57 protein-coding genes and 1 pseudogene are annotated in these 54,058 nt (G+C 44.0%); 50 read left to right on the top strand and 8 right to left on the bottom strand.

Going from position 1 to position 54,058, the window contains the following annotated elements; genetic code table 11:
- Position 1 precedes the first annotated feature (1 nt).
- The 36 genes from serA to DSOL_RS30100 all read left to right on the top strand — a co-directional run bounded on the left by serA (position 2) and on the right by DSOL_RS30100 (position 37,887).
- The gene (serA, locus tag DSOL_RS17495; RefSeq protein ID WP_075366101.1) at positions 2-1,585 is read left to right on the top strand and encodes a phosphoglycerate dehydrogenase; all 1,584 of its coding nucleotides are present in this window, start codon (positions 2-4) and stop codon (positions 1,583-1,585) included.
- Entirely contained in the window at positions 1,575-2,243 is a 669-nt protein-coding gene (locus DSOL_RS17490; protein ID WP_207649642.1) for a histidine phosphatase family protein, read from the top strand. Before serA ends, DSOL_RS17490 begins: the two co-directional genes overlap by 11 nt.
- Before the next feature lie 112 nt (positions 2,244-2,355).
- The gene (locus DSOL_RS17485; protein ID WP_075366100.1) at positions 2,356-3,186 is read left to right on the top strand and encodes a TIM barrel protein; all 831 of its coding nucleotides are present in this window, start codon (positions 2,356-2,358) and stop codon (positions 3,184-3,186) included.
- A 65-nt stretch (positions 3,187-3,251) separates the two neighbouring features.
- Entirely contained in the window at positions 3,252-3,863 is a 612-nt protein-coding gene (locus DSOL_RS17480; RefSeq protein WP_075366107.1) for a DUF3786 domain-containing protein, read from the top strand.
- A gap of 163 nt (positions 3,864-4,026) precedes the next feature.
- Complete coding sequence (locus DSOL_RS17475; protein WP_075366099.1) at positions 4,027-4,356, top strand: hypothetical protein; 330 nt, start codon at positions 4,027-4,029, stop codon at positions 4,354-4,356.
- 157 nt (positions 4,357-4,513) lie between these two features.
- On the top strand, positions 4,514-5,461 hold the full coding sequence (gene ku / locus DSOL_RS17470; protein ID WP_075366098.1) for a non-homologous end joining protein Ku: 948 nt from the start codon (positions 4,514-4,516) through the stop codon (positions 5,459-5,461).
- Between the two features lie 2 nt (positions 5,462-5,463).
- Positions 5,464-6,342, top strand: a complete 879-nt coding sequence (locus DSOL_RS17465; RefSeq protein ID WP_075366097.1) for an ATP-dependent DNA ligase — start codon at positions 5,464-5,466, stop codon at positions 6,340-6,342.
- Complete coding sequence (ligD, locus tag DSOL_RS17460; protein WP_075366096.1) at positions 6,326-7,246, top strand: non-homologous end-joining DNA ligase; 921 nt, start codon at positions 6,326-6,328, stop codon at positions 7,244-7,246. Before DSOL_RS17465 ends, ligD begins: the two co-directional genes overlap by 17 nt.
- A gap of 78 nt (positions 7,247-7,324) precedes the next feature.
- Positions 7,325-8,440 (top strand): DNA-processing protein DprA, encoded by a 1,116-nt coding sequence (dprA, locus tag DSOL_RS17455; RefSeq protein WP_075366095.1) that lies wholly within the window; start codon positions 7,325-7,327, stop codon positions 8,438-8,440.
- A gap of 164 nt (positions 8,441-8,604) precedes the next feature.
- Entirely contained in the window at positions 8,605-10,695 is a 2,091-nt protein-coding gene (topA, locus tag DSOL_RS17450) for a type I DNA topoisomerase (protein ID WP_075366094.1), read from the top strand.
- A gap of 8 nt (positions 10,696-10,703) precedes the next feature.
- Positions 10,704-12,020: a methylenetetrahydrofolate--tRNA-(uracil(54)-C(5))-methyltransferase (FADH(2)-oxidizing) TrmFO gene (trmFO, locus tag DSOL_RS17445; RefSeq protein ID WP_075366093.1), complete on the top strand. Its 1,317-nt coding sequence runs from the start codon at positions 10,704-10,706 to the stop codon at positions 12,018-12,020.
- 4 nt (positions 12,021-12,024) lie between these two features.
- Positions 12,025-12,930 (top strand): site-specific tyrosine recombinase/integron integrase, encoded by a 906-nt coding sequence (gene xerA, locus DSOL_RS17440; RefSeq protein WP_075366092.1) that lies wholly within the window; start codon positions 12,025-12,027, stop codon positions 12,928-12,930.
- A gap of 99 nt (positions 12,931-13,029) precedes the next feature.
- Complete coding sequence (gene hslV, locus DSOL_RS17435; RefSeq protein WP_075366091.1) at positions 13,030-13,560, top strand: ATP-dependent protease subunit HslV; 531 nt, start codon at positions 13,030-13,032, stop codon at positions 13,558-13,560.
- Between the two features lie 11 nt (positions 13,561-13,571).
- Positions 13,572-14,957, top strand: coding sequence for an ATP-dependent protease ATPase subunit HslU (gene hslU, locus DSOL_RS17430; RefSeq protein ID WP_075366090.1), 1,386 nt, complete (start codon positions 13,572-13,574; stop codon positions 14,955-14,957).
- A gap of 53 nt (positions 14,958-15,010) precedes the next feature.
- The gene (codY, locus tag DSOL_RS17425; RefSeq protein WP_075366089.1) at positions 15,011-15,805 is read left to right on the top strand and encodes a GTP-sensing pleiotropic transcriptional regulator CodY; all 795 of its coding nucleotides are present in this window, start codon (positions 15,011-15,013) and stop codon (positions 15,803-15,805) included.
- A 25-nt stretch (positions 15,806-15,830) separates the two neighbouring features.
- Positions 15,831-16,286 (top strand): hypothetical protein, encoded by a 456-nt coding sequence (locus DSOL_RS17420; protein WP_075366088.1) that lies wholly within the window; start codon positions 15,831-15,833, stop codon positions 16,284-16,286.
- Positions 16,287-16,443: 157 nt separating this feature from the next.
- Positions 16,444-17,169 carry a 30S ribosomal protein S2 gene (rpsB, locus tag DSOL_RS17415; RefSeq protein ID WP_075366087.1) on the top strand — a complete coding sequence of 242 codons (726 nt, stop codon included), beginning with the start codon at positions 16,444-16,446 and terminating at the stop codon, positions 17,167-17,169.
- A 163-nt stretch (positions 17,170-17,332) separates the two neighbouring features.
- Positions 17,333-17,986 (top strand): translation elongation factor Ts, encoded by a 654-nt coding sequence (gene tsf / locus DSOL_RS17410; RefSeq protein WP_075366086.1) that lies wholly within the window; start codon positions 17,333-17,335, stop codon positions 17,984-17,986.
- 104 nt (positions 17,987-18,090) lie between these two features.
- Positions 18,091-18,813, top strand: coding sequence for a UMP kinase (gene pyrH / locus DSOL_RS17405; RefSeq protein ID WP_075366085.1), 723 nt, complete (start codon positions 18,091-18,093; stop codon positions 18,811-18,813).
- Positions 18,813-19,379 (top strand): ribosome recycling factor, encoded by a 567-nt coding sequence (frr, locus tag DSOL_RS17400; protein WP_075366084.1) that lies wholly within the window; start codon positions 18,813-18,815, stop codon positions 19,377-19,379. The genes pyrH and frr overlap by 1 nt, the downstream gene beginning before the upstream one ends.
- On the top strand, positions 19,376-19,588 hold the full coding sequence (locus DSOL_RS17395) for a hypothetical protein (protein ID WP_075366083.1): 213 nt from the start codon (positions 19,376-19,378) through the stop codon (positions 19,586-19,588). The genes frr and DSOL_RS17395 overlap by 4 nt, the downstream gene beginning before the upstream one ends.
- A gap of 78 nt (positions 19,589-19,666) precedes the next feature.
- Positions 19,667-20,431 carry an undecaprenyl pyrophosphate synthase gene (gene uppS, locus DSOL_RS17390; RefSeq protein WP_075366082.1) on the top strand — a complete coding sequence of 255 codons (765 nt, stop codon included), beginning with the start codon at positions 19,667-19,669 and terminating at the stop codon, positions 20,429-20,431.
- 10 nt (positions 20,432-20,441) lie between these two features.
- Positions 20,442-21,227 carry a phosphatidate cytidylyltransferase gene (locus tag DSOL_RS17385; protein ID WP_075366081.1) on the top strand — a complete coding sequence of 262 codons (786 nt, stop codon included), beginning with the start codon at positions 20,442-20,444 and terminating at the stop codon, positions 21,225-21,227.
- Positions 21,228-21,232: 5 nt separating this feature from the next.
- Positions 21,233-22,336, top strand: a complete 1,104-nt coding sequence (ytvI, locus tag DSOL_RS17380) for a sporulation integral membrane protein YtvI (protein WP_075366080.1) — start codon at positions 21,233-21,235, stop codon at positions 22,334-22,336.
- 70 nt (positions 22,337-22,406) lie between these two features.
- Positions 22,407-23,549 carry a 1-deoxy-D-xylulose-5-phosphate reductoisomerase gene (locus DSOL_RS17375; protein ID WP_139314513.1) on the top strand — a complete coding sequence of 381 codons (1,143 nt, stop codon included), beginning with the start codon at positions 22,407-22,409 and terminating at the stop codon, positions 23,547-23,549.
- Between the two features lie 121 nt (positions 23,550-23,670).
- Positions 23,671-24,738 (top strand): RIP metalloprotease RseP, encoded by a 1,068-nt coding sequence (rseP, locus tag DSOL_RS17370; RefSeq protein WP_075366078.1) that lies wholly within the window; start codon positions 23,671-23,673, stop codon positions 24,736-24,738.
- A gap of 25 nt (positions 24,739-24,763) precedes the next feature.
- Positions 24,764-25,840, top strand: coding sequence for a flavodoxin-dependent (E)-4-hydroxy-3-methylbut-2-enyl-diphosphate synthase (gene ispG, locus DSOL_RS17365; protein ID WP_170871547.1), 1,077 nt, complete (start codon positions 24,764-24,766; stop codon positions 25,838-25,840).
- A 63-nt stretch (positions 25,841-25,903) separates the two neighbouring features.
- Positions 25,904-27,628: a proline--tRNA ligase gene (locus DSOL_RS17360; RefSeq protein ID WP_075366105.1), complete on the top strand. Its 1,725-nt coding sequence runs from the start codon at positions 25,904-25,906 to the stop codon at positions 27,626-27,628.
- 101 nt (positions 27,629-27,729) lie between these two features.
- A complete protein-coding gene (locus DSOL_RS17355; RefSeq protein ID WP_075366077.1) occupies positions 27,730-31,422 on the top strand; it encodes a PolC-type DNA polymerase III in 3,693 nt (1,230 codons plus the stop codon).
- Positions 31,423-31,624: 202 nt separating this feature from the next.
- Entirely contained in the window at positions 31,625-31,831 is a 207-nt protein-coding gene (locus DSOL_RS17350; RefSeq protein ID WP_075366076.1) for a hypothetical protein, read from the top strand.
- Between the two features lie 89 nt (positions 31,832-31,920).
- On the top strand, positions 31,921-33,438 hold the full coding sequence (locus tag DSOL_RS17345) for an ammonium transporter (protein ID WP_075366075.1): 1,518 nt from the start codon (positions 31,921-31,923) through the stop codon (positions 33,436-33,438).
- Between the two features lie 58 nt (positions 33,439-33,496).
- Positions 33,497-33,835, top strand: coding sequence for a P-II family nitrogen regulator (locus DSOL_RS17340; RefSeq protein WP_075366074.1), 339 nt, complete (start codon positions 33,497-33,499; stop codon positions 33,833-33,835).
- Positions 33,836-33,919: 84 nt separating this feature from the next.
- The gene (locus tag DSOL_RS17335; protein ID WP_075366073.1) at positions 33,920-35,203 is read left to right on the top strand and encodes an ArsB/NhaD family transporter; all 1,284 of its coding nucleotides are present in this window, start codon (positions 33,920-33,922) and stop codon (positions 35,201-35,203) included.
- A gap of 318 nt (positions 35,204-35,521) precedes the next feature.
- Positions 35,522-37,078: a sigma-70 family RNA polymerase sigma factor gene (locus tag DSOL_RS17330; RefSeq protein WP_075366072.1), complete on the top strand. Its 1,557-nt coding sequence runs from the start codon at positions 35,522-35,524 to the stop codon at positions 37,076-37,078.
- A 30-nt stretch (positions 37,079-37,108) separates the two neighbouring features.
- A complete protein-coding gene (locus DSOL_RS28445; RefSeq protein ID WP_075366071.1) occupies positions 37,109-37,552 on the top strand; it encodes an HAD family hydrolase in 444 nt (147 codons plus the stop codon).
- Between the two features lie 14 nt (positions 37,553-37,566).
- On the top strand, positions 37,567-37,887 hold the full coding sequence (locus DSOL_RS30100) for a cation transporting ATPase C-terminal domain-containing protein (RefSeq protein WP_075366070.1): 321 nt from the start codon (positions 37,567-37,569) through the stop codon (positions 37,885-37,887).
- Positions 37,888-38,106: 219 nt separating this feature from the next.
- Here the strand turns inward: DSOL_RS30100 and DSOL_RS17315 are convergent, their stop codons facing one another.
- From DSOL_RS17315 to DSOL_RS17290, 5 genes and pseudogenes are all read right to left on the bottom strand, one after another.
- Positions 38,107-39,315 carry an NAD(P)/FAD-dependent oxidoreductase gene (locus tag DSOL_RS17315; protein ID WP_075366069.1) on the bottom strand — a complete coding sequence of 403 codons (1,209 nt, stop codon included), beginning with the start codon at positions 39,313-39,315 and terminating at the stop codon, positions 38,107-38,109.
- Positions 39,316-39,476: 161 nt separating this feature from the next.
- Positions 39,477-39,767, bottom strand: a complete 291-nt coding sequence (locus tag DSOL_RS29760; RefSeq protein ID WP_345788398.1) for a hypothetical protein — start codon at positions 39,765-39,767, stop codon at positions 39,477-39,479.
- Positions 39,744-39,795: pseudogene (locus tag DSOL_RS28975) on the bottom strand (hypothetical protein); the annotation flags it as partial. The pseudogene DSOL_RS28975 and the gene DSOL_RS29760, both read right to left, overlap by 24 nt.
- Before the next feature lie 286 nt (positions 39,796-40,081).
- Positions 40,082-40,249, bottom strand: coding sequence for a hypothetical protein (locus tag DSOL_RS28970; RefSeq protein ID WP_235838866.1), 168 nt, complete (start codon positions 40,247-40,249; stop codon positions 40,082-40,084).
- Complete coding sequence (locus DSOL_RS17290) at positions 40,179-40,835, bottom strand: ammonium transporter (protein WP_075366068.1); 657 nt, start codon at positions 40,833-40,835, stop codon at positions 40,179-40,181. Before DSOL_RS17290 ends, DSOL_RS28970 begins: the two co-directional genes overlap by 71 nt.
- Before the next feature lie 468 nt (positions 40,836-41,303).
- Between DSOL_RS17290 and DSOL_RS17285 the strand changes: the two genes are divergently transcribed.
- Both DSOL_RS17285 and DSOL_RS17280 read left to right on the top strand, forming a co-directional pair.
- Positions 41,304-42,401, top strand: coding sequence for an HD-GYP domain-containing protein (locus DSOL_RS17285; protein WP_075366067.1), 1,098 nt, complete (start codon positions 41,304-41,306; stop codon positions 42,399-42,401).
- A 188-nt stretch (positions 42,402-42,589) separates the two neighbouring features.
- Positions 42,590-43,273 (top strand): DUF1287 domain-containing protein, encoded by a 684-nt coding sequence (locus DSOL_RS17280; RefSeq protein WP_427854426.1) that lies wholly within the window; start codon positions 42,590-42,592, stop codon positions 43,271-43,273.
- A gap of 884 nt (positions 43,274-44,157) precedes the next feature.
- Here the strand turns inward: DSOL_RS17280 and DSOL_RS17275 are convergent.
- Positions 44,158-44,778, bottom strand: coding sequence for a DUF6789 family protein (locus DSOL_RS17275; protein WP_075366066.1), 621 nt, complete (start codon positions 44,776-44,778; stop codon positions 44,158-44,160).
- Positions 44,779-45,085: 307 nt separating this feature from the next.
- On the opposite strand from DSOL_RS17275, the gene DSOL_RS27415 reads away from it, so the two are divergent.
- Positions 45,086-45,208, top strand: a complete 123-nt coding sequence (locus tag DSOL_RS27415) for a Spo0E family sporulation regulatory protein-aspartic acid phosphatase (protein WP_139314512.1) — start codon at positions 45,086-45,088, stop codon at positions 45,206-45,208.
- 5 nt (positions 45,209-45,213) lie between these two features.
- Here DSOL_RS27415 and DSOL_RS28965 read toward each other — a convergent pair whose 3' ends face one another.
- Positions 45,214-45,735: a hypothetical protein gene (locus tag DSOL_RS28965; protein WP_235838865.1), complete on the bottom strand. Its 522-nt coding sequence runs from the start codon at positions 45,733-45,735 to the stop codon at positions 45,214-45,216.
- Positions 45,736-46,023: 288 nt separating this feature from the next.
- Here DSOL_RS28965 and DSOL_RS17265 point away from each other — a divergent pair, with 288 nt between their 5' ends.
- From DSOL_RS17265 to DSOL_RS17255, 3 genes are all read left to right on the top strand, one after another.
- Positions 46,024-46,170, top strand: coding sequence for a YvrJ family protein (locus DSOL_RS17265; RefSeq protein ID WP_075366065.1), 147 nt, complete (start codon positions 46,024-46,026; stop codon positions 46,168-46,170).
- A 20-nt stretch (positions 46,171-46,190) separates the two neighbouring features.
- Positions 46,191-46,640, top strand: a complete 450-nt coding sequence (locus DSOL_RS17260; protein ID WP_075366064.1) for a peptidoglycan recognition protein family protein — start codon at positions 46,191-46,193, stop codon at positions 46,638-46,640.
- Between the two features lie 404 nt (positions 46,641-47,044).
- Positions 47,045-47,830: a VanW family protein gene (locus tag DSOL_RS17255; RefSeq protein ID WP_075366063.1), complete on the top strand. Its 786-nt coding sequence runs from the start codon at positions 47,045-47,047 to the stop codon at positions 47,828-47,830.
- A gap of 100 nt (positions 47,831-47,930) precedes the next feature.
- On the opposite strand, the gene DSOL_RS17250 is transcribed toward DSOL_RS17255, so the two are convergent.
- Positions 47,931-48,362 carry an Rrf2 family transcriptional regulator gene (locus DSOL_RS17250; protein WP_075366062.1) on the bottom strand — a complete coding sequence of 144 codons (432 nt, stop codon included), beginning with the start codon at positions 48,360-48,362 and terminating at the stop codon, positions 47,931-47,933.
- Between the two features lie 317 nt (positions 48,363-48,679).
- On the opposite strand from DSOL_RS17250, the gene DSOL_RS17245 reads away from it, so the two are divergent.
- The 8 genes from DSOL_RS17245 to DSOL_RS17210 all read left to right on the top strand — a co-directional run.
- Positions 48,680-49,279: a class I SAM-dependent methyltransferase gene (locus DSOL_RS17245; protein WP_083642694.1), complete on the top strand. Its 600-nt coding sequence runs from the start codon at positions 48,680-48,682 to the stop codon at positions 49,277-49,279.
- A gap of 264 nt (positions 49,280-49,543) precedes the next feature.
- Positions 49,544-50,092 carry a pyruvate kinase alpha/beta domain-containing protein gene (locus DSOL_RS17240; RefSeq protein WP_075366061.1) on the top strand — a complete coding sequence of 183 codons (549 nt, stop codon included), beginning with the start codon at positions 49,544-49,546 and terminating at the stop codon, positions 50,090-50,092.
- 108 nt (positions 50,093-50,200) lie between these two features.
- Entirely contained in the window at positions 50,201-51,094 is an 894-nt protein-coding gene (locus DSOL_RS17235) for a DMT family transporter (protein ID WP_075366060.1), read from the top strand.
- 219 nt (positions 51,095-51,313) lie between these two features.
- Positions 51,314-51,772, top strand: coding sequence for a ribosome maturation factor RimP (rimP, locus tag DSOL_RS17230; RefSeq protein ID WP_075366059.1), 459 nt, complete (start codon positions 51,314-51,316; stop codon positions 51,770-51,772).
- 37 nt (positions 51,773-51,809) lie between these two features.
- Positions 51,810-53,102, top strand: a complete 1,293-nt coding sequence (gene nusA / locus DSOL_RS17225) for a transcription termination factor NusA (RefSeq protein WP_075366058.1) — start codon at positions 51,810-51,812, stop codon at positions 53,100-53,102.
- A gap of 4 nt (positions 53,103-53,106) precedes the next feature.
- Positions 53,107-53,370, top strand: a complete 264-nt coding sequence (gene rnpM, locus DSOL_RS17220) for an RNase P modulator RnpM (RefSeq protein WP_075366057.1) — start codon at positions 53,107-53,109, stop codon at positions 53,368-53,370.
- The gene (locus tag DSOL_RS17215; protein ID WP_075366056.1) at positions 53,367-53,663 is read left to right on the top strand and encodes a L7Ae/L30e/S12e/Gadd45 family ribosomal protein; all 297 of its coding nucleotides are present in this window, start codon (positions 53,367-53,369) and stop codon (positions 53,661-53,663) included. Before rnpM ends, DSOL_RS17215 begins: the two co-directional genes overlap by 4 nt.
- Positions 53,664-53,707: 44 nt before the next feature.
- On the top strand, positions 53,708-54,058 hold a 351-nt coding region (locus DSOL_RS17210), incomplete at its 3' end, for a translation initiation factor IF-2 N-terminal domain-containing protein (protein ID WP_170871546.1).

Raw genomic sequence — 54,058 nt, 5'->3', positions numbered from 1 at the left:
AATGAAGATTCTTGTTAGCGATAAAGTCTCAGATGAGGGAGTCGAAATATTACGACAAGCTCATGAGGTAGATGTTAAGCATAACTTAACCCCAGATGAACTGATAGCCACTATTCCCCAGTATGATGCTTTGGTTGTCCGCAGTGAGACAAAAGCCACTAGAGCCGTGATCGAGGCCGCAGCGAACCTCAAGGTGATTGGACGAGCGGGTGTCGGGGTGGATAACATCGATATCCAAGCGGCTACAGAAAAAGGAATCATGGTTATTAATGCGCCGGATGGAAATACCGTGGCCGCAACAGAGCATACCATGGCCATGATGCTTGCCTTAGCACGGAATGTGCCCCAAGCTTACCGTTCCATGAAAGAAGGAAAATGGGAGCGCGGCAAATTCATGGGCGTCGAAATGCGAGGAAAGACATTAGGAGTAATCGGGTTAGGGCGGATCGGGACAGGAGTTGCCAAACGGGCTCTGGCATTTGAAATGAAAGTATTGGCGTATGATCCGTATATTAGTGAGGAAAAGGCTGAAGATTTGGGGATTGAGTTGGCTGAACTCGATCAGATTTACGCACAGGCAGATTTTATGACTCTCCATTTGCCTCTAACACCAGAAACAAAGCACCTCTTAAATGATGGGGTTTTCGCCAAAATGAAAAAAGGAGTTCGGATTGTACAGTGCGCCAGAGGTGGAGTGATTGATGAGGCGGCATTGGTTAGAGCTATCGAGGCGGGAATTGTGGCTGGGGCTGCAGTGGATGTATTTGAGAAAGAACCAGTTCTTCCAGAAAACCCACTTTTGAAGTTGGATAATGTCATTGTAACACCGCACCTTGGGGCATCCACCAAAGAGGCTCAGCTAGGGGTAGCCGTTGACGTGGCTGCAGGGGTTTTGGCTGCTTTAAACGAGGAGCCGGTAACCACTGCCGTCAACATGCCGCCTGTTCCTCTGCGGGTTATGCAATTGATAAAACCGTACTTTCAGCTTGTGGAAAAGATGGGTACGTTGGCTGTTTATCTGGCAGAAGGACGGATTCAGTCGATTGAGGTGGAGTACAAAGGGGAAATCAGTGAGGTTGACAGCAAAATGCTGACCATCGCAACTTTGAAGGGAGTATTAAATCCTATCCTTCAAGAAGCCGTGAACTATATTAATGCCCCAACTGTGGCAAAATCTCGGGGTATTAAAGTACGAGAAATGAAAAGTCAAGAGACTGAGCATTTTGCTAATCTGATCAGTGTACGCATCCGTACAGATAAAGGGGATCATCGCGTGGCAGGTACACTCTTTGGCGAAGAGGCTAGGATTGTCATGATTGATGGGTATCGTGTGGATGTCACCCCCAGAGGATTGCTGCTCATTGTTCCGCATAACGACCATCCTGGTATCATCGGCGCTGTGGGAAGTTTGTTGGGAGAAAAGAAGATTAATATTATGAGCATGCAGGTCGTACGGACGGAGGAAGCGGGCAAAAGTATCATGTTTTTAGAGGTGGAATCCGATATCTGCAACGATTCATTGCTTAAAATCAAGGCTCTGAATGGGATATTCGGCGCCAAGCTGGTGAATTTTGATGCTAAATGATTCCCCGAAGAAATCATCCATGACACGCTTTATTTTGGTCCGGCACGGTGAAACTATCTGGAACCACGAAGGGAGATACCAAGGGCAAATCGATACCCCACTTAGCCCAGTGGGGCTAAAGCAGGGAAAGCTCGTGGCTGAGGCATTAAAGAATGTCCCTATGGATGCGGTATATGCCAGCCCTTTATCGAGATCTTATGATACTGCCGTAATGTGTGCGAACTTTCACGGCCTGGAAGTCGCGAAAGATGATCGGTTGCTAGAAATCAACCATGGGAAATGGGAGGGTCTTTATGCTGCAGAAATTGAAGCCCTATACCCTGATCTCTTAAAGCGCTGGCGCACCACAGTGGTTGATGTGCAGATGCCAGAAGGGGAAAGAATTGAAGACGTCCGCAAACGGGCAATGGAAGCCTTTAAGGAACTTGCTGAAAAACATCAAGGGCAGACCGTTCTGGTTGTCGCACATGATGCCGTCAATAAAGCCGTTCTGTGCGATATACTGGAGATCGAACAGAGCCATTTTTGGCAAATGAAACAAGACAACACGTGCATCAATGTCTTTGAGTATGACCAGGAGAAATGGCGTTTAGTGCTTATGAATTCTACAGTTCATCTCGGTTTCCTATTCAGTGGGATTGAGCAAAAGGGGTTGTAATTCAATATATAGAAGTCCCTCATCAGACTATGGATGAGGGACTTTTCGTACATTGGCATTTAAGTAGAAAGAGGATATAATGTGATAAAAAATAGCAATGGAGTGAACTTATTTGCCATTATTATTTGGAACTGCTGGTGTCCCACTCTCCTCCGCAGATCGATCTAGTGAAGGTGGGGTACGTCGTATTCGAGAGCTCAATCTCTGTGCCATGGAACTAGAATTTGTCCAGGGAGTGCGGATGGGAGAAGAGAAAGCAAGAAAAGTTGGCACTGTTGCCCAAGAGGAAGGGATCGCCTTAAGTTGTCATGGCCCCTACTATATTAATCTCAACTCTCGTGAGCCGGAGAAAATTACGGCAAGTCGGGATCGTATCATTCATACTGCGCGTATTTCGCAAATTCTCGGAGTGCGAAGTGTTATTTTTCATCCGGCCTTCAATCATGATAATCCGTCCGAAGTGGTTTTGGAGCGAGTAGTTCGAGAACTCTCTATCGTGCGAGAAACTCTCGACGCGGAAGGAAATGATGTTATTCTTCGCCCGGAAACGACGGGAAAGGGGACTCAATTCGGAGATCTGGCGGAGACGATTCGGATTGCGCAAGAGGTTCCGGGAGTATTACCGTGTATCGATTTTAGCCATCTTCATGCCCGGACGAATGGACGGTTCAACTCTTATGATGAGTTTTGTGCGATCCTTAATGAAACTGCCGAGAGGCTGGGGGATCGCTGGGTGAAAAATGTGCATTTTCATATTTCGGGCATTGAATACGGATTGAAGGGCGAGAAAAAACATCTGGTCTTGAAGGAGTCCGACTTGCGTTATGAAGAGTTAATGAAAGCCTGTCATACCTTTGGGGTAGAAGGGTTGGCTATTTGCGAAAGCCCGAACCTAGAGGATGATGCTCTACTTTTACAACAGACATATCAGGCGATCGGGTAAGGCTGGTCAAGTGCAAGTCATTGATAGAACGAAAATAGGGTAAAAGGGAGTAGGAGAATAGTATGGTGAATTATACAGCGGCTCATGAGGTGGCACTTGAAAAGTTTCGCGCTTGTTCTCTAGCGGATATGGCTCGTTGTTCAGGTTACCCTATTGAGGGGAATACCCTTTCGGTCGATTTTCTGGGTGGGCATTATAACGTCGAATATCCCAGCGGGCAGTTTTGGTCTGGGTCTGTTCCCACCCCTAGCGACGAATTGCCGGTTTTTACTCAAATATTGATCCTTCATTACTTAGCAAACCTTAATGAAAGTGTAGAGACAGGAACGCTAATTTCTTACAAGGAATTACCAGGAGGAAGTATCTACATTCAACCGTTTACTCATCGCGCTATTGATCCGTTAGTGCGAAGTTTCGGTGCTAACCCGGATAGACTTCTTGACGTGGCCACCCGTTTAGGGGGACAGTTCAATGGACTTGGCGACATGGGGGTTACATTTAGGGTTTTTCCACGTATTCCCGTGACCTTAATCCTTTGGAGAGCGGATGATGAATTTCCCGCGTCCGGAAATATTCTATTTGACGCTTCAGCTCCTTCGATTTTACCTACGGAAGATTATGCGGTACTGGCTAGCGCTGTTGTTTTTGGGTTTAAGCGGATTAGTGCTGAATTGTAGGGAGGAATCTTCTATTATACTGCTTGCGTTAAAAGTAAAAGTATATTCGTAAAGGGGATATGAATATACTTTTCTTCATGGGTATTTTCTGCCAATTGAAGGAGAATACAACTATCTCGGCGAATAGAACTCTCAGAAAGAGTTTGTTCAAGGAGTTGATAAATTGGATAACGAAAAGTTTCAGGAATTTATTGCGGATCAATTCACTAAACTTTTCAGTGAGTTTCAAGGATTGAAGCAAGACGCTAGTGAATTAAAGTCAGATGTTAGAACTTTGAAGTCAGACGTAGCCACAATAAAAGTAGAACTTGTAGAGCTAACAGAAAGTCAGGTTCGGCTGGAATCGGAATTCCACAATCAAATAACTGCTTTACATGATTTTCGGGTTGGCCAGGAAAAAGCAAATCAAGAAACTAAGAACGAATTAATAACTTTGGGTACAAAGCTGGGAGAACTTCAGATGGAGACGGCTCATCTTCGGGTAGTGAAGTAAACATGGGTTTGATGTGATGACATGAATATAACGAAAACCTTCTTAAACTTTGTTCGAAAAAAGAACAGGGTTTTTTGTTTTTATGAGGCAAGTCTTTATGTCATGATTGCATTAATACATCCTTTGATGTTCACACTAGGTCGAGGAGGAATGTTATATGCATACATTATGGAAGGGATCCATCAGTTTTGGCTTAGTTAATGTTCCGGTAAAAATGCATGCGGCTACGGAATCACAAGAGTTTAAATTCAATTATCTCCATAAAGACTGTCAGCAGCGAATTCGGTCGATCAAAAAGTGTCCCCACTGTGATCAAGAGGTGGATATGGCTGATTTAGTTAAGGGATATGAGTATGAGAAAGACCGATACGTTGTTCTTAGTGATGAAGACCTGGCATCTGTGGAACAACCCATGAGCCGATCAATTGATATTCTTGACTTTATTGATTTAGAAGAAATTGATCCGATATATTATGAGAAATCGTATTACCTCTCTCCGGAAGAAACCGCGCTGAAAGCCTATCGCCTACTTTCTCAGGCGATGGAGGAAAGTGGTAAAGTTGCCTTGGCACGTGTCACAATGCGGTCAAAACAACATTTGGCCTGTCTACGTGTTTTTGAACAAGGCCTCGTCATGGAAACGATGCATTATCCCAAGGAAATTCGGCATATGGATGTGGTTTGGGATCGTGTTGTTCCCACGGAAACGGAATTAACGATGGCTCGCCAATTGATTGATAACTTAGCCCGTCCTTTCGAACCAGAAAAGTACCATGATGAGTTACATGAACAAATGGCTCAGTTGATTGAAAGCAGAGTAGCGGGTGAAAACTTCAAGGTGGTAGCTCCGTCCAAGGGTGGACAAGTAGTCGATTTAATGGAAGCTCTGCGGGCGAGCATTGCTCAAACAGAACAGGAAAAAGGGAAATTGGAGACTAAGAATGCAGTAAAGGATAAGGTAAAAGTTAAAGAAAAAGTTAAAGTTCAAGACAAAACAAAAGATAAAGAAGTTGAAGCTATAGCCACGGAGGAAGCTAATGGAGAAAAACCAAAATCTACCTTGACCCCTCGAAAACGAACAACTCGACGTGCGAAAGGAGCATAGTCGTGATTGAAGCACAATTTCCCGTTAAAGTTATGGAACCCATACGTGTGGAAGCTCTACCAGTAGGAAACTATTTATATCAGGTAAAATGGGATGGCATGCGCTGGATTACGTATAAATCCGCTCGGGGTACTTCTTTTCAGACAAAGGCCCAGAAGGTGTTCAGGGAACGTTTTGCCGAGTTAGATCATTGCTTTGACTGGTTACCGAGGGAAAGTATGATCGACGGGGAAGTTGTCGTCCTCCGCGATGGGTTACCTCATTTTCCGTCTCTATTGCGCCGTTTACACAGTCATTCCCTTAAGCCTTCGGAGTTGGAGGTGGACTATGTCATTTTCGACATTCTTTTTTGGGAGGGTAACGATTGGCGCAAGAAACCTTTGGGTGAACGTCTGGATTTTCTAGAACAATGTAGTCCTCCTTCTGAACGCTGTCATAAGATTGAAACCTTTACAGATGGTTCAAGGCTTTGGGAGGGAATTGAACGGCTTGGCTTGGAAGGGATGGTGGCCAAAGTCTCTACAAGCTTGTATCGTGGAGGAAAAGACTCATCGTGGTTAAAGCTTAAAAAGTTTCAAGAACAGTCTTTTTTCGTGGGGGGAATCAAATTCAAAGGAGACGCGCTTCAAGCGGTTTGCTTGGGGATGATGTTTGAGGGAAAATTGGTCTATGTTGGAACAGTCTCCAATGGCGTGTCACGCCTTCTCAGAAATGAGGGAGCTTCAGCATTTCGAGAAAAGGAATCAAGTCCTTTTACAGGAATTGGGCCGAGGCCTGGTCGAGGAGAGAATATACGGTGGGTTGAACCGACCGTGCTTCTTAAAACACGGTTTTTGGAGTGGACGGATGAGGGGAAATTGCGCCATGCCCAAATTATCTAAGACGAAGGATCATTCGGCATCGATTGTTGTGGAAGGAAAAATACTTTCTTTAAGTCATTTGAATAAAGTATATTTTCCAGAGCAGGAAATAACTAAGGGAGAATTGATCCAATATTATACCGAGATGGCTCCGTTAATACTGCCACATTTGAAACAGAGCCCTTTTGTTATGGTCCGTTTTCCAGAGGGAATTGACGGAGAGTATTTCTATCAGAAGGAGTGTCCACCCCAAGCTCCGGAGTGGGTAACTCGATACACGGACCCCCATTCGAAGCATGGTTTGACTTATTTGATTTGTGATCAATTATCCACGCTTGTTTATCTAATAAACCTTGGTTGTATCGAAATCCACGCCTGGGCATCGAGAATGATAAAGCCTGATTACCCGAGATGGGCGATCTTTGATCTTGATCCAGATCCTCCGTCAGGCGTCCAAGATGCCTTGAAAGTGGCACTATGGTTGGGAGAAATTTTGCAGGAGCTAAAACTGAAGTTTCTGGTCAAGACCTCCGGTTCAACCGGAGTCCATATTCTATTACCCTTGGACGACCGGTTTACTTACGCTGAAGTTCAACGAGGAATCGAAGGAATTTGTCGTTTCCTTACTGCCCAACGCCCGGAATCCTGCACGATGGAACGCAGTATCAAAAAGCGTGAAGGGAAAGTTTATCTCGACTATCTCCAAAATGGGCGAGGGAGAACCATGGCAGGTATTTATAGTGTTCGGCCGACACGGTTAGGACACATTTCCACCCCTCTTCTTTGGGATGAAGTGGTTCAGGGAGTCAATCCGGATGATTTTCATGTGCGTTCGTTTCAGGAACGGCTCAAAAAGGTCGGAGATCTTAGTACAATAATGGGTCAGTTCAATGATTTTTCAGCGATTCTACACTATTTCACCTAAACCATGGATATTCGACAATCTTTTACGCAGGAGAAGCGCACTTTTGTCCCGAAATGGAGGGCAAAGGGGGACATAGGCATGGGAATGGAACAGGAAAAGATAGTACGAGCCGCATTCCGTACGATAAAGGGTCTGGGGAGCCAACATTTGCGTCAGCTAATAGCCCACTTTGGAAGTGCGGTCAAGGCGTGGGAGGCTCCGTCGCATAAATATCTTCAAACCATTAACCAGGAAAAGTGGATTGAAGAATTATTAAAGGAACGAAAAACCATTGATCCGCAGAAGATTGGGGATCAACTGAACCAACAGGGGATTGGGATGATCACGCCAGATGAACCGGATTATCCCCCTTTACTTGCGGAGCTGGCAGATGCTCCGCCAATTCTATATTATCGTGGGCATCTGAGAGGAGACGCGGAGGTATTGGCTGTAGTAGGCTCACGTCAAGCCACTGCTTATGGTAAATCTGCGGCACGGGTATTATCTAGAGACGCTGCAGCTAAAGGGATTGTTATCGCCAGCGGTCTGGCCCGAGGGATTGACACTGCTGCGCATCAAGGAGTACTGGAGAGCGGAGGGGTAACTTGGGCCTTTCTGGGGTGTGGTCTTGATCGTGTGTATCCTCCTGAAAACCAACGCTTAGCAGAAGAAATTCTGGAAAGAGGTGCATTAATCAGTGAATTCACACCCGGTACTTTACCTCTTGCGACGCATTTTCCCGCCCGTAATCGTTTAATTAGCGGCTGTTCTCGTGGGGTTGTGGTCGTGGAGGCTGCGGAACGAAGTGGAGCATTGATCACGGTCGATTTCGCCTTGGAGCAAGGACGAGAAGTCTTCGCTGTACCTGGACCGATTTTTAGCAAGGTGAGCCGGGGCCCTCATCATTTATTGCGCCAGGGGGCAAAAATCGTTGAGGGGATCGATGATATATTGAATGAGCTGCCAGTCTGGACCGAACATGTTAGCCAAGTTTCTGGTCACAAGGAACAGCTCGGTGAAACGAAGCCTACTGACGGTAATGAACATCTCTCCATTCTACAACAGTTAAGTGATGTCCCTCTGCATATAGATCAAATTACAATTCACTCAACCCTGCCTGTTTCGAGTATTTCCCTAGCCTTATTAGAACTACAATTAGGCGGAAAAGTCTTGCAATTGCCTGGACAACATTATGTATTAGCTCGAGAGAGCTAGACATACTATGGAAAAGGCGTTAATATAGGGCTTAGTTTTATCAACGCTACTTAAGTGCTTATAATAATCCAGTCGGATTTCTGATTGGACATTAAGAAAGTGAAAAAAAGGAATAACCTGAATGACGGATAGTAACTTTTTTTACTTTATTTTGAGGTGAAATTGTGTCTAAAACGCTTGTTATTGTAGAGTCGCCCGCTAAGGCAAAGTCCATCAGCAAATTTTTAGGAAGTCGTTACACGGTGAAAGCATCGATGGGACATTTGCGGGATTTACCAAAAAGTCAATTGGGCGTGAATTTAGAAAACGACTTTGAGCCGAAATATATTGCGATTCGCGGGCGAGGAGATTTGATTAAGGATCTGCGTGCAGCGGCTAAAGGGGCGGATAAAGTATTTCTGGCCTCTGACCCGGACCGTGAGGGGGAAGCAATTGCCTGGCATCTGTCCTATTTGTTAGGACTTAGCCAAGAGGATAAAAATCGGATCGAATTCCATGAAATAACGAAAACGGCCATACAAGCGGCGATTAAGCATCCCCGTCAGATTGATCTAAATCGAGTGGATGCACAGCAAGCCCGTCGGGTCTTGGATCGATTAGTCGGCTACCAATTAAGCCCGTTGCTATGGCGGAAAATCAAGAAAGGGTTAAGCGCCGGCAGGGTGCAATCTGTGGCGGTTCGTTTGATTGAAGACCGAGAAGATCAAATTAGGGCTTTTGTTTCTGAAGAGTATTGGAGTTTAATGGCTAACCTCCAAGCGGCCGGTGGGAAGTTTTTGGCTAAGCTTTTAAAGAAATCAGGGCAAAAAGTATCTATTTCTTCGAAAGCAGAAATGGAAACCGTTTTAGAGGATCTAAAGGGAAAAGAGTTTCAAGTTTCCGATGTGCGTACCAAAGAAAAGAAAAGGCTCCCCGCGCCTCCCTTTATTACGAGCAGTTTGCAGCAAGAAGCGCATCGAAAATTGAGTTTTTCACCTAAGCGCACTATGATGTTAGCGCAACAATTGTATGAGGGTCTTGACCTCGGAAAAGAAGGAACTGTCGGTTTAATCACCTACATGCGTACCGATTCAGTCAAGATTGCTGAATCGGCACAAGCTGAGGCGAAGGAATGGATTCTGTCCCAATATGGAATGGACTATTATCCCCCAGAACCACGCCAGTTCACCAGTAAGGGACGGGCCCAGGAAGCACATGAAGCAATCCGCCCTACTTCGGCTTTGCGGACTCCGGATTCTTTAAAGGGGATTTTATCAAGAGATCAATTGCGCTTATATCGGTTGATTTGGGAACGCTTTATTGCCAGTCAGATGAGTGTGGCAGTCATGGATACTTTGGCGGTCGATGTTCTCGTGAGTGACTACTTGTTTCGAGCGAATGCCTCAACGATACGTTTTCCGGGGTTTTTAGCGGTCTACGAAGAAGGAAAGGACGAAGGCGACTCAATCGATGAAGAACAAAGTTCCTTGACGCTTTCGATTTTGCCGGGAGAAATCCTAAAGGTTATCAAAATCCAAGAGAAACAACACTTTACGGAACCTCCACCGCGCTTCACGGAGGCCTCTCTCGTTCGCAAGATGGAGGAGGAGGGAATTGGAAGGCCGAGCACTTATGCGCCGACCATTGAAACGATACAAACTCGAGGGTATGTTGTGAAAGAGGAAAAACAGCTTCTTCCTACAGAACTTGGAGAGATCGTAATCAACTTACTAAAAGAGTATTTCCCTGATATTTTGAATCTAGAGTTTACAGCCAATTTGGAAGAAAAGCTCGATTTAATCGAAGAAGGGACTGCGTCTTGGAAGTCAGTGGTTGGGGATTATTACACGCCATTCTCAATAACTTTGGCACTGGCGGAAGAGAAAATTGGCAAGGTGAAAATTGAGGATCAGATCTCAGATGAAATCTGTGAGAACTGCGGTCGCAATATGGTGATCAAAATGGGGCGCTACGGTAAATTCCTAGCTTGTCCGGGTTTTCCAGAGTGTCGAAATACAAAACCCCTGTTCGAAGAAGCAGGCTTAAATTGTCCGAAATGTTCTAAACCCCTCGTGGTTCGCCGCTCCAAGAAAGGGCGAAAGTTTTACGGGTGCAGCGCTTATCCAGAATGTGACTTTGTTTCGTGGGAGATGCCAGCCCCAGACCCTTGTCCGGAGTGTCAACAATTGATGGTGATTAAATCGTCGAAACGACAAAAGAAAATGGTCTGCACGAATCGGGAATGTCGCTATACAAAAGTGATTGAAGAAGGGTGAAAGGGTACATGCAGCGTATTACTGTCATTGGAGCAGGCCTTGCAGGTTCAGAAGCTGCTTGGCAATTAGCGGAACGTGGTGTCATGGTCGATTTATATGAAATGCGCCCGATCAGATCGACTCCCGCTCATCAATCAGATAAATTTGCAGAACTGGTTTGCAGCAACTCGCTGCGGGGAGCTGGATTGGAAAATGCGGTGGGGCTATTAAAGGAAGAAATGCGTCGTATAGGATCTCTCATTATGAGTGCAGCAGATCATCACGCAGTTCCCGCTGGTGGCGCTTTAGCAGTTGATCGGATCCTATTTTCGGCGGAAGTCACGGAACGACTGGAACAACATCAGAACGTCAGTGTTCATCGGGAAGAAGTGCATTGCCTTCCAGATGAAGGAATCGCGATCGTCGCCAGTGGTCCTTTGACTTCCGATGATTTAGCTGGAGATATCCTGCGCTTAACTGGAGAGCAGGCACTTTCCTTTTACGATGCGGCCGCCCCGATCGTCACGCTGGAATCAATCGATTTAAACAAGGCTTTTTGGGCTTCCCGCTACGACAAGGGAGAAGCAGATTACCTGAACTGTCCCATGACTCGAGAAGAGTATGAAACGTTTTACAATGCCTTACAACAGGCGGAAACGGCTGAAGTCCAAGGTTTTGAACAAGGTAAGGTTTTTGAAGGGTGTCTGCCTGTAGAAGTAATGGCTCAGCGTGGCCCTCAGACTCTGACGTTTGGTCCCTTAAAGCCGGTTGGATTGCAGGATCCTCGCACTGGGCAAAAGTCCTATGCCGTTGTACAGCTGCGTAAGGAAAATCAAGCCGGAACACTCTTTAACCTAGTGGGATTTCAGACGCATTTAAAATGGGGGGAACAAAAACGTGTATTTTCGCTGATACCTGGTCTGGAAAATGCCGAGTTTGTTCGTTTTGGCGTGATGCACAGGAATACGTTTCTCAATGCTCCAAAGGTTCTTAAAGCAGATTTTAGTTTAAGTATAAAACCGTCTCTCTTTTTTGCCGGTCAAATGACAGGGGTCGAGGGATATGTAGAATCGGCTGCTAGCGGGCTTATGGCCGGGCTTAATGCTTGGCGGAGGCTAAAACAGATGGATACCCTGGTTTTTCCTGCTGAAACGACGTTAGGGGGATTGGCTCGTCATTTGGAGGGCTCTCCAAGTCAGAGTTTTCAACCGATGAATATTAACTTTGGGTTACTTCCGCCCTTGACAAAACGGATACGGGATAAGCGTGAGAAAAACGCAAAAATTTCAGAACGGGCTTTGGAGTCGTTAAGTGAGTTCTGCTCGTTTGAGGATTTGGGGAGGTAAGCTTGTGCTAGCGGATGAAGCATTAAGTTTATTTGCTGGTCACCAATATTCTCAAAATCGATCAGAGCATACCGTAGTTGCTTATCAAACTGATCTAGGACAGTTTTTCCGATTTGCAGCTCTCGAACAGGGTGTGGAACCTGAATCCCTCACGGTGGATGTGATTGACGTTTACATCGTACGTAGTTTTCTGGGCGTCTTGGCAGAACACGGTTTGGCAAGAAAAAGCATGGCCAGAAAGCTTGCGGCCTTACGATCGTTTTTCAAATTCTTATGTCGCAAAGAAATACTGGAGATCAATCCGGTCCAGCGGGTAGCAAGTCCGAAATTAGGACGAAAACTCCCGCATTTTCTTTATTTGGACCAGGTTGAGGGGCTGCTTAAGGCGTCGGATTGTACCAAGTTACTGGGTTCTCGCGATCAAGTTATTATGGAGCTGCTCTATGGCTCGGGGCTGAGGGTCAGTGAGTTGGTAGGCTTAAATCGAGAGAATTTAGATTTGGAGAACGGGTTGATTCGAGTCCTTGGGAAGGGGAACAAGGAGCGTGTGATCCCAGTGACTAACTATGCGATTCAGGCTATCGAGAGCTATCTTAAGATGCGCTCAGATCATAATCCAGTTCTTCTCCTTAACTACAAGGGGACGCGTTTATCCGACCGATCGATCCGGCGGATTCTAAATAAACTGGTCGCCAAGGTCAGCTTGGAACAACACGTGCATCCGCATATGCTCCGCCATTCCTTTGCCACTCATTTGTTGGATGGGGGAGCGGATTTGAGAAGTGTACAGGAGTTACTGGGACATCAGAAACTTTCGTCGACCCAAATTTACACGCACCTTACCCGAGAACGAGTAAAAGAGGTTTATGTTGAGGCACATCCTCGAGCCAAAAACCGAAATATCCCATAAGATACAATGAATTTTCTCAAAAAGTTGTAAATTGACTACAATTTAACTTGACACACTGAATATGCCCGAGTAAACTTCTTAGAAGGGGGGGGGTTATTTATGTTTCACGCAACAACTATTGTCGCAGTAAAAAAAGGGGAACACGTATCTATAGCAGGTGACGGACAAGTTACCTTTGGGCAGGCGACCATCATGAAACATACCGCCCGAAAAGTCCGTAGCTTGTTTCACGGTAAAGTGATTGCAGGTTTTGCGGGATCCGTTGCAGATGCGTTTACACTCTTTGATAAGTTCGAACAAAAACTTGAGGAGTATCACGGGAATCTTCAGCGTGCGGCTGTCGAACTCGCGAAGGAATGGCGGACGGACAAAATGCTGAAAAACCTTGAAGCATTACTTTTAGTTGCGGACGCTCAAAATCTTTTAATCTTATCCGGTTCGGGTGAAGTCATTGAACCTGACGATGGTATTGCTGCGATCGGGTCTGGTGGAAATTATGCGTTGGCTGCCGCCCGAGCATTAGTAAAGCATACTGATATGACGTCGACGGAGATCGTCCGAGAGGCGATGCTAGTATCCGCTTCAATTTGTGTTTATACTAATGATCAAATTAACGTGGAAGAGTTGTAGGGGGTGAGACTATGGATCATTTGACTCCGAGGGAAATTGTTCGTGAATTAGATCGGGACATTGTAGGGCAAAATGCAGCTAAACGTGCTGTTGCGGTTGCTTTGCGTAATCGTTATCGACGTTCTTGTTTGCCAGAGCAATTGCAAGAAGAAATTATACCCAAAAATATTTTGATGATTGGCCCAACCGGGGTGGGGAAGACAGAGATTGCCCGACGGTTAGCAAAACTAGTTCGTGCCCCATTCATAAAGATTGAAGCTACAAAATTTACGGAAGTGGGTTATGTAGGACGGGATGTGGAAGCCATCATTCGAGACTTGGTCGAAATCTCCTTGCGTATGGTGAAGGCGGAACGCACAGAACAGGTTCAGGCTCAGGCGGCGGTTAACGCTGAGAAACGCTTAGTCGAATTGTTGGTTCCCGAAAAACGTTCTGAGAGTTCATCAAGCAATCCTTTTCAGATGTTGTTTGGTCAGGCTTCTGATCAAGAAAAGAAAATTGAAGTTTCTCCCCAAATTGAGCAAGAACGCAAGCTAGTAGCAGAACACTTGCGCCTTGGGGAGCTTGAAGAGCGGGTTATTGAGATTTCGGTTGAAGAAAGCACGCCTCTTTCCGATATGTTGGGCAACAACAACATGATGGAGATGGGCTTAAATATTCAGGATATGATGTCTGGATTACTACCGAAGAAGCACAAAAACAGAAAAGTAACCGTGCGCGAAGCGCGTAAGATCTTAATTCATGAAGAAGCTCAAAACTTAATTGACCAAGAAGAAGCGGTTCAGGAGGCGATTCGTAGAACAGAGCACGAGGGAATCGTTTTCTTAGATGAAATTGACAAGATTGCAGGACGAGAAGGTGCGGGTGGCCCGGATGTTTCGAGGGGTGGGGTGCAGCGTGACATTCTTCCGATCGTTGAGGGATCAACTGTCGTGACAAAGTATGGGCCAGTTAAAACCGACCATATCTTGTTTATTGCAGCCGGAGCTTTTCATCTTAGCAAGCCGTCTGACCTTATTCCTGAACTTCAGGGAAGATTTCCTATCCGTGTGGAACTTGAATCATTAAGTGTGGCTGATTTCAAACGTATTCTTACAGAACCCCAATCCTCCTTGATAAAACAATATAGTGCATTATTGGGTACTGAAGGGATAAAAGTAGATTTTACAGAGAATGCTATTGACGAATTGGCAGAGGTTGCCTATCAAGTAAATTCAACGGCTGAAAACATCGGAGCACGTCGACTCCACACGATAGTGGAAAAGGTTTTAGAGGAATTATCCTTTGAAGCTTCAGAACTGCCGGACGATTATACAGTGACTATCAATCGAGAGTATGTCCAACAACGCTTAGGTAATGTGGTTCAAAATCAAGATTTAGCGAGATATATTTTATAGATGTCCGATTATAGTCAAAAAAGATGCAAATTAAAGGAGGATCATCAAAACTTATGGAAACAACATTGTTAGAAAAAATTAGGACGATTAATAAGCTGATCCAGCGTGCAGCAGGAAACCCGGTCGATTTTGAAGAAATGGCGAAAGTGCTTTGTAAAGCCGTGACTGCCAATTGTTATATTGTTGGCCGACGCGGAAAGATCCTAGGCTATAGTTTTATGGACCATTTTGTGTGCGGATCAATGGAAGATATTGTCGTTCATTCTGAGCGCTTCCCGGAAAGTTATAATGATGGTCTGATGAAAATCAGCGAGACAAAAACGAATACCACTCAGGTTGCCAATGGCTGTGTTTTTGATAATAATATGCCCTGTCAATTTAACAATAAAATTACAACCATTGTACCTATATTGGGTGGGGGCGAACGTGTCGGGACTCTAGTTTTGGCAAAATATGATGAAGATTTCAAAGAAGAAGATCTCGTACTCGCCGAATACGGCACAACGGTGGTGGGTATGGAGATTTTAAGAGTTAAGGCGGAACGAGCAGAAGAAGAAGCGCGAAAAAAGGCGGCCGTCCAAATTGCCGTCGGGACCCTGTCCTATTCTGAACTTGAAGCAGTAGAACATATCTTCGCGGAATTAGGTGGAGGAGAAGGACTACTCGTTGCGAGTAAAATTGCGGATCGAGTTGGGATTACTCGTTCTGTTATTGTCAACGCTCTACGCAAATTTGAGTCAGCGGGTGTGATTGAATCGAAGTCGTTAGGGATGAAAGGTACGTATATTCGAGTTCTTAACGATTATTTACTTGATGAACTGGATAAGCATGTCAAACGCACAAAGTAGATCGTTTTAACAGGAGGGTAATTTCATGGATGAACATGATTACGTTTACCGACTGAAACCACTTTTCGTGCCCGGCATCGCGTTTCTTATCCTTTATCCACTTATCATAGGTAGTGTGAACCTCATCAAGAAGCTACCGAGTATGGAAGTCATCATACTCCTTGGGATATACGTTGCATCAGGGCTTGGAATTTTGGCCTTGTGGATTATCGGGAAGAGCAAACACGTGCAAATCAAGGACTCCCAGATTGTATTCGGCTCGCTGCTGGGAGAGCATACCTTAAAACCCCAGGATATTCGACGAGTTGCTTTTTACTTTGATGGAAATGGACGAGAAGTTGCTCAGATTCGTACTAAAGACGTGTTTTATTACGTGAATGAATTATATTTCCCCTTCCCCGAGCTAATGAGTGATTTGGAGAATTTTATTCGGCAGTACGAGTTGCGTTCAAACCTGGAAAGTTATGCTGGCTTGAATTAACATTCGTTGCAATACCCTTAGAAATGTGCTAATCTATTCACAGTATGATTAAATGACTCACGCAGAGGGATTAAGGCGCCAGTTCCTTGTCGGGAGGCAAGGGGCGTTTTAAGATGAACCTGCGGAGGAAAAAAACAAAAGAGAGTTGGTAGACACAATGGCAGTTATTTCTATGAAACAATTATTGGAAGCCGGTGTCCATTTCGGACATCAAACTCGGCGTTGGAATCCCAAAATGGCTCGCTATATTTTTACGGAGCGTAATGGAATCTACATTATTGACCTACAAAAGACTGTTAAAAAGGTGGATGAAGCCTTTAACTTTGTACGCAACCTTGCAACTGAAGGCGGTACTATGCTGTTCGTGGGTACCAAGAAGCAAGCCCAAGAGTCTGTCAAGGATGAAGCGGAACGTTGTGGTATGTATTTTGTAAATGAGCGTTGGCTCGGCGGGATGCTCACAAACTTCCAAACAATTCAAAAACGTGTCGATCGTTTGCGCGTTTTGGAACGGATGGAAGCGGAGGGCGTTTTCGAAGTTCTTACGAAAAAAGAAGTTTCTGCACTTCGTCATGAGATGGAGAAATTAGAACGCTTCTTGGGTGGCATCAAGAATATGAAAAAGCTTCCCGATGCTTTGTTTATTGTGGATCCACGTAAAGAGCGTATCGCGGTCGCTGAAGCTCGCCGTTTGCATATCCCCATCGTTGCAATTGTTGATACAAACTGTGATCCGGATGAAATTGACGTTGTTATTCCGGCCAACGATGATGCTATTCGTGCTGTTAAGCTACTCACTGCGAAGATGGCCGATGCAATCATTGAAGGACAACAAGGGAATATGGATGACGATGAGGAAGCTGGAGAAGTAGTCGAAGGGTAAACTCGATGTTCTAGGTTAGAGGTTAGAGGTTCGAGGTTCGAATATCGCGCCTCGAACCTCTAATACGTGCATTAAGCTTAGTGCCCGAACTATTGCACAACGAATATAACGTATCGAGCATCAAATATTGAGTATCGAACATCGAATTTGGAGGGATTAGACCATGGCAGATGTAAGCGCAGCTCAAGTAAAAGAACTCAGAGAACGTACCGGTGCGGGTATGATGGATTGTAAGAAAGCACTTACGCAGTGTGATTGTGATATTGAAAAGGCCAGTGACTTTTTACGTGAAAAGGGCCTTGCTGCAGCCGCTAAAAAAGAAGGGCGCATTGCGGCTGAAGGGACAGTTGAGTCCTATATTCATGGTGGTGGACGCATCGGTGTGTTAGTTGAGGTAAACTGTGAGACAGACTTTGTGTCTCGGGGGGATGAATTTAAAGCATTAGTCCGGGACATTGGAATGCATATTGCAGCAGCAAACCCACAATATCTGAACAAAGAAGATGTACCACCAGAAGTGCTTCAACATGAAAAGGATATTTTAAAAGCGCAGGCTCTGAATGAAGGAAAACCGGAGAAAATCGTTGAAAAAATGGTTGAAGGTCGGATCGAAAAGTTTTACAAAGAAGTATGTTTAATGGAGCAAGCTTTTGTCAAAGATCCTGATAAGAGCGTGCGTGATATAGTGCTTGATAAAACAGCCAAAATTGGGGAACGCATTGTTGTTCGTCGGTTCACCCGTTACGAATTAGGAGCAGGGATTGAGAAACGACAAGATGATTTTGCGGCAGATGTAATGAAAGAAATAAATCGTTAAGGCGAACATACAACTTATTAGAGAACACCCCTGGTGTTCTCTTTTTCGAACGTGAGAGGATTTCGCCCACTAAACATAGAATAAGGATTGATGGAGGTTAATCCATGGAAAAACTTCGGTATAGTCGAGTGGTTCTTAAGATAAGCGGGGAAGCACTTGCCGGGTCTCAAGGCTTTGGTCTCCAACATGATATGCTGGTTTCCGTTGCAGAACAGGTAGCGGAAATTCGTGGCATGGGGGTTGAAGTTTGCCTGGTTGTCGGTGGTGGAAACCTATGGCGTGGCATTGCGGGAAGTGCCCAAGGTATGGACCGTGCAACGGCAGATTACATGGGTATGTTGGCAACAGTGATGAATGCCCTGGCCTTACAGGATGCCTTGGAAAAGGCCGGATCTGATACTCGAGTCTTATCAGCTATCGAGATGCGTCAAGTTGCAGAGCCTTATATTAGACGTCGAGCTATTCGCCATATGGAAAAAGGACGCATTGTTATTTTTGCGGCTGGAACAGGAAATCCCTACTTCTCGACAGATACCACAGCTGCTTTAAGGGCTGCTGAGATCGAGGCGGACGCTATTTTGATGGCCAAACGGGTAGATGGAGTTTACGATTCCGATCCGCTCAAAAATCCCCAAGCAACGAAGTTTGACCGTTTAAGTTATCTCGATGTCCTTAGTAAAGGACTTGGAGTAATGGATTCAACCGCGACTTCGCTTTGCATGGACAATAATATTCCAGTTATCGTTTTTGACCTAACGTGCAAGGGCAATATTCGGCGTGTTATAATGGGCGAGTCTATTGGAACTTATGTTGGGAGGGAAAGCTAATGATCTCCGAGGTTATGAAAGACGCAGAAGAGCGGATGCATAAAGCAGTTGAAGCATTACGTCGAGAGTATGCGTCGATTCGTGCAGGTCGTGCAAATCCGAGTGTCTTGGACAAGGTAATGGTTGAATACTACGGGACTCCTACTCCTATCAATCAGCTTGCGAATATCTCTGCTCCTGAACCAAGAATGATCGTGATTCAGTCTTGGGACAAAACCGTTCTTCCCGCAATTGAAAGGGCCATTATGAAATCCGATCTAGGACTGAATCCGTCAAGTGATGGCACTGTGATTCGCCTTATGATTCCCCAACTCACAGCTGATCGGCGCTTGGAATTAGTAAAAAAGGTGAAAAAAGAAGCGGAAGAAGCGCGTGTTGCAGTGCGTAACGTGCGCCGAGATGTTAATGATAAGCTTAAGAAACTTGAGAAAGATCACGGGGATCACGGGGCCTCCGAAGATGAGGTCAAGCGCGCCCAAGATGATGTCCAGAAGATGACAGATAAGATTATCAAAGACATTGAACGTGTGATGGAAACCAAGGAAAGCGAAATCATGGAAGTATGATACATGCTTGGCTCGGTCGAAACTGGGACGAGGTTAAGCTTGAAATTGAACAGATGGGTAAGCCTTACACTTTCCAAGTCGCGCACCCTCATGGTAAAATGGAACCGTGGGGAAGTTGCCGAGTTGTTCGCGTCAGAGAATTAGACGACAAAGTGGACCTCGTTTTAGCGCATGAAAAGTTTTCGCCAAAGCAACCCTTGACCCCCTAACTTTTAAAGGGGGTCTTTTAACCTATTAAGGGCGTGAATTTTCACAGTATGAGCTTTTCGAGTCGTGGGGGTGAAATAATGTGGTTCAAGCCTCGAAAACAGAATAAAGTTGATCCAAAGGATCAGATTGCTATGGATCTCCTCCCGCGCCATATTGCCATTATCATGGACGGAAACGGGCGATGGGCCTTGAAACGTGCGCTCCCTCGTTCGATGGGACATCGGGCAGGGGTTGAGGCCTTGCGAAAAGTTGTTAAAACGTGTTCTGAACTGGGGATAGAAGTTCTTACAGTTTATGCATTTTCTACGGAAAACTGGCGAAGGCCCAAAGATGAAGTGGGCGTACTGATGACCTTACTTACGGAGTACTTAAGAAAAGAACTCAATGAACTTCATCAAAACAATGTGGTCATACGTGCCATAGGAGGACTTAATGACCTTCCGATGGAGGCACAGCGTGAATTAGAACATGCTAAGGAACGCACGCGAAATAATTCAGGTCTCATTCTTAACCTCGCTTTAAATTATGGAGGGAGATCCGAGATTATTGATGCAGTCAGGAAACTGAGCAACGATGTCTTGACCGGAAAGCAAAAAATTGAGGAAATAGATGAGGTACGGTTTAGTGAAGCACTGTTTACAAGCGGTTTACCGGACCCGGATTTACTGATTCGGACTTCCGGGGAAATGAGGTTAAGTAACTTTTTACTTTGGCAGTTAGCCTATACTGAAATCGTAGTTATCGACGAGCTTTGGCCTGATTTCGGAAGAAAGACCTTACTTGAAGCGATTAAAATGTACCAGAAACGGGATCGTCGGTTTGGTGGAATACATACAAATTGAGGAGGAGCGCATGCTTAAACGAACTCTTAGTGCCCTGATTGGTGCTCCACTTCTTTTGGGATTAACATATTTGGGCGGTCCTTATATCGCATTCTTAGTGGCTGTGCTAACCTTGTTAGCACTTTGGGAATTTATGAAAATTGGCGAACGCATGGGGATGCAGACTTGGTATATACAGACGACGATTGTCACGGTTGTTTGGTTGATCAATCTGTTCATCGGCAGTAGAGAATGGCTGTTGTCGGCGCTTGTCTTTTGGCTACTACTTGTTCTTGGGCGTCTCGCTTTAACTTATCCCAAAACATCGCTTGCAGAGGCAACCTTTAATTTGTTAGCGTTTCTCTATACGGTTGTCTTGCTATCCCATCTTTATATGTTGCGGCAGCTTCCGGGGGGGTTAGAGTTGACCTTTCTTACGATCTTTTTGGTATGGGCTACGGATACGGGTGCATACCTTATAGGGAGGGGATTTGGACGCCATCTTTTAGCACCTCAGGTTAGTCCAAAGAAAACTGTGGAAGGTTCGCTGGGCGGATTAGTGCTTAGTATTGTGGTGGCCTTAGTTTTCTGGCGCCTAGTTGGGGAGACCTCTTGGATCAAGTATCTAATATTAGCAATCATTGTAGGAGTCAGCGCGCAAATTGGTGATTTGTTCGAGTCGGCGTTGAAACGCAGCGCAGGAGTCAAAGATTCCGGAAATCTAATCCCTGGACACGGGGGGATATTGGATCGGTTTGACAGCCTTATTTTTGCCATTCCTTTGGTATATTATGGAGTAACTTTGATTGTGAGGTGAACGAGTTGAGCATCGATCAGAGACATCCTCTGTGGGCAAGCATAAACAGGCTGGCGATGGTGACAAGCGCCCTCGTCTTTCTGAAAGTATTTACCTACTTTTTTCAAGACTTTTTACCCGTATTTGGGGAAGTCATTAGCAAAACGTTTAGTGCCTTCTTTCCGTTTTTTATTGCACTTATACTGGCCTTTTTACTCGAACCGCTCGTTGTTCGGCTGATGCGGTCAGTACGGATACGCCGGCCTTACGCGGCTGTACTTACCCTCCTGATGGCGATAGCCGTTCTCAGCCTGTTTGTCTTTTTAATTGTAGCCCGGCTTTATACCGAATTATCCGAGTTAGCGATCACTTTGCCCAATTATGGATATCTTGTGGATCTTGTGACAAAACAAGTGGACTCTGTTGAAAAATTCGTAAAGGTAAATCCTCAAATCCAAAGCACTCTATTTGCCTCGACGGAAAGCTTAGCGCGCACGCTTCAAGATTGGGCTAAATCAGGGAGTGTCTTTTTACTTGGATTTCTGACGTCGTTACCCCGTTTATTCATTGTGCTGGTTGTATCTACTGTTGCGACATTGCTGATGAGTTCTAGTTATCCAAATGTCAAGCGGTTTATTTCAAGCCTATTTCCACGCCGTTGGCATGTCAGTGCTCAGGCGATCAGTGAAGATTTGGGCGCTGCCGTCGTGGGATATTTGCGGGCACAAGCCATTTTAGTTTCTGTCACAGCCTTTTCAACCATTTTCGGTTTGTTGCTTATCGGAAATCGTTATGCTGTTACACTCGGTGTACTTGCTGGATTTTTGGATTTGGTACCCATTGTGGGGACAGGTATTCTGTTTTTACCTTGGATCGTCGGTTTATTTATCTTAGGATCCTTCGGAGAAGGATTAAAACTGTTTGTAATGTGGATCATTACAGTTGTGGTACGGCAGTTTCTTGAGCCCAAAATTATGGCTAAAGGAATCGGTTTACACCCTCTTCCAACGCTTGTTTCAATGTATGTAGGGCTTCATTTTTTGGGAGGGGTTGGCCTTATAGTGGGACCGGGGTTAGTTATTTGTTATGAAGCTTTACGTAAAGTAGGTATTTTCGGGCCTAGAGATTAATAGATTGAATCTTGATTAGCTTAACGTAAATTTGATAAGAATAATCATATAACGGGAAGAGATGATTTGCGTGACAACGCTGACTGTGTTAGGTTCAACAGGTTCGATTGGCCGACAAACTTTAGATGTGGTTCGTCACATCGAAGGGGAACTTAAAATCCATGCTTTAGTCGCCGCCAAAAGTGTTGAACTCATGGAAAAACAGGCGCGACTTTTTCGCCCTGCCGTTGTTGTGATGATGGATGAGGATTCTGCGCTTGAACTCCGTGGTCGGTTGAGAGATTTACCGATTAAGGTCGACCAAGGCATGGAGGGTATCATTAACTCTGTTATTGCTCCTCAGGTGGATACCGTGGTCACTGCGCTTTCCGGGCGGATTGGCTTGGAGCCCACACTGGCCGCTATTGAAGCTGGTAAAGCCATTGCCCTCGCCAATAAAGAAACGTTGGTTGCTGGCGGAGACCTAGTTATGTCTACGGCTCGGAAGATGAAGTGTCCAATCTTGCCGGTGGATAGTGAACATTCTGCCATTTTCCAGTGCTTGGAGGAAAATCCGGACACGGTTGAAAAGATTATTTTAACGGCTTCGGGAGGACCTTTTTTCGGCTGGACAAGGGAAGAATTAGCCACGGTTACACTGGAAAAGGCCCTGTGCCATCCGAACTGGGATATGGGGGCCAAAATTACTATTGACTCCGCAACGATGATGAACAAGGGACTGGAAGTGATCGAGGCACATTATCTGTTTAACATGGATTACGATGCGATAGAGGTTCTCATTCATCCGCAAAGCGTGGTCCACTCCATGGTGGAATATCGAGATGGTTCAGTACTCGCTCAGTTAGGAAGGGCGGATATGAGGTTGCCGATTCAGTATGCCTTGAGCTATCCAACTCGCTGGCGGAACTCTTTTGAACGACTTGACCTGCGGGGAAAAACATTGTCGTTCCATGAACCGGATATGAAGGCTTTTCCAGCCCTGAATATGGCCTATAGCGTAGGACGACGCGGAGGGACCCTTCCAGCCGTGATGAACGCAGCCAACGAAATTGCCGTTTCGGCATTCCTACACAAGAAGGTTACTTATCTTGGAATCCATGACATAGTCGAAAAGGTTTGCTTAGAACATCAGGTGTTAGATAACATGGATTTGGGCAGCATACTCGATGCGGACAGCTGGGCACGTCGTCGAGCCACAGAACTCATATCGTAGTTCGATATTCGAAACTTGACACGAAAATCTAACTACGAAATCAATATTGACATTCTGTATTCGATGTTCGCACCTCGAATCACGATCCACGAACACCGAACCACGAAAAGGGGGGGTTAAAGTGTTAACAACATTCGCCATAATTTTTGTCTTTGGAAGCATGGTCATGATTCATGAACTCGGACACTATATGGTAGCAAAATGGATTGGGGTCAAAGTCATTGAGTTCAGCTTTGGTTTTGGACCGAAAATCGTGGGTTATCAAGGCAAAGAGACGCTTTACGCCCTACGAATCATCCCATTAGGTGGATTCGTTAAACTTCATGGCATGGATGCGGAAATCGATGAAAATGGTCAGGCTGTGATTGCTCCCCTTAATGATGCAAAGAGTTTTATGAATAAGCCGGTTTGGCAGCGTATGGCCGTGATTGCTGCTGGGCCCATCATGAACTTTGTTTTGGCAATAATCTTGTTTGTAGGCGTTTTCGCCTATCTAGGGATTCCAACTCAAGGAACGAGTAATCAGATTGGCTCCTTAGTCCAAGGAAAACCCGCTGCTATTTCAGGAATACAACCGGGAGATAAAATTCTTGCTGTGAACCAGGAACCAACGTCGGATTGGAATCGTTTAACCGAAGTCATTCATTCCAAACCAGATCAGGTGTTAAGCATATTGATAGAAAAGGCAAACGGAAAGCAGCAAAAATTGTCTGTGAAAACCGAAAAAGACGCCCAAACAGGGTATGGGCTGATCGGGATTGCGCCAGAGGTTAACTATATGCATGCCTCTATTTTTCAGTCGACCCGTTTTGGACTGGAAAGAACGTTGGATTTTACAAAATATATTGTAGTCACTCTGACGCAAATGATAACTGGGAAGATCCCAGCCGAAGTAGGCGGGCCTGTTATGATTGCTCAGGTTATTGGGGAAGGCGCCCAACAGGGCTTGGCTAACCTATTGAGCTTAACAGGAGTTTTAAGCATTCAATTGGGACTCATTAATTTATTCCCTATTCCAGCCTTGGATGGGAGTCGGCTCGTGTTTCTCTTAATCGAAGGATTGAGGGGAAAACCGCTTAACCCGGAAAAAGAAAACATGATCCACTTGGTGGGTTTTGTCCTACTGATGGCTTTAATGGTTGCTGTTACTTATAAAGATGTCGTTCGTTTGTTTGTCAAAGCTGGATGATGCACGGGGAGAGCAGGAGGCGGGTATGATACAAAGAAGGAAGACAAAACCTGTTCAGGTTGGGTCCGTGACGATCGGTGGCGGATCGGCGATTGTAGTACAGTCAATGACCAATACGGATACTCGAGATGTTGTCAAAACATTGGCTCAGATTCAGGCCTTGGCTGCGGCTGGGTGTGAGATCGTGCGTCTGGCAGTCTTGGATCAGGAGGCTGCAGGAGCTCTGAAAGAGATTGCTGCTTCGAGTCCGCTTCCGGTCATAGCGGATATTCATTTTGATTATCGTTTAGCCCTTTCGGCTATTGAACAAGGAATTCATGGTTTAAGGTTAAACCCCGGGAATATTGGGGCTCGCTGGAAAGTTCAAGAGGTCATTCGTGCGGTAAAAGAACGTCAAATCCCAATCCGCATCGGTGTCAACGCTGGGTCTCTGGAGAAAGAACTCCTTGAAAAGTATGGAGGTCCTACTGCGCAGGGGATGGTCGAAAGTGCCTTAAGCCATATCCGGTTATTAGAAGATGAGGGATATGATAAAATAAAGGTTTCACTGAAAGCATCGACGGTTCCCTTGATGCTGGAAGCTTATCGCCAGATGTCTGACATTGTGGATTATCCGTTGCATTTAGGAGTCACAGAGGCAGGGACGGTACGCTCGGGTTTAGTAAAGTCCGCAATAGGGATTGGAGCATTGCTTTCGGAAGGGATCGGAGATACGATTAGAGTGTCGCTTACCGGAGATCCAGTTCGAGAAATTCCGGTAGCTCTGGAAATTTTGCGTGTTCTCGGATTAAGACAGCGGAGCGTGGATTTAATCAGTTGCCCAACTTGTGGTCGTACACAGGTTGACTTGGCCGATTTGGCAGAAAAAGTAGATGACCGATTATCTCAGCTTCCCCCCTTGGACAAGCCGCTAAAAGTTGCGGTTATGGGCTGTGCGGTCAATGGGCCGGGAGAAGCCCGTGAAGCTGATTTTGGAATTGCAGGCGGAAAAGGGATGGGGCTTTTGTTTCGGAAGGGGGAGATTGTAGCTCGCCTTCCTGAGGACGAATTGCTGCCGGCTCTGCTCCACGAAATCGAAGAGTATGTCCGAATTCATAAGTAAAGGCAATTTATGATTTCCTTTACTAAGATAAAACTCTATGGTAATAAGAAAGGAATGGACTTTATGCGCGTCAGCCAACTTTTAAACCCAACACTTCGAGAAGTACCGGCGGAAGCTGAGATCGTCAGTCATCAACTAATGGTGCGGGCAGGATTGATACGTAAATCAGCCGCTGGAGTATATACCTATTTGCCCTTAGGATTGAGAGTTTTAAAGAAAATTGAAAACATTGTACGACAAGAAATGGATGCCAAAGGTGGGCAAGAAATCCTTATGCCGGTTATACAACCCGCCGAATTATGGAAAGAGAGCGGACGTTGGGATATCTACGGTGCAGAACTGTTCCGCTTGAAAGACCGTCATAACCGAGAATTTTGTCTTGGACCGACGCACGAAGAAATCATAACAGATCTTATCCGGGGTGAAGTTCGTTCATACAAACAACTTCCACTTCTTCTTTATCAAATCCAGAATAAGTACCGCGATGAGCGGCGTCCCCGCTTCGGCCTAATGCGTGGGCGGGAATTTATCATGAAAGACCTCTACTCGTTTGATCAGGATGAAGCAGGCCTCAATAAAAGTTATCAAAAAATGTATGATGCCTATTGCCGAATTTTTTCCCGTTGTGGTTTGAGATTTCGCCCGGTTGAAGCAGATGCTGGGGCTATTGGAGGAACGGGTGGGACCCATGAATTTATGGTTTTGGCAGATTCGGGTGAAAATGGTGTTGTTTACTGTCCTGATTGTAATTATGCCGCCAATGTAGAAAAGGCTGAGTGTCGCCCCCAAGCTATTGAGGATGTTGAAATCGATGACCAGCGGAAGTTGGTTCATACGCCTGAAGTGGGGACGATTGATGAAGTCTGTAAATTCTTGGCCGTACCGAAGACCCGTCTTATTAAGTCCTTACTTTATCAAGGGGATGACAGAGTATTTCTGGTGCTGATTCGTGGAGATCGTGAACTCAATGAAATTAAATTAAATAATGCTCTCGGTGGTTTTGTTTCCCTGCAACTCGCTTCCCCTGACGTTGTAGAGAAAACTTTAGGGTGTAAGCCAGGTTTCGTGGGTCCTATTGATGTGCCAGCTGGGCTTTTGGTGATTGCCGATGAAGAGGTACCCCTTTTGAAGCGGGCGGTGTGTGGAGCGAATAAAGCGGATTATCATTTTGTGGATACGGTACCAAGTCAAGATTTTCGTATCGACCAGGTCTTCGATTTGAGAACGGTGGAACCGGGTGAAGCTTGCCTAAAATGTGGGGCACCCCTTAAAGAAGCTAGAGGGATAGAAGTGGGTCAAGTATTTAAGCTTGGCACAAAGTATAGTAAAGCACTAGGGGCTGTCTATTTAGATGAAAACGGAGAAGAGAGGCCCTGCGTTATGGGTTGTTATGGTGTGGGGGTAAGCCGTTCAATGGCATCTTCTATCGAGCAAAACCATGACGATGCTGGAATTATTTGGCCGATACCCATTGCCCCTTATCACTGTATAATTGTACCTGTGAGTACGAAGGATGCTCAAGTGGTCGAGGCAGCAGAAAAACTATATCAAGATCTTCAGCGCCTTGGCGTGGAAGTGCTTCTTGACGACCGGGATGAACGGGCAGGGGTTAAATTTAAGGATGCGGATCTGGTTGGATATCCATTACGGGTGACGATCGGAAGTAAAACCCTTGGCAATGGCCAAGTTGAATTAAGAGAACGTAAAACGGGCGAAACTCAACTTGTACTCGTTGAAGAAGTGGCTCAACAGGTAAAGAACATTATAGATAAAGCTAACTCATTTTAATTTCACACCACAATTATCAACAATCATAGAATAAACTCTATTCGATGTTCGAACTTCAAATATCGAGCTTCGAACATCGAGTATGGTGGGAGGGAAACGATATGGTCAGGTCTCTTCCGTTGAAAGAAGTCCCCTTTTTGTCAAAACTTCCACTGGATCGTAGAGGACTTCTGCAACTCGATCTGACGACCGTAGAACTCAAGCGGGTGGAGGTCTTTCCCAAACAAGGGAAGTGGGTCCTCCACCTTTCTGCATCGCCTGAAATGGATGACTCTTTTCTGGCATCCTTGGAATCACTACTCAAGGCTCAAGTGCCTGAGATAAAGAAGGTAGAATGGTGTGTCGAACCTGCGCAGCAAATTATGACCTTGGCAGCTCTCTGTGAAACTCACTGGAAGGAAATAGTTCAGGATATTACAGATCTGCTCCCTACTATGAAAGGTTGGCTCGGAGAAGCGCGCTATGAAGTTGCTAAGGACGAACTTCGGTTATTCGTCCCGAATGCGCTAGGGATTGAATATTTTCGGGCCAAACAACATGTTGTTGAAAAGTATTTTAAGACGCGCTTTAGACTTCAACCGCAGATAGTTTGCGACTTGGACACCAGTGTTAATCTTGAAGAACTTGCCCAGCAGGTTGAAGCTGTGGAGTTGGAGCATCTGCAACACTTGCTTTCCAATCAAACCAAGTCGGAGGCTGAAACGACCGAAAAGAAAAGGACTGCATGTTTGCTTGGGCGGGAATTCAAAGGAGAATCTGTCTCCTTACATGTGGTTCAAGACGAGGAACGGCAAATTATCGTAACGGGCCAAGTCTTTGGGATTGAGTACCGTAAATTGAAATCCGGGCGCCAACTCTTAACCTTCATGATGTCGGATAAATCAGATTCGATTTCTGCTAAGGTTTTTCTGGAAGAAGGGCAAGAGTCCCTCGATCTCAAAGAGGGGGAATGGGTGAAAGTCCGCGGGAGTGTTCAATATGACCGCTTTAGCTCGGAATTGACGTTGATGCCTAAGGACATCCATCTTAGCCATGCCGTAATCCGTGAGGATCAGGCCCAGGAAAAGCGCATTGAATTGCATTTGCATACCCGAATGTCGACGATGGACGGCATGTCTTCGGCTCAAGAGCTTGTCCAAAGGGCTAGCCACTGGGGGCATGAAGCCATCGCCATCACGGATCATGGAGTTGTTCAAGCTTTTCCAGAAGCTGTGGATGCTGGGAACAAATACGGAATTAAAATTATTTTAGGTGTTGAGGGTTATCTCGTTGATGACGCAATAGGCCCTCTCCCTTTAAGTCAGCGAAAAAGTCGCCACATTATTCTCCTGGTCAAAAACACAATCGGTCTTAAGAACTTATATCGCTTAATTACGAAGTCTCATCTGGAGTACTTTCATCGTCGGCCACGGATGCCAAAATCCTTGATTGAAAGCCATCGCGAGGGCCTTATTATTGGTTCCGCTTGTGAAGCAGGGGAACTCATCCAAGCTATTTTGAAGCAAGAGCCTTGGGATAAGTTAAAAGAAATTGCGTCGTTCTATGATTATTTAGAGATCCAACCGATTGGCAACAATGCTTTTTTGCTTCGCAATGGGCAAGTGCCTTCTGAGGATGGATTGAGAGAACTTAACCGAACCGTGCTGCGCCTGGGGCGAGAAATGAATAAAAGGGTCGTGGCGACCGGGGATGTTCATTTCCTTGATCCAGAGGATGAAGCTTACCGTAGAATTTTGATGGCTGGAAAAGGATTCAGCGATGCAGATGACCAAGCACCTCTGTTCTTAAAAACAACTGAAGAAATGCTTGAGGAGTTTGCATACCTGGGCGAAGAAGAAGCCTACGAGGTGGTTGTTCGGGCCCCTAAATGTATCAGCGATGAAATTGAAGCTTTGAAGCCCTTTCCAGATGAGCTCTTTACTCCCAGTATCCCAGGTGCTGAGGAGAAAATTGAGACTATGTCTTGGGAACGCGCTCGAGCCTTATATAATGACCCTTTACCAGAGGTTGTCCAAAAACGTCTTGATAAAGAACTGAAGGCGATTATCGGAAACGGTTTCTCAGTGCTCTACTTGATTGCGCACTTATTGGTTAAAAAATCGAATGAAGACGGTTATCTTGTCGGTTCCCGGGGGTCTGTTGGATCTTCATTGGTCGCTACAATGACAGGAATCACGGAAGTGAATCCTTTGCCTCCACATTATCGCTGCGCTAATCCAGACTGTTTGCACTCCATATGGGTGGAGGATGGTAGTGTTGGTTCCGGAGCAGATTTGCAGGATAAAGATTGCCCAAAATGCGGACAACGCATGGTGAAAGACGGGCATGATATACCCTTTGAGACGTTCTTGGGCTTTAAGGGAGACAAGGTACCAGATATTGATCTCAACTTCTCAGGAGATTATCAGCCCCGAGCGCATCGTTTTACGGAAGAACTGTTTGGCAAGGATAATGTCATTCGAGCTGGAACGATTGCCACCATAGCGGATAAGACGGCGTTTGGCTATGTTAAAAATTATCTTGATGAGCGGAAAATTCAAGTGCGGCCAGCTGAAGTGACCCGTTTAATACGGGGATGCACTGGAGTAAAGCGAACGACGGGTCAGCACCCCGGAGGTCAGATGGTTATCCCGAAAGAGTGTGACGTTTTTGATTTTACTCCCTTACAGAGACCAGCCGATGATACGAAGTCCGATATTATCACGACGCATTTTGATTATCATTCAATTTCAGGCCGCTTGGTAAAGCTGGATATCCTCGGACACGACGATCCGACGGTCATCAAAATGTTAGAGGATCTGACAGGAGTCGATGCGTCGGCTATCGGATTGGACGACCAGCCAACCATGTCGTTGTTCTCCAGTCCCGAGGCCCTTGGGGTCACTGCGGAAGAGATCAACTCTAAAACGGGAACCTTTGGGATTCCTGAATTTGGTACGAAGTTTGTAAGGCAAATGCTGGAGGACACCCAACCGAAGGGTTTTTCCGACTTAGTTCGGATCTCAGGTTTGTCACACGGAACGGATGTTTGGCTGGGAAACGCTCAAGAGCTTGTGCGCGGTGGGACAGCGAGCATTTCTGAGATTATTGCCTGTCGAGATGACATCATGGTTTACCTGATCTATAAAGGCTTAGAACCCTCAAAGGCCTTTAAGATTATGGAAGGCGTCAGAAAAGGAAAAGGACTGAAACCCGATGACATTGAAATGATGCGGGACAATAATGTGCCTGAGTGGTACATAGAATCCTGTCAGAAGATTAAGTACATGTTTCCTAAAGCCCATGCTGTGGCTTATGTAACAATGGCTTTTCGAATTGCCTGGTTTAAACTTAACTATCCGGAGGCTTTCTATGCCACGTTCTTTACGGTGCGGGCGGATGAGTTTGACATTGAACTTGTCATTCAAGGGAAAGAAGCTTGTCGGCAAATGATCGAAGAAATCGAACGCAAAGGAAAAGAAGCGACGGCCAAAGAGAAGAACATGATTACGATTCTCGAAATGGCGGTGGAGATGTATTGCCGCGGGATTACTTTACGGAAAGTTGATTTATGGGAATCCGATGCGACTAAGTTTGCATTGACCCCAAGCGGGCTTTTACCACCCTTCACAGCCTTGCAAGGCTTGGGAGATACTGCGGCTCGTAATCTGGTGACCTTACGTGGGGAGCAAAAAATCCAATCCGTTGAGGATCTTATGTCTCTGGCTAAGCTCAGCAAAACTATTATTGAGATTCTCAAGAAACATGATTGCTTGCAAGGGCTTCCGGAGGAGAATCAGTTTAGCCTGTTTTAGGGGAGGAAGTGTCTCTGCCCGTTCGCACATGTATACAATGTTTTTGTAAAGACCAACTAGACGTTTGGGCAAATACTCCGTATAATAACCGTAATGAGCAAAGGCGCTCTCGAATTTTTTCGAGAGCGCCTTATTTCATACAAGCAAAGGTGCTTGGGCAGAGATGTCCGAGCACCTTTTGTATTTAGAGGAGGTGATTCTTATGAACATGATCAAGGTTCTACTTGGCGCAGACATCTTTCTTATTCTCTCTGGTTTGGCTTGGTTACTACTTATTCCGAGCTTTAACCTTAGCGCATTTAACAGACCGTTGCCGTCCACTTTTCTAGGAATGCTCGTTCTTTTATTCGGTATTTACAAGGGACTACAACTGCGCAGGACCTTCTTGCGGATTAAGAGTCAGTCGTAAATGAGTAGTCCTCCCTCAGCTTTATTAGCAAATAGGAAAATAGCAAAAGGAAATGAAAAACGTAGTTTCAAGAAAGGGGCAAGGAGAATATGACAAAGTCAAAGTTTATGAAAATCACCTTTCTAACGGTATTTTTAATACTTATAATTGCAACAGTGGCTTTAGCCGGAGATCCCACTGGAGCGAATACTGGAGGAATAGCGGATATTGCAGCAGCAAAAGCTGGGGACCCAACGCTAGCTGAAGTCGCTGCTCAGGTGGGTAAAAATAAAATAGGCATTAATTTCGTTTGGGTATTAATTACTGGTTTCATGGTTTTCTTCATGCAAGCAGGGTTCGCCTTGGTTGAAGCGGGATTTACTCGGGCCAAGAATGCCACCCATACGATGGCTATGAACCTAATGGTCTTTTTAGTCGGGGCAATTGGCTATTATGTGGTTGGTTTTGGATTGATGTTTGGTGGAGTCGGTGCAGTCAGTTCATTAGGGGGTACAGCGCCGCTGGTCAACGAATTTGCGATTAACGGTTGGGGACTGTTCGGGCACACAGCATTTTTCCTGTCTTCAGGCGGCTCATATGACGTAGGGGTATTTGTCCTCTTCCTGTTCCAAATGGTGTTTATGGATACGGCCGTGACCATACCGACCGGGGCACAGGCAGAGAGAATCAAGTTTTCGGCAGTCGTCATCGGTAGCTTCTTCATTTCCATGATCCTTTACCCGATTTATGGCAACTGGGTTTGGGGTGGCGGTTGGCTTGCCCAAATTGGTTCAAAATGGGGTCTTGGACATGGTGCCGTGGATTTTGCTGGTTCAGGTGTTGTGCATAGTATCGGGGGAGGGTGCGCACTAGCTGCCGCTATAGTCTTAGGACCGCGCATAGGTAAGTATGTCAACGGAAAAGTTAATGTAATCCCCGGGCACGATATTCCCATGGCAATTTTGGGTACGATTATTTTATTCTTTGGTTGGTTCGGTTTTAATCCGGGTAGTACATTAGCAGGCACAGATTTGCGTATTGCAGTTGTTGCTGTTAATACTATGTTAGCTGGGGCGGTCGGCGGTTTTGTAGCGATGATGATAATGTGGATTCGTTATAAAAAACCAGATCCCTCTATGATGGCTAATGGTACCTTAGCAGGCTTGGTAGCCATTACTGCCCCTTCCGGTTTTGTCTCAGTAAATTCTGCTGTTCTTATTGGAGCAATCGCCGGGGCTCTTGTAGTTTTCAGTGTACTCTTTATTGACCGTAAACTGAAAATTGATGATCCTGTCGGGGCAATATCCGTTCACATGGTTAACGGTATCTGGGGTGTTATCAGTGTTGGAATCTTTGCGGATGGGACCTATGGCGATGGGCTTAACGGAGTAGCTGGGGGAGTAACTGGTTTGCTCTATGGCAATATCGGGCAGTTTTGGGCTCAATTGATCGATGCAGGAGTAGTATTAGTATGGGCCATAGGCTTATCCTATGTTTTCTTTAGAATTCTCAATGCTACGCTGGGTATGCGTGTTAAACCAGAAGATGAAATAGCTGGACTAGATATTCCGGAAATGGGTATGTATGCTTATCCTGAGTTTGTTTTACAGTCTTCTACCGGTGAATAACTTACGTACTGTTCAATATACAGTATAATTAGTATAAATATAGAATGGGGGATTTTTCATGAAAAAGGTAGAAGCAATTATCAGACCGGGCAAGTTGGATGAAATAAAAAATGCTTTGGCGGCTGCCGAAATCTTGGGTATTACCGTGAGCCAAGTTCTCGGCTTCGGTCGGCAAAAAGGGCATACTCAAATATACCGGGGGCAAGAGGTCGTAACGCATTTGTTGCCTAAAATCAAACTCGAAATTGTAACAGCTGACGAAAAAGTAGAAGAAGTTATCGAGATTATCGTTAAGACTGCGCGTACCGGTCAGGTCGGAGATGGTAAAATATTTGTCCAGAACGTGGATGAAGTGGTACGTATCCGTACTGGCGAGCAGGGTGAAAAAGCCATCTAGCCCAAGGTAAAGGTCAGGGAGCGGCTGATTATTTACTGGTTAAATAATCAGCTGTTTCAATTTCTATAGATTGGAGGAAGCATTGTGATACTCAACTCACCTGTAATCATAACCTTAGTAATCTTCTTTTTAACCTACGGACTTATAATAAGCGAAATGATTAACCGAACTGTGGTTGCCTTAATCGGAGCAAGTTTAATTCTTTTTGCTAATGTAATTAATCAAGAACAAGCCATCAAATACATAGATTTCAACACTATAGGACTTCTTATAGGGATGATGATCATCGTCGGGATAACTCGCCGTACAGGGGTTTTTGAGTATATGGCGATTAAAGCTGCCAAGTTGGCTAAAGGTGATCCTTTATTAATAATGGCGTCCCTATCTGCTGTAACGGCAATAACCTCAGCCTTACTTGATAATGTAACAACAGTATTGCTGATTGTACCCGTAACCTTTTCAATTTGCTACAAGCTAGAAATAGATCCTTTTCCGTTTTTAATTAGTCAAATATTAGCCTCCAATATCGGAGGTACAGCCACTTTAATAGGAGATCCTCCTAATATTATGATCGGCAGTGTTTCAGGATTAAGTTTTATGGATTTCTTAAGCAATCTCTTCGTACCAATATTAGTTACATTTATAGCGACCATATTGGTCTTAAGAGTTGTTTATCGCAAACAACTAATAACATCGGAACTTTCCAAGTCTCGAATCATGGAATTACAAGAGGTTGAAGCGATTAAGGATTATGCCTTATTAAAAAAGTCGTTACTTGTACTTACTCTTACCATCCTAGGTTTTATTTTCCACAACATGCTTCACTTAGAGCCAGCAACTATTGCCTTAGGGGGAGCCACGTTTTTGATATTTATAACGAAAGAGGAACCGGAGGATATCCTACTGGCAGTAGAATGGCCAACTCTTTTCTTTTTTGCTGGTTTATTTATAATCGTTGGTGCGTTAGACCATGTTGGCGTAATTGAATGGGTTGCTAGGAAATCTATCGAAGCTACTAGTGGAGCAGTGGTCTCAACAACAATGTTAATTTTATGGTTATCGGCTATTGCCTCTGCCTTTATAGATAACATCCCCTTCGTAGCTACGATGATTCCGCTAATACAAAAGATGGGACAAATAGGCGGAATCGAAAACTTAAGACCTTTTTGGTGGGCCTTGTCTTTGGGAGCTTGTCTTGGCGGTAATGGAACACTAATTGGGGCTTCCGCCAATGTCATAGTAGCGGGACTTTCTGAAAAGAACGGAGTAGTGATTACTTTTAGGGGCTTTATGAAGATCGCCTTTCCTTTGATGATTTTATCAATCATCATTTCGTCTGTATATATTTTTGTTGCTTACCTGATTTAGTGGAATACGTCAATTAAAGTGATCTCATAAAAATCAATCGGCAATGGAGCCGTCAAGATGTCTTTGCGATATCTGGCGGCTTTTTAAATTTTTATAACCGGGCACCAAATCTATAGATGGTTTGGAGTGGTCAAGTGTTTTAGAGAGCCCATAATTTTACAAAATACAGGGCTCTCTTTGTGTTTTTTTAAATCTACCGATTTAGTGAGGGTGATGCCATTTGTAGAAACATTTTAATAGTGCGTTCTTAGAAGTATAGTTTAATTTTGAAGCTTATGAAGTTTAGTTTTAAAATCAAATAGAAAGAATTGATTTTATATGATTTTAGACAACAGCAAATTGTTTATTGAGTGCGCTCTCAAAGCTAAAGCTAAGATAATAGATGTTTTGGGAGAGGAAATGTATAATTTTTGCATTGAAAATCCCGATAAAGCTATTGCCTTTAGTTGGTTATTTTCATTTTCGATTGCTGACTTTGATAAAGCAAATGGCCTTGATTCCGTAATTTCAAACAAACTAATTGAAATCAGAGAAGAATTGGGAGAGGAGCTTTGTATTTGGTATTCAAAAAATCACAAAGGGCTTGTTAATATACAAATTATTCTAAATTCTTATATCAACTCCTATGAGGATGCCAAAAAAATCAAAGAAAAGCTCAATCAGCTTATTGAAGCAATTAATTCCAATAATAATGATGCAAAAATCACTCCAATGATCTCTGCTTTTGGGGCGAAAAATGGAACAAATAGGCTTTCGGAACTGTTTGAAAGAGCCAGAATAAACTATGTTCGGGATCTATTGCGCATATTAACATTGAAAATAGACGAAAAGGACAATGTTCAACTCGTTAGGTTCATAAAATGGTTGAGTGAAGACAAGAAGGCTATATTGAGAAATGAGCTACACAACTTGTCAAAGAAAGATAGAGATGAAGAAATAATTAGAAAACGTGCAAAGGGAGGTACACTCGAGGAAACAAGTAAAGATTATGAGATTACCCATGAAGGAGTACGTCAGATAGAGAAGAAGTTTCAAGGCCGCTTTGATCGTTATATTACCAGGGTAATGCCTCACTATATCCTTTATGCGTTTAGCAAAAACACCAGTTATATCTCTATTGATGAAATAATCAAGCTATTAGGCGATTTATCAGATATATTTATATATTGTCTAAAAAGAAGCAACTACTCCACAGCACATTGGTCTGACGAACTTAATGGCTTCATCATTGGAGATGGAAAATGGTATGAACAATTAAAAGAATACAAAGAAGGATTGCCTGAAATACTCGATTGTGAATCGTTGGATGAATTGATTGGCGGAATTATTGAAAATTTGAAACTTCCGATAGCATTTGATGATACAAGAAGATTAGTTTTAGTCGATTATACCCTGTCAGGAAAAGTATATTTGAAGAAAAGAATGAGCCTTTCACAAATGTACAATGCCGTGCTTAAAAAGTATTATCCTGACGGAATCAAACTATATGACGATGCCGAAGCAATTCGTTTTCGTAATTACGTGCGTGGATTGTTTGGGGATGTTTACCTTCCCGAGAACAACAGAGCTATTGATGTAAGGTTGACTGAACTAACGATATTATGCGATAGGGGAAAACGTATCCTACCTAGTGGTATCAAGATTTCAACTGAATTGCTGAGAAAAATACATGATGCAATTATCGAGTTTGACAGAAATGAAATCATGTTCAGAACATTATTTGAAAGATTTAAGGATGAGCTTATAGAAAACAGTAATATAACCAACAAATATTTCTTGCAGGGCGTTCTAAAGCAGAATTATTCTGATGAGTTTTATTTTACTCGTTATACAGTGAAGAAAGAGTTAAGTTGCTCGTCGTCCCAGACCACATGAACACTGATTATATTATTATTCAGAAATCGGATGGGTTTTCACGCAATATGGTTAAAAATTGTTTTACCATTTCGGGATCGAACTGTTTTCCAACTTTACGACCCACCTAAAGAAGGTATTACAGAGACAGTTAATAAACTAAAGGATATGGGGATAACCCTCAAGGTCATTACAGGAGATAAGAAACTGGTTGCCATGAGCCTCGGCAAACAGATCGGGCTAGCCAACCCCGAGGTTCTGACGGGTCCGGAATTGTACAAGATGAGTGATGAAGCCCTAATACAGAAGTTGGGCAATATTGATCTATTTGCAGAAATCGAGCCTAATCAAAAGGAACGAGTCATTCTAGGCCTTAAAAAGGCAGGAAATGTTGTAGGGTACCTAGGGGATGGTATAAACGACGCGTCCGCTTTGCATGCCGCTGATGTAGGGATTTCGGTTAACAGTGCCGTTGTTCCGTATTTGATTACCTAACTTTTGGCGTCCTTTTGTTCTTTCTTCATGCCACTCCTGAACAATTCAGAACTGGATGGTTTCTTGAATCCGTCCTGTCAGCCTCCCTGATCGTGCTGGTCATTCGAACCCGCAAGCCCTTTTTTCAAAGCAAACCTGGGAAGGCTCTGTTTTGGACGACTCTCGCGGTAGCCGTAGCAGTTTTAATTTTCCCGTACAGTTTCCTAGGTTCGCTTTTCGGATTCGTTCCATTACCAGCAGCATTATTTCCAGTCTTGGGTATAATCCTCCTGTTGTACATTACTTCTGCTGAAATGGCAAAGAAGCTCTTCTATAAAGGGGGCAGCTATAAGTAATCAAAGAGTGTATAGGAAAATGTCGATTCTGTAATTCTTGAAAAGGGAGAAGCCTGTTCCAATTGCGGCCAGAAACAGGCTTTTTATTTCTAGTGAACAGCGGTAGTATCTTTCATGATGTGAATCGTATACCTTGGTGAAGAATAAAAAGTGCTCAAATTCACTAGAATTTGAGCACTTTTGCATACCTTACCTTAATTATTTTAAAAGGATTCTTGTTTAGGGCAAGTAGGAACGGCCTGTTCTGACCTTCCACATAAAGTATTTCTCAAAGAGACGTTTATTAATGTCATAGAAAACATTGGGAATCATGACGGCAAATTGTCGGGGTTTAAACAAGTGATTGCTAACAATAATAACTTCTTTGTGGCCAGCATCCATGATACATAAGCCCGGAATTTTACCGAATGGCTTCGACTGGAGATCATAACGCCCTTCAATCAGGCGTTTAATATTCTCAGCAGCGACCTTTCCGGCTTCATCCGAAGGATAACCAGTTTTAGGAACATTGAGAGGGACTTTGCCAGGTTTGAACGGTGGTGGAACATCCACAGCAATTCCTGCGGCAAAAATGTTTGGGAACTCTTTGTGCTGATAGGAATCGTGTGTGGGAATAAACCCTCTAGGATTTGCAAGGCCTTCAGAATCCCTAATCACTTTCGCTCCCATAAATGCCGGCATGATCATAGAAAATTTGTAAGGGATGACTTTGCCGCCTTTTAGGTAGACTTTTTCCTTGTCAACTTTTTCAATCGCTGCTTCGGTAATATATTTGATATTAAACATTTTCATAAAGGCCTTAAGCATACCTTCTCCGCCGGCAATTCCCTCGATCCCGAAGTGCCCTAAGAAAGGTTCTGGTGTTATCCAGTAGAGATCCGTTTTTTTCCGAACTCCATTTTTACGCAGAGCATATTCCATATTAAAGAGAAATTCATACGCTGCTCCGGCACAACCTGCTGCTGGTGCCGCGCCAATCACAACGGTACCGGGATTTTTCAAAAACTCTTTCCAGTGCTTACGGGCCTCTAGGGCGCTCTTTGGATTACAAATACACTCAACGTTACCCTTATTGGGACCTAAACCCTCTACTGAATCGAAATCAAGATCGGGGCCAGTAGCAACGACGAGATAATCATAATCGATAACCCCTTGACTTGTCTTCACTTTGTTTTCTTTTGGAAGGATCTTAGTCGCTTCGGCATGCATGAACTCAACGCCAGCTTTATTTAAGATTGGTCTCAAAGGCGCAGTAACATCTTCTACTTCCCTCCAACCGAAGGGGACCCAAATCATAGATGGGATAAAAACGAAGTTGTCGGTTTTCGAAATCATTAAGACTTTGTGCTCAGGGCCTAGTTTGCGTCTTGCTTCTAACGCTGCCGTCAGTCCTGCAAAGCTGCCACCTATTACTACAATTTTTGCCATAGGATAGTCCCTCCAGTCGAATTGGCTTAACCCCCATACCCCCGGGGTGTAATCTTAGTTTCAGTATACCTTACTCAAGTGTTCTTATCAATGGAAAATTGTAATGGTCAGACAATATATTTATTGGATTTCACCAGAGGAACGTATCCCTACATTTGCATTTATAAATCGTAAGCCACTTCGCCGTGGATGGAGGTGTCCAGTCCCACTATTTCCACCTTTTCGGGGACGCGAACTGAATCGAAGACATTGATGACTTTGAGGATGAGATAGGTCACAACAAAGGCATAGACGCCGGTGATGACAACCCCAAAGACTTGAATTAGAAATTGGTGAACGTTGCCCTGAACCAGCCCGCTCGTCCCAGTCCAGTTTAATGCGAACTTGCACAGCGATATAGCAAACGACGGACGATAAGATGCCGATAATGACGGCGGCCCAAGGCCGAACATAGCCGGCTGCTGGGGTAATCGTTGCCAAACCAGTGATCGCACCGGTTTCAGACGCAGAATTTCGTCGAGGGCCTGGTGACCGTCGGCGGCCTCACCAATCACTTCAAGATCGTTTTCTTGTTGCAGTAAAATGATCAAAGATTCGCGCAGTATCTTATGGTCATCGGCTAAAAACACCTTAATCGTCATAAGGTACCTCCATCATTAAGGTTGTCCCTTTTCCTTTTTCAGTGCTAATCTGTAGCTTCCCGCCGAGCATTTTTAGCCTCTCCTGGATGGAACTTAAGCCTAACCCGGCATGGACTTCATGAACGTTAAAGCCCTGGCCGAAATTCCGGTGGAGCTAAAAAAGCCAATAAAATCGTGCCTGTAGCGTCGCCAAAGCCGTGAATGGACACCGCTCCCACGGCATCATCCAAGCCGAGTTTTTCCAGCCACAATCCGGAAAAGACAACGATGGAACCGGAGATTAACCCAACCATGACGGCATCCTGTGGCATCCCAGCGATCTTTGCGCGCCCCGACCATGATAATTCCAGCTAAGGAAACCCATCCTGCCGTTCCGTGAACGACAGTAGCTCCGGCAAAATCTAAAAAGCCCAGCTGTTTTAACCAGGCAGGCTGCTGATTGAGGAATAAATCTCCCCACACCCAATGCCCAAACAGGGGATAAATGAAGCCAGCTAGGAAAACTGCGGCGATCAGCAAGGGGAGTAGACGGGTTCTCTCAGACATGCTCCCGGAGACAATCGTCACCGCGGTACCGGAAAACATAAGTTCAAAAAAAACAAAGACATATCCCAAGGAAGGATGAGCAAGTGGCAGATGGCTAAGTAACCAGTAGTTGCCACCAAAAATTCCCAGATGAGTAGGGCCGAACATCAGTGCAAAACCCAAAAAGCAGTAGACCAAGGTCGTGATGACAAACGTGAGGATGTTTTCAATAGCCACACTGATGACATTCTTAGATTGGATAAACCCAACTTCATAGCAAACAAAACCAGCCTGCATAAAGAAGACAAAACTCGCACTGACGATGATCCAGAGGTGATTCATATTCATATTCATATTTAAATAGCTCCTTAAAAACGAAAACATAAGCCGTTGGCGTGTTTAAAGCTTTGAGAAACAGTTTAGTATACATTATTCTCCTATAGGGATCAAGGTATGCTTTTACAGCCTATGATTCTCGGCTGTGGTCTTGATCGTGACCTTGGCTATGAAGCTGTTCCTAGAGTGAAAAGTAGGTTTTATGAATTTTTGATCGAAATATGTCGAGGAAAATTTGTAGGATTATGTATTATCGTAGTGTAAAATAAAGAGGCGAATAGTTTGAATAGGTATATATGCGGCGGCGTTAGCTCTCTTTGACAATAAAAGGATCGAAACCGAGATTTGCTACAGGTCTTAGGTGCACCACTTTAGTAGCGGAGTTCTTAAGGCTTGTAGTGTAAAGCCCACATCTTTTAGATCAGACTTGATAACCATTCGTTTACTACGTGTAGTGAAGTAGGTGAACTGAAGGGGGGAAAATAAATGAATTGGTTGTTGGAAAAGGTACAACCAAATTCAACAATGGGAATGACAGCGAGTGTAGATTTTTTTGATAGCTTAGGAGTTCTATTATTGCAAAAGGGACAAATGATTACGGAAGGAATAAGTGATCTCCTGCAGAAACGAGAAGTTTTTGTTTGGAGAAAACAGGAAAATATAACAAATCCGGCCGAGAAGGTGAAAACCTTTCCTAAAGATGTGTACCTAAAGTTAGTGGGTTCTTTATGGGGCATTTATCATGAAGCGAGGCTTATTCAACCTGAGCAGATTGAAAAAACTGTTGTGCTCGTAGAAACTATTCTAAAAGAGCTAAAACCCATAAATGTCTATTTGAATTTAGATGTAGTACGATTAGATTTGGAAAAGTTTAAACAACATGATTATGGAACGTTCGTGCATAGCGTGAACGTCGCTTTATTAGCAACAATTACGGGTATGCGTATGGGATTTAAAGAGAAGAGACTCAGGTATTTGACCTTGGGGGCACTGCTTCATGACTTGGGAAAGCTGAATGTGCCAAAAGAAATCTTGAACAAGCCTGGAAGTTTGAAAGATGAAGAGTTTGTCATCATGAAACAGCACTCTCTGATGGGAGTAGAAATGCTAAAAAATACCCGTTTATTACCAAGTGTGCTGGCGACCGTCAAAGAACATCATGAACGTTGGAATGGGAGGGGCTATCCTGACGGATTAATCGGGAACAATATTGATATGAATGCTCAAATCATAGCTGTTTGTGACGTTTATGAAGCATTGACCGCCAACAGGCCGTACCGCAAAGGCCTACCCCCCTACCATGCCCTGGAAATGATTATTGCCTGGTCGGGGAAAGACTTTAACCCGAAAGTCGTACAGGCTTTTCGAGAATCCCTCATTCTATACCCCGAAAATGCTATTGTTACCCTCAATACGAAAGAAATTGGAGTGGTCGTGGCTGTGTCCTTGCAAATGCCAACTCGACCCCTTCTTCGTCTATTATTTGATAATAATGGTAGATTTCTCAATAGGGAGATATATGTGGACTTAATGCAGGATTTAACTCGGTTCATTGGGCGTGTGGAGTTTAATGAAGTGGGATGAGAAAGGATCAATGGCTACATTTGTTGGTTTAACGCTTTAAACTCATCAAAGAATTTGTGTATATTTCAGCGAATAGTTTCAAATTGTTGCGTTCATCGGTCCCTCTTTCTGAACAACCATGGGTTGGTAGAGAATGGGTTATTGCTCCTTGGACTGAGGGCGATGGTGCTTGTATAGGAGGAACGATTTTGCGAAAACGGTTTGTTTGGGTACTTCTGGTTTTGCTGATTGGCGGTGTCGCGAGCGGAGTCTTGATTTTGTGGAAATCTCAGTCCAAAAATTCAATTCCCTTTTGGCCATCCGTAAGAATCCCTACCCTCGCTTGTCCAACGGACAAGGATGGGGATGGCTTAGATGATCTTAAAGATATTGTGACCGGTGCAAAAGCTGAGGTACAGAGGAAACCGCAGTATCGCAGTGCTTATTATCAAAAGGGGTATCCGCCGGAGAGTGAAGGCGTTTGTACGGATCTCGTGTGGCGGGCGTTTCGAGATGCGGGCTATGACTTAAAGGGTTTAGTCGATCAAGATATTCGGGCCAATATCGGTAAGTATCCTCGCGTGCAGGGTAAGCCTGATCCGAATATTGATTTCCGAAGAGTACCAAATCTTTTAGTCTTTTTGCGGGGGAATGCTCAGGAATTAACTCAGGAGATCAAACCCGGGGATGTAGAGAATCTAACGCTTTGGCAGCCAGGGGACATTGTGACCTATGGCCCGCCCCATGAACATATGGCCATTGTATCCGATAAACGCAGACCTGATGGCGTCCCTTATATTCTCCATAACGCGGGACCTACAACCAGTGAATCCGATCAATTGCAGAGCTGGCCTTCCCAGATGACGGGGCATTTTCGCTTTCCGCGGTTTTAAATTGATGTGGGGTAAAAGATAAAAGGCGAGAGACTGGAATATGCGTAATTACAAGGGAAAAATAGGAATTGGGATATTCGTTCTCTTTTTAACAATTTCCGGATTCATGGCGTATCGATACCAAGTTAAGGTTAAAGATGTAGATGTTGGATCATATGACGAATGGTCTGGACTAAGTGATCATTCGCCGATATCAGTTACTTTTAGGTAAAACGATGGTTACCGGAACTTAGCCTAAACAGCGCGGTTTAAGTTCCAGGTACCTTCGCGGAACGATAAGATCCATCGAATATTTAATTAACGATACTAATCAAAGGGATAGTATTCATAGTAGTATGAATACTATCCCTTATAAAGCGTGCTGATTAAAATGGTTATTGGAGCTAACTTTATGACCGAGAGATTGCAGACCCCCAATTTATGGCAATAACCGTTATTCTCTCTAACATTGTTAGTAATGGTTCCGGCAGTTATGATTCTCAAATCCCTGATTCCGGCAACGCACAGTTCTGTCAAAGAGCCTTCGAGTTAGTATCGGTTTAGCAACCGGTGCTTTTTTTATTTGCCCGCCCGAATTCATTGTGGACAAATAATGAAAGCATGGACATACATATCGATATGAATGATAAAAGAAGGAATGAAATCGCTAAAATACTAAAATTACAACAGCCATAACGATAAACTTAGAAGAGAGGCATCTTCGATCTTCGGGCAAGCTAATTAATTCGAAGTACACAAGGAGCAGTAGTTTTCCATATTATTTGACCGCGTCCAAAACTGGAAGTGTCTAAGGACAACAGTCATGCCCCTTGTTATCCACGAAATTTTCTTGGCTGTTTTTGTCCATTAAAAAGGACGGCATTTGCCGTCGTACTAAGAGTTATTTACTGAACGATATTAATTTCGTTTTCATTTGTATAAGTAGGATTACCTTTCGGTATATTATATTGCTTTGGCATTTGACTTTCTGATGGAGTCTCAATTTGTTGATTACTGGCTTTAGGAAAAACCGAATGATCAGCAAGGAAAACCATTGTTGATGTTGAAGCAAAGCCATAGACCAGATTATCAATTAAACTAGTAATATGCGTTCTTGTTGTATAAGTCTTTGTCCTAATTATTCCAAGTCTCTGCCCAAAAGAATAAAGCATTTCCCATGTAAATATTCCATAAACTGCCCCTTTAAATTGGTGATTATCTTTTCCAGTTTTCCTTAAGATAATAAACATGGGTATACCAAGGATAGAACCCGTTATAAGGTGTAGTATTTGCCCCAAAAGAATATTTTGCTCAAATACTAGCCTAAATGGGCTCAATAAAACAGATCCTGCATACTGGGCATAGGTTTTTTCGCTAAGTCCAGTTTTCTTGAAAATTATATTGCTCAAACCCATGGCGATAGTCCCCATCAAGCCACCCAAAAAACCAATTGGAATGGAATCTTTCATTTTCTTTCCAACGCTCAAGAACTTAGTAATACGATCAACCTTATCTAATACCCTCATAATGTAGTCTCCTTTCAAAAATATAGCTTAGTTTTCTCTTTATAAGCGAAATATATTTAAAAAGAAGAAAGTTAATTTATACCACTTGCCGAACCACTTACAGAACGAGATGCACGTTGATGTGTTTCAGTGGTTCGTTTGACGCAAACGTATAAGATGTAGAAGAGTAAGACCCAAGCGTAATGCAGGGAACTTACTCTCTTCATATATTTCGACAATACATTACCTTTTTCACGGTTGATGTTACCGTTTCAATATACTAAAATATCCGAGTGTGCTAATTGTTACGAAAGAAGATGTTCTAAGAGTGAAACTAACGGTCCTTGAACGAATAGAAGAATTGAGATTGCAAATGCAAAAGATAGCTTCGGATAAAGATCTTACGGACAATATTGCCAAGAAAAGAAACAATGATCTTGATTTAATCTAGTTCATTTAGTAGTTCGGATTCAACCAAAACCTCACAAACTCCATAAGCTGTTTCCCTTCATTGGTCAGTATCTTTCCTCTACCATGGCATTTCTTGCAAATGAAGAAGATTGGTTCGTCTGGTTGATCCGGAGCCGTTTCTTCTGCAATGGTTAGTTTCTCTTTAGTCTCCAAAATTTGAAACGAATCCTTAAGATCGCTGCGCGTGGCCCAGATAGGATACCATGCTGGGTTTTCGATTTTGCCGAGGCCACAACACTTTGGGCCTTTGTATAATGTCAGATTTGCTAATTGGCCCTCTATTACCCCAGGGATTCCTTGGACAGCTTTTAGGCCAAATGCTCTACCAGTTATGCCCTTTTCTTTATCGTTCTTGCGTCCTTTACTAACCCTGCACTTCGACAATCTTAATGGTTTTGCGACAAATAGACTATGAAGCAGTTTCGAATGCTTTTTACTAAATAAGCCTTTGTAAATTACTCTAAGGTATTTTCTATAATAAAGCTGATAGCTCAATACATTTGACATATTATGATGCCTGACAAGTTAGTTCAAATTGTACTCGACTTGAAGATCGTCGATACGACAACTGATGACCTTTATGATGCACCTGTAGCATAATCGATGCACGATGCACGAGGTTCGAGTTTGAACTTCGGACCCCGAACTTTGAGATAGGGGCCGAAGAGGAGGCTTAAGGTTCGGGAATCAAAAATATGAATCGCGAATAATTATGTAGAGAAAGAGGATTGAGAGGCGATTTGAAAAGTCGAATCTCGATCCTCGATCCTCGAATATCTAATTGGAGGGAAACGCATGGAAGAAATGTTAAAGCTTGTGGGGAATTTTGGTTTTCCTATCGTGGTGAGCGCTTATTTGCTCGTTCGAATCGAAGGGAAGCTCAACGAACTCTCCTCAAGTATCACGGAACTTGCCAAGGCCGTTGCCGTCCTGAAAGCATAGGGAAGAGAGGGAGTATAGACATGGATTGGCAGAAGATCGTGATCCACCACACGGCAAGCCCAACGGAGGTACGTCGCTCGGGAAAGATCGTTCCAGTCGACGCGGCCATGATACGGGAGTGGCATCGAACGAGGGGGTGGAGTGATATCGGCTATCACTTCGTGATTATGCCGGATGGTCGTTGTGAAGATGGAAGACCCTTATACCGATCTGGAGCGCATTGTAACGTCGGACATCGAAATTTTATTGGGATCGGCATTTGTCTGGTCGGGAATTTCAGTGAGACGGAAGTGCCAGACACCCAACTTGTCGGGTTGGTGAATAAAGTAGTTCAGCTTTTGGCAGCATTTAAGCTGGGAGTCGGGGACGTTGAGTTGCATCGAGACGTGCCTGGGGCTGCCACGGAATGCCCAGGACGGTATTTTCCAGAGGATGCTTTCAAGAAGGAACTGGAAGAGAGTATTAGTTGAAAGCTACATTAGTCTTAATAGCCAGATCGTTTTGGACGGTCTAGCTATTTTTGTTTTATCATGGATTATTTTTGCTATCTTGGGAGGAAATGAAGGAAAGATGTGGAAGCTATTTTAGAAACCACTGAATGTAGAGAGATATTTAGCTGCAACCTTTAAAATTTTTATAGTTTCCGCTCGTCATCGTGGGCGGTAGTTCCGTTGTGCTACTCTAAACAAAGCCTTATCTGGCGAACCTAGGCGGGGTAGAGTTTAGCAAACTGGGGCTTAGGGATATGTGGGGAAGTGAGAGGTGGCTCTACTCGTGATTCCGACATATCGTAAATTATGAGAGGAGTGGGGCAAGCCTGGCGTTTAAGTACAATTTCAAATCTAAAAGGCCTATAGAACGTTCCAAGTTTCGCATGGTTTTAGGAAAGTTATATTTCACCTGGCGTCGGTACTTTCAATGGACATTTCATGGGTCAATTCACTATGCATCTACGTTAAGGTGGATAGAGCTTCCTTACATAGTTACGTCCCATAAAACTCCACTGTATAGACGACTCCGCAATGTTGAAATGTGGTTACAAGAAAACAAGGTAACCAACCTACAGTTGGCTACCGAAAAACTTAATGGCCTAGTGCTAAAACCAGGACAGACCTTTTCACTTTGGCGCTTGGTTGGGAAGCCAACAAAAGGAAAGGGTTTTTTGGAAGGGATGGTTCTAACTAACGGGTCATTTACCGCTGGAGTGGGCGGAGGTCTATGTCAGCTTTCAAACCTCATCTATTGGATGGCTCTTCACACGCCTTTAACGGTCACGGAGCGATGGAGGCACACACATGACGTTTTTCCTGATGCGAATCGGACTCAGCCATTCGGAAGTGGTGCAACGGTTGTTTACAATTACGTAGATCTTCAGATTAAGAATGACACTCCCCATGAATATCAACTCATGGTCAGGGTTGGAAATTCAGACTTAGAGGGCGAATGGCGATGTGAACAACCCTGCCCATTTAAATATGAGATTTATGAAAGCGAGCATTTGATGAACCAGGAATGGTGGGGAGGATACATGCGCCATAACGTTATAAGGCGCAAAGTTTTAGACCACAACCTCAAAGAAATAGCAGATAATTTTGTTACTGAGAATCATGCGATTATGATGTATGAACCCATGCTAGGAGAAAGTCCGAATATTATTTAGGTTCCATCCGTGCTGCAACCCGCCGAGGTATAGTCTACCCAAACTGGTACGTAGGGATATTGGATGGGTGATGGGGTGGCGGGTTGAAAGGGAGGTGTGATCATATTACCCCAATATTCATTTCATCAAGCAGTTGCTGTAAAGATGTTTTGGACATGGTCTTTTCCATTGCATCTACAATTTCTTCGCAATGACGGGACAGTAAGGAATACATATTCTTACCCACAGGACATACATCTGACGAATTGGGGTGGAATTTAAAAATGTCATCTGCTGATGTCTTCTCAATTACCGTGTAGATTTGCCATAGGTTAATGTCTTTTGGCTCTCGCTGTAAAGCTGCTCCGCCTGTTCCGGGTGCAATAGATACAATTCCTGCTTTCTTTAAAGTCCCTAAAATATTTCGGATACTGACTGCGTTGCAGCCAGTACTACCAGCAATAACATCGCTTGTCATCTTCAGCTTATCTGAAAAAGTTGCTATTAGTACTAATGCATGAACTGCGATTGGAAATCGAGTGCTAACGCGCATTTTTACCACCTCGTATGTATTTTAACGTAGCGACTCATATAATTCAATGACCGTTGTAACTGTTGACATTACAATTAAGAGTTGCTATTATTGTTGTAACGTCTTATATTACAGCAACCATAAGCATGAACACAATTTAGTAACAGTAGTAATCTAATTTGAGCATAATCCTTACCAAATACGCGGCATCTTTTTTGACCTAACAATCAATCACACAGTGGTAATGGTCAGCCAGCACTCTAATTAAGGAGATGCTGGCTTTTAAGGATATCACGAATAGTTTGGTAATTTGGGCAAGATTTTCGGGAGGAATTACGTTGGAAGAATTGGAAAAACACGCCCGAATATTTAATTTAATCGCGCCATTTTATAATCGTTTTTTTAGAAGTCAGGTCCGAAGTTACCGCTCTATACTAGACAAATACGAAGAGTTGTTAAATATTCCCCCTGGAGGCAGAGTTCTGGATATTGGGTGCGGTACAGGGGCCTTTATCTCTTGCTTCGCCGAGCGGGGATATCAGACGGTGGGGGTGGATTTTTCTGCATCCATGCTTAAAGCAGCCAGAAAATCCACAAGAGGAAAGGCTATAGAGTTTGTGCAAGGGGATGCCACACAGGGATTAGACCTCCCCGATAAAAGTTTTGACTTGGTACTCTCTTCCTATGTTTTACATGGGCTGAGTTCTGCTCTGCGCCAGCGTATTTACGAGGAAGCAGGCAGGCTGTCCCGGGGGCGGGTCCTTTTCTACGATTACAACCAAAAGCGCCGCTGGTTTACCGATTTCGTCGAGTGGGCTGAAGGTGGAGATTACTTCGGATTTGTTCGGCAGGGAGAAAGGGAAATGAGGGTTTATTTTCACGATGTCAAGCGAGTGGATGTTGGCCCTCAGACGGCTCTGTACATATGTTCACAGTAGAAGGCCAGAGAAATAACTTATCGAGTAGTTTCGAAAAATGTCCATGTCTAATAATAGAGTCCTTAAAACTTTGTTGTGGTATAAACTGTTAACTACAAATAGTAAAGCGGCAAAGGCTTATAGATGAATTGTATCGGTATCTATCGCGCTCAATTAAAACTGGCTTTGCCAGCGCTCATTGAAAAATGGGAAAAGAAGTTGAATGTCAATGTGTTAGGATAAAGATGAAGGTATCAAGGATCAATAGAAAGTGTGGTAAAAATTATGTATTTCGATTCAGTAGGAAAGATTAATACAAATGGGACTACTGCTTTAGCATTAAAGGCTGCAGTAGAAAAAGATATTAAATACATTGTTGTAGCTTCTTCAACTGGTGATACAGCTAAACTATTAAAAAACACCAACGATATTAATATTATTTGCGTGACCCATGCAAATGGTTATCCGGAACCGGGCAAGAGTGAAATGTCACAAGAAATTCGTAGCGAACTTGCGGATTCAGGTATAAAGGTATTAACAACAACTCATGTCCTTAGTGGAGCTGAAAGAGGAATTAGTACATCCTTTAGTGGAGCATACCCTGTTGAAATAATAGCTCATTCTTTGAGAATGCTTGGTCAAGGTACAAAAGTATGTGTTGAGGTATCAATTATGGCTTTGGACGCTGGTTTAATACCCTATGGAGAACCTATTATTGCAATAGGAGGCTCTGGTAAAGGGGCTGATACTTCAGTAATAATAACTCCGTCACATGCAAGTAGTATCTTTAAAACTAAAATTCATGAAATAATATGTAAGCCTTCTTGTTATTAATTAAGCTATCTAAAGGAAAATCCGGAACTGGTAGTAGTGAATCAGAGTTTAACGCATGAGTTATTGTTGAGGGATTTTACAAGTTTTATACTTAAAGAAGATGATTGTATGAGTAATAAAGGACTAGCATATATTTACCTGACTATAACCGTTAGTGCGTGGGGGAGCCTCTATGTCGTCAGTAAATTCGTACTGGGGCATGTACCCACCTTTACTATTTTGTTTTTGCGCTATTTGGTGGCAGGAATCGCTTTGCTGCTTATTCTAAGAACAAGAGAACCGGAAAAAATTGAACGGCAGGATTACAAATACATTGTCATGATTGGTTTTGTCGGATATTTTCTTTCGGTGGCTGCCCAGCTCCTTGGTACAAAACTTTCCAACGCTTCGCTTGCCTCTCTGATTAATTCTATGAATCCGGTGTTTATCATTTTGTTTGCCGTTCCTGTATTGAAAGAGAAAATCACCGTCAGTAAACTGATTTCAGTTACTGCTGCCGTGGCAGGTGCGTATATCATCATTGGCGGTGTGGGTAACGGTGGGGCAATGATTGGGATTATCGTCTCAATATTTTCCGTACTTACCTGGTCATTGATGACTGTACTGGTGAGGCGTGTAACGCAAAAATATGATGCCTTAGTTGTCACGACGTATAGTATTCTTGTGGCCTTGGCCTGCACTTTACCTGTATTGATTTATGAGCTTTTGACAACCCCGCATGTCCAACTATTCGACCCTGCAACAATTTCTTCAATACTGTATATGGGACTCGTATGCACGGCACTGTCCCATGTTCTGTGGAACAAAAGCCTTTCCATGATAGAAGCGGGCAGTTGTTCGCTCTTCTACCCGTTGCAGCCCATGGTTGCTGTCTCATTGGGAGGGCTGTTTTCAGGTGAGAAAATGAGTATCACCTTTCTGATGGGCGCGGTTCTGATCATCGGTGGTGTATTATTCAGTGTGTTAGCTGGAAGACGAAGAAACTATGAAAAATCCCTGTAAAGACTCAATTGTTCAATATTTAAAGGGCTTCCTAGGTTGCAGATAGTCATGGGATATGCTATATTAATATAAGGAAATTTTTAGTGTTTGTTGGTAAGGAGTGGGTTCTGGCCCGCTCCTTCGTTTGTCCAAACCGTGGCGCAAGTATAACTCAAGGTCATCTTCGTCAGACTATGAAGAGAAAGTACGTTTACGTCACGTTTAAAGGAGAGATTTCATATGAATGAAGCAATGGAACAACGGATAGCGTTACTTGTTGAGCCGCTGGTGAAAGAAAAGGGGCTTGAATTAGTAAATGTTGAGTACATAAAGGAAGGTGCACATTGGTACTTGCGCCTTTATATCGATAAAGTCGGCGGCGTGGACATGGATGATTGTTCAGGAGTGAGCCATGCGGTGAGTGAAATGCTTGACGAGAAGAATCCTATTCCACAAGCGTATATGCTGGAAGTGTCTTCTCCTGGTCTGGAACGTCCTCTTAAAAAGGAAGAGGACTTTATTCGTTTTCAGGGACGTTTGGTTACAGTGCACACGACTTCCCTGTTTCAAGGATATAAAGAATTCTCAGGAATTCTTGTTGGACTGATCGACGATGATATCGTTTTAGAATATGAAGATAAGCGGATCGCAATTCCACGCTCTTTGACGAAGAAAGCTCATTTAGCCTTGGATTTTTAATTTTTATTGACAACAGAATAAGGAGGAACATGGAAAAATGAATATGGAGTTCATCGAGGCCCTTCACGAGTTAGAAAAAGGACGGGGAATTTCTGCAGAGATTCTATTTGAAGCGATCGAGGCAGCACTGATTTCGGCCTATAAGAAAAATTTCGGATCTTTGCAAAATGTCCGAGTTCTTATTGACCGTTTAACCGGTGAGTTTAAAGTGTATGCCCGTAAAACCGTTGTTGAAATCGTGGAGGATGCTCGAACTCAGGTTGGATTGGAGGATGCGCGTAAACTAGATCCTAATTATCAACTTGAAGATATTGTGGAATATGAAGTAACTCCTCGCGAATTTGGACGAATTGCGGCCCAAACAGCCAAGCAAGTCGTTGTCCAACGCATTAGAGAAGCAGAGCGTGGTATGATTTATGATGAATATGTTAATCGTGAAGGGGATATCGTTACTGGGGTGGTTCAACGATATGAGCAGAAGAATTTGATCGTTGATTTAGGGAAGGTTGAAGCAGTACTTCCTGCTCAGGAACAAATTCCCGGAGAAGTGTATCAATCGTTCGAACGTCTTAAAACGTATGTCGTTGAAGTTAAGAAAACGACCAAGGGGCCGCAAATTATGCTGTCTCGGACACATCCTGGATTGATCAAGCGTTTATTCGAACTTGAAGTGCCGGAGATTCATGATGGTATCGTGGAAATTAAAGGTGTTTCTCGTGAAGCAGGGGCACGTTCTAAAATTGCTGTTTATTCACGTGACTCCAATGTTGATCCTGTTGGAGCGTGTGTTGGGCCCAAGGGAGTTCGTGTGCAAACGATTGTCACAGAATTAAAAGGGGAAAAAATTGATATTGTCAACTACTCAACCGATCCTCAAGAGTTTGTAGCTAATGCCCTTTCTCCTGCGAAGGTTGTGGGAGTGTATCCTAAACCCAATGAAAAAGTGGCCATCGTCGTGGTTCCAGACTATCAACTTTCCCTGGCGATCGGCAAAGAAGGGCAAAACGCTCGCCTTGCTGCTAAACTCACGGGGTGGAAGATTGACATAAAAAGTGAATCACAAGCCGGTGCGCTCGATGTCATTCCTCTAGGTCAAGAAGAGTATGAGAATAACGAGGATTATAGCGAATTTGAGGAGTACGCTGACTATGATGAATTCTCTGATCTCGATAATTATCAGGAGTATGAAGAATACGATTCCGCACAAAACTATGGAGAGCTTCCTGATAACGGAGTTGGAGAGAATGTACCCGAAGGATTAGCAGACATTGCTCTTGGTGATCCAGAAAAGATAAGCCCCAAGGAGAAGAAAAAGAAAGGGAAGGGGTGAAGGTATGAAGACACGGAAAGTCCCAATGAGGATGTGTTTAGGGTGTCAACAGATGAAGCCCAAGAAAGAGCTCTTGCGGATCGTTAGAACTCCAGAAGGGATTGTTGAGCTAGATCCTACTGGAAAAAGGAATGGTCGTGGTGCATATCTTTGTCCCAACTTAATCTGTTTTCAAACCGCTGTTAAAGAGCGGCGATTCCGGAAGGCTTTTGGAGTGGATGTTGAGCCTGAAGTCTTTGCCAACCTGGAAGGGAAGATTTCTTCGTGACTACACGCATTCTGTCATTAATGGGGATCGCTCGGAGAGCGGGTAAAGTTGCTACCGGAGATGCTCAAGTGGAAGCTATGTTAAAAAAAGGTAAGGGATTTCTTCTCATCATTGCGGAAGATGCTCAGGGTGCGCAGAAAAAGTATAAACAGTGGGCTAGTGACTTAAAGCTACCAGTGCTCGTCACTGGAACGAAGCTGGAAATTGGACTTTCGATAGGACTTTCGCCGCGTTCTTCAGTGCTTATTTTAGATCAAGGGTTTGCGAAGGCTATTTTACTAGCAAGGAGCTGATGCTTGGAGCGTAATGGGGGAGCCGAATATGTGGGGGTGGTTAAATGAGTATTCGTGTTCATGAATTAGCAAAAGAGCTAAATTTTAGTAGTAAAGAAGTGATGACAAGACTCGTGGCTATGGGAACAGATGTGAAAAATCATTTAAGTACAGTCGATCAGAAAGATGCTGATCGTTTACGGAATCAAGTGCAAGAAAAGGAGAGAAATTTGGATCATTCTGAACACAAAGATACTGAGGAAAAAAGGCCAAGTACATCTGGACAGGGGCAAGAAGGACAGTCCCAGGAATCTCGTCCAGGGATAGAAGGACGTTCTCAAGGACCACGCCCAGGATTCCAAGGACAGCAGCAAGGTCCACGTCCGGGTGCGGAAGGGCAGCCACAAGGCCCACGG

The organism is Desulfosporosinus metallidurans (genome assembly GCF_001936615.1).
Lineage (GTDB): Bacteria > Bacillota > Desulfitobacteriia > Desulfitobacteriales > Desulfitobacteriaceae > Desulfosporosinus > Desulfosporosinus metallidurans.
Note: the sequence above shows the minus strand (reverse complement) of the source record. Positions and strands in the feature narration are given on the sequence as shown.

What these genes read in the sequence shown, in the direction of transcription:
- hslU (WP_075366090.1), top strand. Translation starts at nt 13,572, where the DNA reads ATGGATCATTTGACTCCGAGGGAAATTGTTCGTGAATTAGATCGGGAC.
- DSOL_RS17395 (WP_075366083.1), top strand. Translation starts at nt 19,376, where the DNA reads ATGATACATGCTTGGCTCGGTCGAAACTGGGACGAGGTTAAGCTTGAA.
- ligD (WP_075366096.1), top strand. Translation starts at nt 6,326, where the DNA reads ATGCCCAAATTATCTAAGACGAAGGATCATTCGGCATCGATTGTTGTG.
- DSOL_RS17330 (WP_075366072.1), top strand. Translation starts at nt 35,522, where the DNA reads ATGATTTTAGACAACAGCAAATTGTTTATTGAGTGCGCTCTCAAAGCT.
- dprA (WP_075366095.1), top strand. Translation starts at nt 7,325, where the DNA reads ATGGGAATGGAACAGGAAAAGATAGTACGAGCCGCATTCCGTACGATA.
- DSOL_RS17290 (WP_075366068.1), bottom strand. Translation starts at nt 40,835, where the DNA reads ATGAATATGAATATGAATCACCTCTGGATCATCGTCAGTGCGAGTTTT.
- DSOL_RS17235 (WP_075366060.1), top strand. Translation starts at nt 50,201, where the DNA reads ATGAGTAATAAAGGACTAGCATATATTTACCTGACTATAACCGTTAGT.
- DSOL_RS17385 (WP_075366081.1), top strand. Translation starts at nt 20,442, where the DNA reads ATGCTTAAACGAACTCTTAGTGCCCTGATTGGTGCTCCACTTCTTTTG.
- serA (WP_075366101.1), top strand. Translation starts at nt 2, where the DNA reads ATGAAGATTCTTGTTAGCGATAAAGTCTCAGATGAGGGAGTCGAAATA.
- DSOL_RS17265 (WP_075366065.1), top strand. Translation starts at nt 46,024, where the DNA reads ATGGAAGAAATGTTAAAGCTTGTGGGGAATTTTGGTTTTCCTATCGTG.
- DSOL_RS28445 (WP_075366071.1), top strand. Translation starts at nt 37,109, where the DNA reads ATGGGTTTTCACGCAATATGGTTAAAAATTGTTTTACCATTTCGGGAT.
- tsf (WP_075366086.1), top strand. Translation starts at nt 17,333, where the DNA reads ATGGCAGATGTAAGCGCAGCTCAAGTAAAAGAACTCAGAGAACGTACC.
- frr (WP_075366084.1), top strand. Translation starts at nt 18,813, where the DNA reads ATGATCTCCGAGGTTATGAAAGACGCAGAAGAGCGGATGCATAAAGCA.
- DSOL_RS17355 (WP_075366077.1), top strand. Translation starts at nt 27,730, where the DNA reads ATGGTCAGGTCTCTTCCGTTGAAAGAAGTCCCCTTTTTGTCAAAACTT.
- DSOL_RS17315 (WP_075366069.1), bottom strand. Translation starts at nt 39,315, where the DNA reads ATGGCAAAAATTGTAGTAATAGGTGGCAGCTTTGCAGGACTGACGGCA.
- uppS (WP_075366082.1), top strand. Translation starts at nt 19,667, where the DNA reads ATGTGGTTCAAGCCTCGAAAACAGAATAAAGTTGATCCAAAGGATCAG.
- DSOL_RS17275 (WP_075366066.1), bottom strand. Translation starts at nt 44,778, where the DNA reads ATGAGGGTATTAGATAAGGTTGATCGTATTACTAAGTTCTTGAGCGTT.
- codY (WP_075366089.1), top strand. Translation starts at nt 15,011, where the DNA reads ATGGAAACAACATTGTTAGAAAAAATTAGGACGATTAATAAGCTGATC.
- pyrH (WP_075366085.1), top strand. Translation starts at nt 18,091, where the DNA reads ATGGAAAAACTTCGGTATAGTCGAGTGGTTCTTAAGATAAGCGGGGAA.
- DSOL_RS28970 (WP_235838866.1), bottom strand. Translation starts at nt 40,249, where the DNA reads ATGGTTGGGTTAATCTCCGGTTCCATCGTTGTCTTTTCCGGATTGTGG.
- DSOL_RS17420 (WP_075366088.1), top strand. Translation starts at nt 15,831, where the DNA reads ATGGATGAACATGATTACGTTTACCGACTGAAACCACTTTTCGTGCCC.
- rnpM (WP_075366057.1), top strand. Translation starts at nt 53,107, where the DNA reads ATGAAGACACGGAAAGTCCCAATGAGGATGTGTTTAGGGTGTCAACAG.
- DSOL_RS29760 (WP_345788398.1), bottom strand. Translation starts at nt 39,767, where the DNA reads ATGTTCGGCCTTGGGCCGCCGTCATTATCGGCATCTTATCGTCCGTCG.
- ispG (WP_170871547.1), top strand. Translation starts at nt 24,764, where the DNA reads ATGATACAAAGAAGGAAGACAAAACCTGTTCAGGTTGGGTCCGTGACG.
- DSOL_RS17285 (WP_075366067.1), top strand. Translation starts at nt 41,304, where the DNA reads ATGAATTGGTTGTTGGAAAAGGTACAACCAAATTCAACAATGGGAATG.
- DSOL_RS17350 (WP_075366076.1), top strand. Translation starts at nt 31,625, where the DNA reads ATGAACATGATCAAGGTTCTACTTGGCGCAGACATCTTTCTTATTCTC.
- DSOL_RS28965 (WP_235838865.1), bottom strand. Translation starts at nt 45,735, where the DNA reads ATGTCAAATGTATTGAGCTATCAGCTTTATTATAGAAAATACCTTAGA.
- DSOL_RS17240 (WP_075366061.1), top strand. Translation starts at nt 49,544, where the DNA reads ATGTATTTCGATTCAGTAGGAAAGATTAATACAAATGGGACTACTGCT.
- DSOL_RS17255 (WP_075366063.1), top strand. Translation starts at nt 47,045, where the DNA reads ATGGTTTTAGGAAAGTTATATTTCACCTGGCGTCGGTACTTTCAATGG.
- DSOL_RS17490 (WP_207649642.1), top strand. Translation starts at nt 1,575, where the DNA reads ATGCTAAATGATTCCCCGAAGAAATCATCCATGACACGCTTTATTTTG.
- ku (WP_075366098.1), top strand. Translation starts at nt 4,514, where the DNA reads ATGCATACATTATGGAAGGGATCCATCAGTTTTGGCTTAGTTAATGTT.
- rpsB (WP_075366087.1), top strand. Translation starts at nt 16,444, where the DNA reads ATGGCAGTTATTTCTATGAAACAATTATTGGAAGCCGGTGTCCATTTC.
- trmFO (WP_075366093.1), top strand. Translation starts at nt 10,704, where the DNA reads ATGCAGCGTATTACTGTCATTGGAGCAGGCCTTGCAGGTTCAGAAGCT.
- hslV (WP_075366091.1), top strand. Translation starts at nt 13,030, where the DNA reads ATGTTTCACGCAACAACTATTGTCGCAGTAAAAAAAGGGGAACACGTA.
- DSOL_RS17345 (WP_075366075.1), top strand. Translation starts at nt 31,921, where the DNA reads ATGACAAAGTCAAAGTTTATGAAAATCACCTTTCTAACGGTATTTTTA.
- rimP (WP_075366059.1), top strand. Translation starts at nt 51,314, where the DNA reads ATGAATGAAGCAATGGAACAACGGATAGCGTTACTTGTTGAGCCGCTG.
- DSOL_RS17260 (WP_075366064.1), top strand. Translation starts at nt 46,191, where the DNA reads ATGGATTGGCAGAAGATCGTGATCCACCACACGGCAAGCCCAACGGAG.
- nusA (WP_075366058.1), top strand. Translation starts at nt 51,810, where the DNA reads ATGAATATGGAGTTCATCGAGGCCCTTCACGAGTTAGAAAAAGGACGG.
- DSOL_RS17340 (WP_075366074.1), top strand. Translation starts at nt 33,497, where the DNA reads ATGAAAAAGGTAGAAGCAATTATCAGACCGGGCAAGTTGGATGAAATA.
- DSOL_RS17250 (WP_075366062.1), bottom strand. Translation starts at nt 48,362, where the DNA reads ATGCGCGTTAGCACTCGATTTCCAATCGCAGTTCATGCATTAGTACTA.
- DSOL_RS17360 (WP_075366105.1), top strand. Translation starts at nt 25,904, where the DNA reads ATGCGCGTCAGCCAACTTTTAAACCCAACACTTCGAGAAGTACCGGCG.